The following is a 53,018-nucleotide window of genomic DNA, read 5'->3' on the forward strand; positions in this document are numbered from 1 at the left end:
GGTGACCGCCGGCCCGCTGCTGCGCGGCATTCGCCGCGATGGGCGCCATGCCGTCACCCATTCGATCGTCATGCGCTCGAAATCCGGCACCGTGCGTTTTGTCGAGGGGCATCACGATTTCGGCACCAAGATCTGGTCGACCTTCTGACGGACGGCATCGTTTCCGGTGATGGCTGACGGGACCTTGATGGCGCGGCCCCCTGGTGCGGCCGAGGAGGCGCTGGTGCTGGGGGTGCGTTCCAGCCTGTCCGGCCGGCGCTGGCTGTGGCGGGATTCCCGTCTGGCCGTTGATGGCGGGCGGATCGGGCTGATGATCGCGCAGCAGGCGGGTGTGTCCGAACTGGTCGGGCAGATGCTGGCGGTGCGTGGGCTGGATGGCGGCACGGCCGCGACCTTCCTGGACCCGACCCTGCGGGCGCTGATGCCCGATCCGTCCATGTTGCGGGACATGGATGCGGCGGCCGAGCGGCTGGCCGAGGCGGTTCGCCGGGGCGAGACGGTGGCCGTGTTCGGCGATTACGATGTGGATGGCGCCTGTGCCGCCGCCCTGATGACCGGGCTGCTGCGCGGGCTGGGTTGTCCGGTCATGACCCATGTGCCTGACCGGATCACCGAGGGCTATGGTCCCAACGCCCCGGCGCTGGAGGCGCTGGTGGCGCGGGGGGCGACGCTGGTGGTCTGTGTCGATTGCGGCACGGCGGCGGGGGATGTGCTGGCGACGCTGGCCGGGCGGGCCGAGATCGTGGTGCTGGATCATCACAAGGCGGAGGGGGCTCCGCCATCCGTGCTGGCCACCGTCAATCCCAACCGTCCGGACTGCGTGTCCGGCCAGCGGGGGTTGTGCGCGGCGGGGGTGGCGTTTCTGACGGCGGTGGCGCTGGTGCGGGCGTTGCGTCGGGCGGGCTGGTTTGCCGGGCGGCCGGAGCCGGACCTGATGGCGTTCCTCGATATCGTGGCGTTGGCGACGGTGTGCGACGTGATGCCGCTGACGGGGTTGAACCGCGCGCTGGTGACGCAGGGGCTGAAGGTCCTGGCGCGGCGGCAGCGCGTCGGGCTGGAGGCGCTGCTGGAGGTTGCGGGGGCGCGCGATCCGCTGTCGGCCTTTACCTGCGGCTTTGCGCTGGGCCCGCGGATCAATGCGGGCGGTCGCATTGCCGAGTCTGGTCTGGGGTTGGACCTGTTGCTGTGTGACGATGCCGCGGAGGCCAGGCGGCTGGCTGAGCGGCTGGACGCGGTGAACCGCCGCCGTCAGACGGTGGAAACCGCGATTCTGGACCGCGCGATGGAGGACGCGGCGGCCCAGCGCGCGGCCGGGCATGCGGTGCTGCTGCTGTCGGGTCGGGACTGGCATCCGGGTGTGGTGGGCATCGTGGCTGGCCGGATCAAGGAACGGTTCAATCGTCCGGTGCTGGTGGGGGCGGAACTGGAGGACGGGACGGTCAAGGGATCGGGGCGCTCGGTCATGGATATCGATCTGGGGGCGGCGATTATCGCGGCGCGGCAGATGGGGCTGCTGACGACCGGCGGGGGCCATGCCATGGCGGCGGGATTCTCGTTGCCTCTGGCCGGGGTGCCGGCGCTGCATGATTTCCTGAATACGCGCCTGTGCGATGCGGCGGCGCTGCCGGATGCGGTGGATGTGCCGATCGAGGGGGTGGTGCATGTGGCCGGTGCGACGGTGGCGCTAGCGAGCGATATCGGCCGGCTGGCTCCATTCGGCGCGGGCAATGACGAGCCGGTGCTGGCCATTCCGCGCGTGCGGGTGGTGCGGGCTGATCGGATCGGCCGTGAGGGGGGAACGCTGCGGGTACTGGTGGAAGGCGAAGGCGGCGGCCCCCGGTTGAAGGCGCTGCTGTTTCGTGCCGACGACCACCCGGCCGCGGCGACGCTGGAGGATCGCAATGCCCCCCCGCTGCATCTGGCGGGCTGGTTGCGCGCGGAAAACTGGAATGGCCGCACCGATGCCAGCTTCTTCATCCGCGATGCGGCGATTGCGAGCTGATGGTGGTTTGCCGAGAAAATGTCCTTATCCTTCGGGCGGGGCTTGACCATCGCGCTGCATCAGGATACGAAGCCGCCCAAGCCAGATGTCCCATTCGTCTAGAGGCCTAGGACGCCGCCCTCTCACGGCGGCAACAGGGGTTCGAATCCCCTATGGGACGCCAAGCATTCCATAAAATCGCAGAATACTGCCAAAAACCGCGATAGGGTAGACACCTTCCGGATTTGGTTAGACGCAGCCGAGGCGGCGCATAGCTTCTTGCGCCATCCGGACCTGATCGGCTGCGCGCGTGTATCGCTCCACTTCTGCAAGCGTCTTGTGCCCCGTAATCGCCGCGATCTGATGCGGAGTGCAGCCAGCCTCTGCAAGGCGCCGAGCTGCTGCCTTCCGCAACCCATGCGGGCTAAGGCCCGCCGGCAGGCCTGCTTCCTTCGCCCACTCCACGAACCGATTGTAGAACCCATTCGGGCTGTACGGCCTTGGGTCGTCCTCGCGTGTGAGGAGAAACCGCGGAGCAGATCGGTCGCATTGTTCGATCTCGGCGATGAGCGCCCCATGCAGGGGGATCAGAAGCGCGGCGCCTGTCTTGGCCTGGCGGACGCGGAGGAATCCGCTCTCGATGTCGTCCCAACCCATCCGCACCACATCGCTACGCCTCTGCCCCGTGTAGAGCAGAAGGGCCAGTGCCAGCCTCTGTGGTGAGCCCGATAGCCACCGGGCCTCGTATTTCTCGATCTCGTCTTCTGACCAGCTTTTCGCGCCCTCTCCCTTTTCCTTGAGGCGCCGGACTCCAAGCGTCGGATCGGTCTTGATCCACCCATCCTCGACCGCGAAGCGGAACAACAGGCGAAACAGCCGGAGCCGATGGTTCGCGGCAGCCGGCGTATCGGCAGCGCGCGCCACGAAGCGTCGAATGTATTGCGGCTCGAAATCCGTCACAGCATGCGCGCCATAGTCCTCTTTCTGCATTCGGGAGAGGATGCGCCGGTAATTTGTCTGCGTGGCCGGACCAAGCTGGCGAAAGGCCGATGATTCATACCAGGCATCGACTAGGGCGCAGAACGTGCCGACCCCAGCCTTGGGCTTCTCCTTCGGCTCTTCGGTCGAGGCCAGCGCGGCCTGGTAGGTGGTGAAGAACGACGGGTCGGACGGGTCTGGCAGAGGGATCTGCTTGAACCCCCTCCGCCTCAGATAATGTCGAACCTTTCCGTGCCGGTCTTTGTATTTCTTGATGAATTGCAGGCGAATAATTGTCACGGCAGCATGGACAGCGGATTGACCCGCTCCGCGTCGGCTCCAACTGGGGAAAGTCCCTGCTTCATGTCGACCCAGCGGTCGAGCAGAAGGCGGTCCCATCCGACCCGACGTTCTGTCAGGCGGATGGGTCGCACCACAGGCGCGACCTCCGACAGGAACGTGCTCTTGGACAGGCCGACGTATTCGGCTGCCTTCTCGACCGGCAGCACGCGGGCGCCGAAGTCACTCATCCCTCCACCTCCGGCTTTGACCTCTTGGCTCGCACCCACCAAATCATCTTGACGAAGGGTGCGGCGATCTTCTTGCCCGCCTCCTCTATCCTTGCTGTCGTGATGACATCGATGCAGACCGCGACGCATTCATCGCATATGAATGCTTTCGGACCGGCGATGATCTTCTTCACCTCATTCTGCGGTTTCCCGCAAAACGAGCAATAGAGCACGTCGTTCATCGCGCCCTCTCGCCGCTCAATAGGTCCAGAACCTGGCCGGGATGGTCCATCGACCGGACGATTTCCATCGCCCTGCGGCGGGCGGCCTGCGCGATGGCGTCGCCGATGAAGGTGGTGCTCTCAACTTCAGGGCCACCTTCGCGGGACACGCTGATGGCGAAGCCGGCGCCGCGCAGCATCAGGGTCATGGCCTCCAGGCCCTCTTCTTCATCCACCAGGACATGATCTGCGATGGCCCTGCCGATGACTTCGAGATCGACTTCGACGGTGATTTTCATGGCGTGGTCTTTCTCCTCGGATTGGCGACGTGGAGCATGAGCCAGCGATGGACGGCCGTTGCTCGCGTGGCCTGGATAGCCATGGTTACCCGCGCCGGGTCGACGCCCTCTGCTATGTCGCTTTGCTTAAAGATGCGCTCCAGTTCAGCCAGTTCGTGCATGAACTCGGCGTCTGTCGCGCCGTCGCGGAACAACTGGTCGGTTTCCGACCAGCCCGCGCCCCATTGGGGTTCCTGCTCGGGGATCTCCCGACCATGGTTTACCGGCAGCAGGTCGCGCACGCTGTAGAAAAAGCTCTCTTCCGCTAGGGATTCTGGCGCGGGCCGCGTCCAGTCTATCACCGGCTTGTCGTAGAGCGCGCCGAGGCGTGCGACGCATTGACGTGCGCTGGTGATGTCGGTGGTGAGGGCCAGATACTCCCACCTGTCGTCCATGAAGACGACACACGGGAAGAACATCGTGGGCGCGTTGATCTCGTCAAGCGCGTCCTGGACCCACAGGTGTTTTACCTTGGCCCAGTCGATGGTTTCGGGCGGCGTTGCCCGGTGATGGGTCACCGTCTTCATGCGTGTCCCACCACCTTGGGGGCCATGGCCAGATCGTAGAGCCGGGCCTTTGCGGAAAGGGTGAAGCATTCGATGTGTTTTCTGATAATGGGTTCCGGCAGGTTGAGGTCATGCTTCATGTTGATGCGCATGACTTCGATCCAGGCATCGAGGCTGGGCTTGATTGCAGAGAGTGGAGCGCCTTCGACGCCCCAAACTTCCTCGGCCCAGGTTCGACCGTCGACAAATGGATCGCGCAGGCCGAGGGCAGCCAATGCTTCCTCCCAGGTCATGTGGTTGCTCCTTGGGGCCTGTTGCCCGGCCGGACGCGGGTTGCCGGATAGCCCAGCACCTCGATCCAGAACCGGCGGCAGGTGTTGCGCTGCTTGCCCAGCCGGTCGCCGATCTGCTTCCAGGTGTGGCCGGCGCGGCGCATGTGGACCAGAATGCCGATCTCGCGTTGCGGCCATTGCTTGCGGGGGCGCCCCATTACGCGCGCCTCCCTTCCAACTGGCTCCAGGTCTGCCGGTCCTGCCGGATGGTCAGGCGGTGCATGATCGCGCCACCCTCGAACTGCTGGGCGAAGAGCCGGCACAGCGGCGAGGGGTAGCCGAGGGAGTCCCACAGCACGCACAGGTCGGTCAGTTCGGCGCGGAACCGGGTGAGGAAGACGGTATCGGGCTCCGACGCCGTTTCCTCGGCCACACGGACGCCCATGCCGCGCGGGGTGAGGCCGGATTCCCATCCGGCCGCCGCTGTTGCGCTCATGCTGTGGCTCCCTGATCGTCCTGCACGCCGGCGACATCGCGGACCAAGGCGCGGACAACCTGTTCCGGAAATTCCGGCAGTTTGACGAAGCGGCCATCTTTGACATTGCTGAACGTCAGAAGCTTGACGCGCGCAAGGTGCGCTTCCGTCGATGTGGCGCGGATTTGGCAGCACTGGTCGACCAATTCCCAATATTCCTTCACCAACTTGGTCGGAATGTCTTCATCGAGTGGGGATGTGTCCATGGCGTAGAAGGCCAGGCCAGCTTGGTTGACGAGGCCCAGCAGGCGATAATTGTCCTCGGCGCGCTTCAGTTCTTCCTGATCCGGGATCACGCGCGGGCGGGCTTTCTCGCCGTCATCCATGGCGATCAGGTCGCGCAGCAGGGCGTTGTGCATCGTCTGCTCGATATCCGTCCCCTCGCAGGTAGTCGTGTCGTTTCCGTTCGCCAGGATCGCTTTTGCGCGGGCGATAACGCCGGCCGTCGTGACGGCGCGCATCTTGCTGGCGCGCTCGGCAAGTTCGTCCCGCTCGCCGCGCAGCCTGCGCCAGAGGGAGCCCTTCTCCTCTTCGACGGGATGGTCGTTGTAGATCCGCCGATGCTCGCTTTCGAGATCCTCAAGGCGCTTGCACGTCACGATCAGATCGCGATCAGGCGAACTCGGGCCCCAGCCGGCGCTGATGCGGCGCAGGCTGTCGCGGGGGGTGTTGCGCATGTCGTCGCGCGTCAGCCACCAGGCCTGCCCCGCCAGATGGGCGGGATTGGTCGGAAGGGTGAGGGTTCCGCCTTTGTCGGCGATGAGACGCTTGACCTCTTCCGCGAGGTCTTCCTCGGGGATGCTGTCGAGCCGGGCAGTCGAGAGCGGGGCACCGTCCTGCCGGAAGATCTCCAGCTTGCCGCCCGGTGTCAGGCGGAACGCGATGCCTTTTTCCAGGCCCTGCATCACGACGAAGCGTGCGTAATGCGATTCCGACTGGATGTTCTCGTCGATCGGCAGGCCGATGGCGCGCGCCCCGATTTCATCGGGATCGATCCCGAGGATTTCGGATGCGGGCCGGATGACGCGCCAGAGCCTTTCCAGCATCGTGAAAGATGCCGGCAGGTCGCATCCGTGCGTCCCGATTGATCCGGTCATGTAGTTGGTGACCGCCATCAGTTCGGACAGGATGTCCGCCGGCGTCTCGATGGGTAGAGGACCGGAGTCATATTCGACCCACAGGGCGTCCATTCGGTCATGGACCTTGTCCCGATGGGCTTCGACCTCCGGCGTCGTCCGTTCATCGTCGTCGGCTTCGCGGACGGTCGAGCAATAGGCGGCCATGGCGCGGCCCACGGCACTGGAAGTGCGGACGGCCGGCGCGAGGGCCGCGTCGATCTGGTCTTCGATCGTGACGGGCGCAGCCGTCTTCTGGGCGCATTTCGGGCGCGACTTGACTTTGACCATTTTGATAGTTCCCAGCTTGGCCTTGCGGCCAGTGAATGTCAGTGGATGGTGGAGCGCACGCTGGCCGGTGGGCCGCCGTTGCCGCTGCCGGGATCGAAGATCGTTCGTCCGGTCGCCCGCGTCATCTTCCTGAGTTCCGTTTCCATGATCGGCGGCATGGGCTGCTCGCCCTGGTCGCGCAGCCAGGCGTTGGTCAGCCATGTGGCCCGGTCTTCCGGGTCGCGCATGTCGGCGGTCAGAAGGCCGACCGCTTCCGCCAGCGCGTCGCGGTATTCGCCGAAGCCGCTGGAAACGAGGGGCGCGCCGAGCGGCGCGGCGCTGAAGAACTCGCGTGCCAGCCGGTTGTCGCAGATCACGACCGGTCCCGGCGCGCCGGGGTCGATGCTCCACACGGCCAGCGGCGCGGCGTCGCTCGGCATGTCGGTGATGCGCTTCCAGCCGCCATCGTTCGGGAACTGCATGGCCGCGAGCAGATCGTCATGCGCGTGCCAGGGATACGACGCCCCACCATGGGGCGCCTGATAGAACCGGACGGGTTGGCCGTTGACCAGGCCCGTGTGCAGCAGGGGAATGCAGCGCATCACAGCAGCCCTCCCTGCGGCACCAGATCGGTATCGGCCGCCAGCGCGACGGCGGCGTAGGGCGAGGTTGCGCCGGCGAGATGGGCCTTGATCAGCGGGATGATCGACGCCTTCCACAGAAGTTCCTGCGAGAAGCCGGACGCATGCCTGCGAGGGGAATCGACCACGCGCGAATGCTGCTTGCCGAGCTCGGTTGCCTGGTAAGGGCAACGGCAGCCCTTTCCGCCTTTGGTCTGGTAACCCATCTCGATCAGGGCCGGGTTGATGCGCCGGTTGCTGATGCCGCCGATCGCCTCGGCAATGGCGGTGACGTTCATCACCGGTTCCTGATCCGGCGCTTCCATGCGCACCGGCCCGGCTTCCTCGAACAGATTGATGCCCGTCTTCACCGTCGCGCGGTCGTTGGCGGAGATGAGCGCCGCGTTCCGGTCCAGCCCGCGCATCTCGTTGACGCGGGTGTAAAGCTCGATCAGCCCGAGCGTCTGGCGGCGCGGACCGATCAGCGCCGGCGCGCGGGGAGCCTTGGGCTTGGGTGTCGGGTCTTTGCCGCGCACCAGAGCATCGAACGCGCGGATGACGGTCAGGTGGAACGCGGGGCTGATCCACATCGCGTAGGCGTAGACCAGTTCCTTGACGGCATAGGTTCCGCCGTTGCGGCCAGGAACGGTAACTACGGGCTTCTCGGCAGTTTCTGAAACTGTGCATTCCTGCATAGTTTCCAGTTCGGCGATCAGCTTCTTGGCGGTCTCGGTGCGCAGCCACTGGGCGGGCGCATCTTTATCAAGAGCACCAGCAGCCCGGTGGCAATCATTCAGGCAGTAGCGGCCTCCGGCATCTTGCCGAACCGACGTGGAAAGAATGGTCAAAGGTGTGTTCTGGCTCATCGCACCGCCCCCAGCACATAGAGGGTGGTGACGAACATCGACGCGCCGATCAGCAGCATCGAGCGGAGGGTGGGAATCACGGCATTTGCGGCGTTGACCGCGCGTATGATATGGATTGCGTCATCCATTGGTGAGCGTTCCTGCTTTCTGATTGATGGAATGAGCAGCGGCGAGGGGAAGCTTGCCGGCGTTCCTCGCTGCTGTTTCCTGTTCCCGGGCCTCTTCAAGGAGGTCCGTGATGTGCGCGTTCAGGCTGCGCACACGACCTGCGGCTCTGGCTTCGAGCCATTCACGCAGGTCCGGAGGGATGCGGAGATAGACCCGCGACGCCTCCGGCATTCGATATCGATCTGACATCTTGGCCCCATGGCATTGTAAACTGGTCAGCCATGCCAGCGGAGGTCTGCGTCCTGAGACGAAAAACCCTCACCGGCCTAGCCGATGAGGGATAAATGTATGGGATTTCCTGCTGCGTCAATCAAAAAATGGGGGATCATCCCCAATCTATCTTCGACATATCGACGCCTGTGAAATTAGCTTCCGCTAGATTGGCGCCTTTCATCTTTGTCCCGTTCATCTTGCAGCCGACGAAATCCGCCCCTTCAAGGTTGCAGTCTCGTAGATCCGCTGAAGTTAGGTCAGCGCCTACAAAGCTGGCTTCGGCCAAATTAGACCCCGATAAATCGGCCCCTACCAGTTTTGTGCCAGTGAAACTGGCCCCAGGAAGGGAAGAATTCTGCATTAATGTTCCTGATAAATTCGCTCCTGTAAAATTTGTTGGGTAACTCTTCCTATTTTCATACCCTTTTCCAACAAAAACCTCAAAGAACTCTCTTTGTTCAGGTGATATGTTCTCTCCTAAAATAGATATTTTTCCGTCATCAGATTTTTCGACAATATTTTCCATTTCAATGTGAAGATCTTTCATTTTTCTTAATGCTGTATCGAAGTCTCCCTCGAACATGCTCATAAGAGTGTCTGTTTCCAGTAGATCTTCAGGCTTGCACCCCAATGCGGATGCTAGGCGGAGAATCGTATTGGGACGCGTCAGCTTTGATCTGCCGCTAAGAATGTCCCTCACCGCAGTCTCGTTCAGGCCGGCTTGGAGTGATAGTGCTCTAGCACTAAGTCCGCACCTACCCATATGATATTCAAGCCTTTTTGTGGAAATTAGCTGCATTTTGGCCCTGAACATTTTGAGGTTTTGGGGACAATCCCACAACGAGTAAGTAGGTTCACGAGGGAATTTTGTGTTGACTGGTGTGGGACAATCCCCCATTCGTTGGGGGATGAGTATCCAGGGCGACATCCTCCGGGAGATAGAAGCGTTTACCGAAGCCTATGGGCTTGCGGAGACGTCCATAGGTAGCCTGGCCGTGAAAGACAGCCGATTTGTGGGGCGGCTTCGATCATCGGGACGAGTCTCAATTCAAAATGTCGAGCGAATTCGCGATTGGATGCTCCGTGAGCAGGAGCGCCGGGCCCCAGCCCCCACCACCCCGGAGGCAGCGGGATGATGGATCGTCTTCTTGATTGGTGCCTAGACCAGGGGGCGCGGGCGTTCGTCGTCCTATTTGCCGTCCTGGCTCTTGTGACCATGACCGCCGCTGCGCTCGGTGCCGTTCATGCCGTCCTTCACGAGTATGGAGTGGCTGGAGGATGCGTGGGATGAGCGAGCCGTGGTTCAATCCGCCCCTCTGGGTTGAGGCGTCGCGGATCTGGGTCGAGCCGTACGAGAACGGCTCCATCCTGATGGCGTCCTTCAACCGCCCGGCGCATCTGACCGGCGACTTCCGGACGTCATTGGACTTCGGCCTGGTGTCGCACGAGGTCACCTTCAGCTTCGCCGGCATCATAGGTGACGAAGTGCTGTTTCGAGCCACGGCAATAGATCCGAAGCCGAGGACAGACCCCGCTTCACAAGTTCACCTGTTAGGGCTGTCAACGCGTTGGAAGGAAGGGAGCGGATTGCATGTTTGAGCTTCCCCTTGTCTTCGTCGGGTGCGTCGGACTGATCGACTTTGTCGGCAATCAGGGCCTTGATGGTGTCGCCGTCGAGTTCGACGGTGATCGTGCGCAGTCGCTTGCTGAGGCCACCGTCGTTCTTGAGGAAGTCGATTCCTCGGGTGGTAATTTGCACCCCTCCAAAATAACGGAAGCTGCCCTGCGGTGTGGGTTCTATATTGGCTGTGCAAAGTTTGTTCTGTGCCAGATAATAAATATTCTGAAGCGCAATGTTGCTATCAATGTCTGGCGCTATATCTTTAAGATATCTATGCGGACCAAAGGGGTTCTTGTTCAGAACTTCAAGAATCGGTCTCCAGATCGCCTCATCGATATGATTTCCTTCAACCATCTGGGTTCCTCCATGTCGTGTTGTGGTGACCGCATGGTGGCACGGGGAGGCGGCGGAGTCATTGGACGCTGCCGCCTCCGTCCGGTTGGTGCGCTGAGGGCCTGGCTATGAGCTACGTCACTGAATCCCTCCACGAGATGGCGGATGCGGACCTGCGCGCCTGGGCGCTCGCTCAGGTCGGCCCCGGTTCGATCACCGACCGGATTGCCGAGGCCGAGACGCTTATTGCGTGGGTGCTGGGATCAATTGATCGGCTTTCCCTCAGCCTCCATCAGGGCAAGTGCCTTGGCGATGTTCTCCGCCAGCAGCCGGGCGGCATCAACAGTCAGGCGCAAGTGTGCGACGGGGACGGGAATCTGCCCGTCTCCTTTTGGCTTTCCGGCGGCAACGGTGGCGTAAACCACGCCGCCGTTATGGCCGAAGGATATGACGTTATCGACGAAAAGAGCGGGCGCATTGTCGGCTTCCAGGCGTCCAATCCCTTGAGCTATCGCCTTGAGAAGCGCGTCGGGAGTTTCGCTCATACAGGTTCATCCTCTGTGACAGCAGATGGTGAAAGCGCGGGGGAGCTTCCGACTCCCTCGCGCACTCCGAGTGTCACCGAGAACGACCAGGACGGGCAATGATGCCGGCCGGCGTATCAGCCATCCGCTTCCGTGACGGCTCCGGCCCGGCGCAGGGACGCGTTCAGCGCCTCGATCTGCCGCGCCATGGTCGGCGGCATGGGAATGCCGGGCATGGGCGACAGGGTCGGCGAGAGGATCGCACGGCTGAGGTTGGTGCTGAGCCGGGCTGCCGGAATGTAGTCGTACACGCCGACGCGGGCGCGCATGTGCGCCAGCCCGATCAGCGCGGCGTCGATGCGGGCCAGGACGGATTGCCCGGCCGCATCGCCGTTCTGTTTTCCAGTTTTCTCCACGTCACCTCGCATTCTGTTTCGAACTCCACGGGCCTGAACACCCCGGAGTGTGATGCAGGAGCCGTCCAGTGGCGTGGAGTACTTTGTCCAAGGGCTCGGAAATGACCGAAGCCGTTGTCGAGGAATTTTCGGACCTCGTGTCGCAGACCGTTGAAAGCCGGCGCAAGGGGCGCGGCATCAAGGTGGCGATCGTCGAGGCCGCGCGGTTCCTCGGCCTGACGGAACGTCGTGTTCGCGCCTGTCTTTATCGCGAAATCCGCAGCGTCACCGCCGCCGAGTGGCTGAGCGTGCGCGCGCGTTTCGCGGCCCACCTGGAAGCCGAGGCGCGCCGTCTGGACGCCGAGGCCGATTTGATGCGTGTCCGCCTGGATGCGCTCCGAAATGAGGCTGCATGATCTGGAAATGGCTTTGTTTGCAGATGCAAGGATGGTGGCAGGACGTCGAGCGGTCCGCCATCGAGAAAGCTGAGCACGCGCGGGAGCGGGCGCGCGTCTGGCGCCGGAGGGCGCGGAGATGACGGGGCTGACCATCACCATCCCCGGCGCGGCGGTCGGCAAGGGACGCCCGCGGTTCGGAAACGGCCGGACCTACACGGACAGGAAGACGTTGAACGCAGAGGCATGGATCCGGCAATGCGCGGTCGAGCAGGTCGGCCAGCCGATGCTGGACGGCCCCCTGCGGGTGGATATGCGCATCGATGTGGCTGTGCCGGCAAGCTGGTCGCGGAAGAAGCGGCAGTCGGCGCTGGATGGCACGCTGCGCGCCACCGGTCGTCCGGACGTGGACAATGTCAGCAAGGGCTGCCTGGACGCGCTGAACGGCATTGTCTGGCGCGATGATGCCCAGGTGGACGAACTGCATATCGTGCGGCGCTATGCCGACGTGCCGGGCATTTGCCTGAAGGTGGTGCCGGCATGACGGAGAAAAGTCCGGAGAACTCCGGAGCCCTGTTTCTGAACACCGGGCGCCGGGGCGTAAACGCGCCTGATTACGTCGGCACAATCACTGTGGATGGGAAGCGGCTGGAAGTTGCCGCGTGGGTCAGGGATGGCCGGGAGGGCGAGTTTCTGAGCTTGCATGTGCAGGCGCCCGCAAGCGGAAGGGCTGCGCCGGGCAAGAAGCCGCCCTATCGGCGCCGGGCCACGCCCGAGCAGGTCGCCCGGGCGGAAGCGCAGCGCGCGAGGATGATGCGATGAGCCGGCGCCATTCACCGGGCGGCCGGGTGCCGGATGGTCTGCTGGAGGAAATCCGGGCCCGGAATCCGCTGGCGGCGCTGATCGGCCGGACAGTGCAGTTGCGCCGGTCCGGGCGGTGTTTCCAGGGGCTGTGCCCGTTCCATGCCGAGCGGAACCCGTCCTTTGCGGTTTATGAGAGCGGGTATCACTGCTTCGGCTGCGGGGCGCATGGGGATGCGTTCTCGTGGCTGCAGCATTGCTGCGGGTGTTCGTTCCAGGAGGCGGTGAACACGCTGGCGCAGGAGGGCGGGATGGAACCGCCCTTCGGCAGCGTGGGAAGAGCCAGCCTGCCGACCGGGTTGCCGGTGCCCGAGGTCAGCCTGTCGCATGAGGCCAACGATGAAGTCGTCCGGCGGAACCAGCAATTCGCCCTTTCGATCTGGGGCGAGGGGCAGGACCCGGTCGGGACGCCGGTCGAGATCTATCTGGGCACCCGGCGCCTGTCGCTGACCGAGGACACAGGATACCTGCGCTTTCATCCGGCCTGCCCGCGCGGGCGGAATGAGCGCCTGCCGACCATGATCGCCCTGATGATCGACCCGGTGACGTTCGAGCCCTGCGGGCTGCATCGGACGTTCCTTCGGCCGGACGGGAGCGGGAAGGCGGACGGACAGGACAAGATGATGCTCGGCCGGGCTGGAATCATCTGCCTGGAGCGCCAGGCCGAGATTGCCGGCGCCCTGGGCATTGCCGAGGGAATTGAGACCGCGCTTTCGGTGCAGCAGCATCTGCGTAACGTCGCCATGTGGGCTTGTGCCACCGCTGGCGGCATCGAACGCCTGCCGCCGCATCCGGTGATCCAGAAGCTGTCGATCTATGCCGATCGGGACGAGAACGGGCATGGGCTGCGTGCCGCCCGTGCCTGTGCCGCGCGCTGGTCGAGGGCCGGCACCCATGTCGAGATCCTGACGCCGCGGTCGGAGAAGGACTGGAACGACGTCATCATGCGGAGGGCCATGCATTGAATGGCCCGCTCGATTTTGATCTCGATCTCGACCAGCTTGCGGATATCGAACGGTATGTGGCCGGTGCGCCCGATCCCGAGCCGCTCGACCCGGAGGGTATCCGACCGTTCTCCTATCCCACCGGGGGTGGGAAGGCCGCCGAGAGCCCGGCGCCGGGGTTCCAGGCGACCGCGCTGGCGTCGTTGGATCTCGACATCATCCCGCCGCGGCGATGGCTGTATGGACGTGAACTGCTGCGGGGGTTCGTGTCGGTGCTGGGCAGCCCCGGCGGCGTGGGCAAGACAGCCTTCACCATGGTTGTCGGGCTATCGGTCGCCACGGGGCGGTCGCTGCTGGCGGCGGACCCGTTGAATCCTGGCGTCTTCCAACGCGTCCACAAGACGGGAGCGGTGTGGTTCTACAATCTGGAGGACCCCGAGGACGAGATGCGTCGGCGCGTAAAGGCCGCGATCATGCATCACAAGGTGGATTACGGGGTGATCAAGGATACGGTCTATGTCGATAGCGGGCGCGACCGGCCGCTGGTGATCGCCAGCCGCGACGCCTCCGGGAACCTGGTGGCCACGCCGATCGTGGATGAACTGGTGGACGAGCTGCTGCGCCGGAAGATCGCGCTGCTGGTGGTCGATCCGTTCGTGCAGTCGCATAGCGCGGAGGAGAACCGGAACGATGAGATGAACCTCGTGATGGCGCTGTGGGGGCAGGTGGCGCATCGGGCCGGGTGCGCGGTGTGGTTGGTCCATCATTTCCGCAAGGGCGGCCAGGCGGGCGACAGTGAGTCTTTTCGTGGGGCTGGGGCGATCCAGGGGGCGGCGCGGGTCATGTCCACTCTGTCTGCCATGTCGAAGGACGAGGCGGCGAAGCTGAATATCCCCGACGACAAGCGCCGGTCTTTCGTGCGGCTGGATAATGCCAAGGCCAACATGGGGCCGCCGGCCGAAGCGGCGGAATGGTATCAGCTTGTCGGGATCAATATCGGCAACGCGACGGAGGAATATCCCGACGGAGACAGCGTGCAGTCGGTCGAGCCCTGGGCGCCCCCGACGACATGGGGGGACCTGCCGTTTGCGATGATCGTGCAGATTCTTGAGCAGATCGAGCGCGGGCCGTCGGCTGGTGAACGGTACGCCCTTGGGAAGCAGGCGAAGGCGCGCTGGGCTGGGAACGTCGTCATGGAGATGGCCGACAAGTCGGAATTCCAGGCGCTCAGCATTCTGAAGTCGTGGAAGGACAATGGGGTGATCGTCGAAGGGGAATATCGGTCGGCGGCACTTCAGCGCCGCAAGACTGGTTGCATCACCGTCTCGCCCGTGAAGCTGGCCGAGATGCGGCAGGCGGCGGCAAGTTATCCGTCTGATGACGACGAAAGCGGGCGATAAGAGTGGCGGCCGTACACCCTCTCGCCCGCCATGTAATCTGCAGAAAACTGCCATTTTGTGGTGGCGGGCTGGGGGATTTCGTCCGGATCGTGCCCGCCCGGTACGGTAGCGTCTGGGCAAAGAAAACCCCGCCGGTTCAGCTTGGACGGAAATTTAGCCCCTCACAACCGCCGCGAGAGCCAGTCGACGCGGGTCACGCGTCATCTTGCGGTTTCTCCGGTTCAAATCGCTGCCTCCAGGAGATCCATCCCTTGACGCAGGCCGCAATGAACATGCCGCCGACGAGAATTCCGACCAGGAACGTGATCCCGGTCGTCCAGTAATCGTTGTGTAGCAGGAGGTCGGCCATTGGTGGCTCCTTGGTCAAATGTCAGTGGCGGTAACTGCCCCAGCAAAGCTATCCTCGGGCTTGATCCAGCGCTAGCTCTACCGCCCGCGCCCCTCGGTCACGCACCGTGTTGCGGCTGAGGCAGAAGAGGTCGGAGGAGGCTTCGCTGGTCGGTCATGCCGCCTCCATCGCCCGCCGGACGGCATCCGGCTCCCGCCACAGCACACGCAATAGCGTCCGCACGGCGGGGTCGAGGCGCACGCGGCCCTGTTCCCAGTTGCGCCACGTCGCCACCGGCACGCCGATCAGGGTGGCGATGGAGGCCTGTGTCATGCCCATCTGCCGACGAACGGTCCCAGGGGTCGGGTAGGCCGCTCCAAGGTCGTCTGGGGCCTCGGTGCCGTCCTCACGCGCCTGACGGGCCATATCCTCATCAGAGGTCGTCCTGACCCGGTCCCAATCGATCGTGGACCGACGGGACATCGCTTCCTTCAACGTCATTCTCGCCATCTGCGCCACTCCTTGTCGTGCATGCGACGGGCCGAGATGATCCATGTCACGTCATCTCGCTGCGTGTAGACGACCATAAACGGCACGTCCCCGATCAGGCCGGCCGCCCGGATCCGGACCTCGCCGTAGCCCTTTCGGTCATCCACCTTCTCGAACAGTTCGCCCGCGAAGATCGGAAGAACGTCGGCGAAACTGAACCCACGGTCCCGGAGGCACTGGTCGCTTTTTGCGTCGTGCCAGTCGAAGGCGCGGTCCGTCGTCATGGTGTTTGTATACGCTTGGAGCGTATCTCTTCGCAAGGAAATTGTGCGCCGCTAGCGCAGATGGATTCCTTTAGCGAACTTCTGAACTTCTGCGAACTTGTAGAAGTCCGGAAGTTCGCAAATGTGCGAATTTCCTGCGCGAACTTCTCCGGGTCCCTATAGAGAAGTTCGCAAAGTTCGCGCCCCCTTTTCCTCGCGAAGAGCCCCCCTGTGCCAGTGCGGTGCCCGCACTTCTGGGCACCCGCTACGCTCGGCCCAGAAGCAGGCTGTCCCAGGGTGGCTCGGAGCGTTCCGCCGGGGTTCTGCTTCGGGAAGTTCGGAAGGGGTGCATGAACGAATGGTCATCGCAACCCTGTGTACAATCCTGTGGAAAACGGGTACGATTGGGGAATGCGCACCCATCGGAAATACGACTGCGGTGGTCACGTCCGGTTCGAAACCCGGTCGTGCGCCGTGTCGGCCGGAAAGCGCATGCGGCGCAATGGCCGCGCGTCGAGGTGTTCGGGTGTGCCGTGTGCAACGGCTGGCACATCGGCGGGACCGGGTGGCTGAGAGTGCCCGCGCGCAGGCCAGCGCCGCGCGTTGTGATGATCGGGGTTGGAGGGTTGGAGTGACTTCGCTCAACGATAAACAGCGTCGGTTCGTTGAGGAATATCTTGTCGATTTGAACGCAACGCAGGCAGCGATTCGGGCTGGGTATAGCGAAAAGACTGCCCGTTCCCAGGGGCAGAGAATGTTGACAAATGTTGACATTCAAAAGTGTCTATCCGAAGGGCAAGCCGCCCGGGCTACGCGGACAAAGATCACGCAGGATCGGGTGGTCCAAGAGATTGCCCGGCTAGGCTTGAGCGACGTTCGTAAGCTGTTCGATGATTCTGGCCGATTGCTTCAGCCTCACGAATGGGACGACGACACGGCTGCGGCGGTAGCTGCGATTGAGGTCGATCAGCGCAAAGAGCCTGGCGAAGATGGTGAACGATATACGGTCACCAAGATCAAGGCGTGGGATAAGAACAGCGCGCTTGAGAAGCTCATGAAGCATCTCGGACTTTACGAGAGGGACAACGAACAGCGGCAGGTCATCGTTAACATTCGAGATGACCTGGATGATTGAGGTTGACCTGCCGGCTAACGGCTGGAGAGCGCGCCCTTATCAGCGGCCTCTTTGGCGCTACCTCAGAGGTGGCGGCAAGAGAGCCTATGAGGTGGCACATCGCCGTTGGGGTAAAGACGACGTGGCCCTGAACTGGGCCGCCATCAGCGCCATGAAGAACGTGGGAAACTACTGGCACATGCTCCCCGAAGCTAGCCAGGCCCGCAAGGCGATCTGGGACGCGGTGAACCCCCACACGGGGCGACGGCGCATCGACGAGGCGTTCCCCGCCGAGATCCGGGCGACGACCAAAGACAACGAGATGTTCATCCGGTTCGTGAACGGTTCGACGTGGCAGGTTGTCGGGTCGGATAACTTCAACAGCCTGGTGGGCTCGACGCCACGCGGCGTCGTGTTCTCGGAATGGGCACTCTCGAACCCGAGCGCCTGGGCATTCCTTTCCCCCATCCTGCTGGAGAATGGGGGATGGGCGATCTTCATCACGACCCCGCGCGGCCGAAACCACGCCAAGACGTTCTTCGACGCGATGCGCCATGAGCCGGGCTGGTTTTGCGAGGTGTCGAACGTCGAGAAGACGGGCCGCTTTACGCCAGAGCAACTTGCGGCAGAGCGGAGGCAGCTTGTGGCCCAATATGGCGAAGATGATGGCGCGGCGAAATACGAGCAGGAATACGACTGCTCGTTCGATGCGGCGATTCAGGGCAGCTATTACGGCAAGATCATGAAGCACCTGGACGAGCAGGGCCGCATTGGCGATGTGCCTTATGATCCATCGTTGCCATGCATCACCGCGTGGGATCTGGGTTACGGAGACAGCACGGTGATCTGGATTGCCCAGCAGCAAGGGGCAGAGGTGCGCGTGATCGACTGCATCGCCGGCTCAGGGATGGGCTTGGACTGGTATGCGAAGCAACTTTCAGAGCGGCCATACATTTACCGGCAGCACATTGGCCCGCACGACGCTGAAAATGGCGACATTGGCACAGGCAAGCGTCGCATCGACATCTTGCGTGGCCTGGGCGTCAAGCCGCTACGCGTTTTGCCGCGCACCGGAGTTGATGACGGGATCTCCGCTGCGCGCGCGCTTCTGCCACGCTGCCGCTTCGATCAAAAGAAGTGCCAGCGTGGCATCAATGCGCTGGAGCAGTACCGGAAATCATGGGACGACGTGAACAAGGTCTTTCGTGACAGGCCGCTGCACGACTGGTCGTCCGACTACGCCGACGCGTTTCGGTATCTGGCTGTAGGCCTGCGCGACCGGGAGGTGCCCGAGAAACAGCCAGCCAAGCCGCGCTTGCAGCTCGGCTCCGCCGGCGGGGGCTGGATGGGGATATAGGAATAGATTCCTATTGCGCTTGTACGATGGAAATTCATCGTGCTATATTGTATTCCATGATGAATACGGTCCGGCGCCCTGGGGTCAAGGAAATCGCTCGATCTGCTTATAGGCAGTTCTGGCTCTGGTGGGCGCGCGTCTGCTTCCGCCGCGTCAGTTTTCGAGCCCCGGAGGGCGCGCGGGTCTTCGTTCTGATAATGCGCGAGGGCCGTGCCGTCAGTTACGATGCGGTATCAGATCAATTCGTTCGGTGGTCGAAGTGACGGCCCAATCCGACGAAGAAATCCTTCGCGAGGTTCAGGACCGGTTCACGGCTGCTCGCGATTTCGAGGCGCAATGGCGCAAGCATGCGCTTGAAGATCTGCGCTTCTTCCACGCGGACGCCTACAACCACGCGCAGTGGGATGATGCTGTTTTCCAGGCGCGCAACGGGACGTTCGGTGGATCGCCGCGCCCGTGCCTGACGATCAACAAGACCGCGCAGCACGTATTCCAAGTCGAAAACGACGCGCGCCAGCGGCAGATGGGCATCAAGGTCAACGCCACGGGCTTTGGCGCGAGCGAGAAAGCTGCCGACGTGATCGAGGGCATCGTCAGGCACATCGAATACCAGTCGAACGCCCAGCAAAACGCATATGCCTGCGCGATCCAGGGGCAGACTCGGCAGGGTATTGGTTGGGTCCATATCCTCACGGACTATGTTCGCGGCCAGGACTCGTTCGATCAGGATTTCTTCATCAAGGCCGTTCCAGACCCGCGCGCGGTCTATTCCGACCCCAACACGCAGGAGCCGGACCACAGCGACATGCAGTGGGCCATGCTATGCGACGAGATGCCACGGGAAGAGTTTGAGCGGCTTTACCCCGGTCACAAGGATATCGGCACCGCAGCTCCGCTGGCGATCGCGGACGAGAACGACCACCGCACGGATGACGTCGAGAAGGACATCGTGCGCGTGTTTCGCTACTACCGGCGGAACGAAGAGCGGGACACGCTTTGGGCCGTTCCGGACCCCAAGATTGGCGCGATCACGCCAATGCGCGAGAGCAACATGGCTCCCGAGGCGGTTGATTTATGTCGTGCAATCAAGGCGCAGTCTCGGCCTATCACGCGGCCGCATGTCGAATTTTTCCTGATCGCCGGCAGCCAGATCATCGCGCAGGGTCCGACCGTCTTCCGACACATTCCCTTGGTGCCGTTCATCGGGATCGAGAGCGTGATCGATGGCCGGCTCGACCGATGCGGCCTGGTGCGCGCACTGATCGACCCTCAGCGCATGTTCAATTACAGTGCGTCGGCGTTCGTGGAGAGCGTCGCGATCCAGACGAAATCGCCGTGGCTGGTCGATGAACGGTCGATCGAGGGATACGAGAACCAGTGGGCAGCCGCGAACGTCAGCAATCAGGCGTATCTGCCCTATCGGTCGATTGACCCTGACGATTCCACGGCGCTCCAGGCGCCGCAGCGGCTTGACCCGCCGACGGGAAGCACTGGCCACATGCAGGCCATGCAAAATGCCGACCTGCAGATGCAGATGGTCACCGGCCAGTATCAGGCAGAAATGGGCGCGCCCGGCAACGAGCGATCGGGCCGCGCCATTAACGAGCGCCAGCGGCAGAGCGACACGGCGAACTATCACTACACGGACAACCAGGGAATGGCCCTGCGTCTGATTGGCCGCATCCTGATTGATGCCATCCCGCTCGTGTATGACACGGCGCGTGCTGTGCAGGTGATGGGTGAGGACGGAACGCAGACGAGCGCGATCGTGGACCCGGCCGCCCGATCCGGCGCGCAGGTTATGCTGCCGCAGGGCCAGCAGCCCCCACAGGGCGCGACCATAGAGCAGCAGCTTGCTGTGCAGGGCGCAATCCTGGCCATTAATCCGACCATTGGCCGATATGACGTTGAGGCGGACGTGGGGCCCGCCTACGCGACGCGCCGCCAGGAGACATGGGACGCGCTGTCGCAGATTCTCCAGGCCGCGCCGGAGATCGCGCCGAAGGTCCTGCCGTTCCTTTTCAAGGCGAGCGATTTCCCGCTGGCCGATCAGATCTACGACGCGCTTACGGCCGGGCCCGATGCGGCCACCCAGCAGTTGCAGGGTCTCGTGCAGCATCTCCAGGGCCAGGTGCAGCAGTTGACCCAGCAGTTGCACGACAAGCAGCAGGACTTTGGCCTGCGCGCGGACAAGCAGCGGCATGAGCAGGTGATCGACCTCATGGACGCGCAGTCCGACCGCGACCGGGCTGATACCGACCGCATGGCCGCCATCGGCTCGATTGCTCCCGATGAACTGCGGCCCGTCCTGGCTGATCTGGTACGCCAGGTTCTGCGCGAGCAGGGATACCATGGCGCTGCCTCTCAGCCTGCTGCTGCGCCAGCCGAGTTGGAGCGTCTGCCATCCACCAACCCGCCGGGCGGACAGATCCATGCCCCGAACCCGGTAAACGGAGCCGTTGACGTATGAGCGAAACCCTTGAAGCCCCTGCCGTCCAGGCATCGACAGATGCGCCGGGCGATCGGTTCGCGGATGTTCAGTTCGGGAGCGAAGGCGACGGACGCGCCGTGCCGAATTCGTCGCTGGAAGAAAGCGCGCCAGAACTGCCGCCCGCTCCCTCAACCGAAGATCAACCTGCTTCCGATTCCGAAAAGCCGCAGGAGCCGTCATGGTATCTGCATCGGGTCGGGTCGCTGACCAAGAAGTATCGTGACGCCGAGCGGCTGGCCGCCGAGCGTGAGCAGGAAAACGCAGAGTTACGGCGCGCCCTGAGCGCATCGCGTGGTGAAGCGCCCGAGCCGGCTGCCGAGACACCAGATCAGATTCGCGCCCAGGAACGTCAGCGTTATGAGCAGCAGGCCCAGGCGCAGAGGGATGCCCAGGCATTCGGGACCGCGACCGCGCGTGTGGCCGAATCTCTGACGGCTCTTCATGGGCGCGAGGCGATCCAGACGGCAACAAACGATCTCGTCACCAAGGCTGGGCTTGATTTCGACAATTCGGGTCATCGTCAGGTGATTGCCGACATCGCAGACTTGCCGAACGCGGGGGCCGTCTACTATGCTCTGGCCCAAGACCCTGCGAAGGCGGCTGAATTGCTCGAAGCTCCCGAGCGGAAACAGTTCGCCATCTTGCAGAGGTTCGCGGATTCAGTTGGTGCAGCACCCAGGAAACCTGAAAAGGCGTCCGCCGTGCTCGCTCCGCAGATTTCGCAGGCACCCCCTCCGGTTGCGGCATCTGCTGGCGGAGGGCGGGCGGTCTCAGGCCGCTCGATCTATGACGCGGACCTCTCGACGGAAGACTACGTTCGTCTGAGGTCCAAGAAGTAAGGCGACGGCCTTAAAACGGCGCTTGGCGGGGGCATTCCCCGCCCGCCCACCAGCGCGATAGCTGCGGCTCGTTTCCGGTCGTAACCGGCACACGTTCTGCCCATGGCGAGGACGGCAAATTGGCGCGACGCGCCATGTGTGACGAGCCGAAACAGTGGCAAACAATCTGATCAACAACTCGATCATCACGCGCGAGGCGCTGATGATCCGTCGCAACACCAACGATTACGTCCAGAACGTCAACCGGGAATATCAGGCGCAGTTCGCCCGGACCGGTGCGAAGATCGGCGACACGATCAACGTGCGCTTGCCGAACGACTATGTGGTGCAGGACGGCCCGACCGTGAACCCGGAGGCGACCGCCGAACGGTCCATCCCGCTGACGATCAGCTATCGCAAGAACGTGCCGATGTCGTTCTCGACGCAAGAGCGCACGATGAACATTGACGATTTCAGTGAGCGCTATATCGCGCCGGCCGTCAATGCGCTGGTAGGTCAGGTCGCGATGGATGCCATGACGATGGCGCTGTCAGCCTCGAACATGGTGCTGAACACGGACGACACCGGCAATCTGATCGCGCCATCCTCCAATACATGGCTGCGCGCCAAGGCCATCCTGACCGCCTGCAACGCGCCGCTGGATGATCGCTATGCGGTCCTGGACCCCATGACGGATGCCAATACGGTGTCGGGCATGATGGGCATGTTCAACCCGACCGGCCAGATCTCGCGCCAGACGGTGGACGGCCAGATGGGGTCCAAGATCCTGGGCGTTCGTGGTTGGATGCAGGACCAGACGGTTATCATCTCCCAGACCGGATCTTACGACGGGACCGGAACCGCGACGGGCACCTACGGAAATTACACGCCCAATGGGGCGCCGGTCACAACGATCTCGGCCAGCGCGTCCCCGCATTCGTCGGTCATCTCGACATCCGCCCTCAGCGGTACCCTGAAGCAGGGAGATGTGATCACGATCGCGGGCGTGAATCGCATCAACCGGGTCAACAAGTCCTCGCTGCATATTCTCCAGCAATTCGTGGTGCTGGCCGACGTGGCGAGCGGTGCGACGTCCATCCCAGTTTCTCCGGCGATCATTCCGCCCAGCGGAACGGGGCCGGTGCCCTATCAGACCGTCGATGCGGCTCCGGCAGCCGGTGCGGCGATCAAGCTCGTGGCGCCGGCCGGATCGGTCATCCGCCGCAACCTGCTCTACAGCAAGCGCGCCATGACGCTGGCAACAGTCGACCTGGAGATGGTCGATCGGGGCGTGGTCGATTGCGGGCGCGCATCGCTGGATGGCATAAGCCTGCGCACACTGACCTACTACAACGGCTCCGACGACACGCGGGCGACGCGCCTGGATGTGCTTTATGGCTTCGGCATGCTTCGCCCCGATTGGGCCGTGGTCGTGCCGGAACTGGTCGAGTGATGCGCTACCCGCGCACCCTGTTTGCACCTGACGGATACACCACGGTGACTGTCAAGAATGCTGAGCAGGAGGCGCGGGTGCGTGCCCGTTTTTCCGGCCTTCCCGATCCAACCAATCGGGAAGAGCCGCCTAAGCCTGTGATGCGTCGAAGGGGGCGGCCGCCCAATGTCAGGAAGCCTTAACGGAGCGCCAGACCCCATTCAGGGCTACCGCGTTACTGATCTGGTCAATATGGCCCTGCGCCAGATCGGCGTGGGCGCCATGGGCACGACAGCAAGCGATGCCGACCTGTTCGACGGCGTGATGCAGATCAACATGCTGCTGGCCCAATGGCAGCGCAAGCGCTGGCTCATCCCCAATCTGGTCGATCGCTCGTGCGAGGCCTCGGGGAAGAGCATCTATTATGTCGGGCCCGGATGCGATTTCGACGTCTCGGTGCGGCCTGACCAGATCGAGGCGGCCTATGCGCGGCTTTTGCCGGGCGGCACATACACGATCGATGGTGATTTCGCGGCAGGCGACTTCCCATCCGTCGATTATCAGACGAGCGATGTCGTGCCGGTTGGTGGCGCATTTCTGGGCGATTTTTCGGCTGCATTTTTCTCCGCAGATTTCCTGATCGGATCGGACGGCCTGAATAGCGGGGTGCAGCCGATCGATTATTCGATGACGTTGATCCCCTCGTATGAGGATTATGCCAGCATGGGGCTCAAGGCCCTGGCGACGTGGCCCAGCATGGCGCACTACAACCCCGCGTGGCCGGCCGGAGAGTTTCGACCCTGGCCGATCCCCACTGGGGGCCGTTGGGAACTGCACATCCTCTACAAGCAGCCCCTTGTGGCGAACTTGACGATCAACAGCGTGATCAGCCTCCCGCCAGAGTATTGGGATGCTATTATGTGGTCGCTGGCGGCCCGAATGGCACCCTCTTATGGCCAGGAGGCAAGCCCGACCGTGGTGGCTGCTGCAAAGGCTGCCCTTACAACCATTCGCTCGTCGAACACGCAGGTTCCCATCTTGGGTATGCCGGCGATCCTGTCGCCCATGGCCAATCCGTTCTACTGGCCCGGCCTTGAGAGGCAAAGGCTATGATGCGCCAGATCAACCTGACGGGCGGATCTTACGATGCGCGCGCCGTTGCCGTGGCGGCCCAGCGGGTGCTGAACCTGTATGCAGAGCCGGTGCCCCCGGACGACGGAGAGCCTGTATCCTATGCCTACTATCCGACGCCGGGCCTGATCCGGCGCGCGCTGCTGTCAGGGACGATCCGGTGCCTGTATCAGACGACTCAGGGCGACCTGATTGCAGCGTGCCAATCGGGGGTATACCTTGTCGGCAGATCCGGGGGCACCACGCTGATCGGGCAAATCTCCATCACCGCATCGGTCATCAGGATTTCTGACAACGGCACCACGCTTTTCGTTGTGGACGGAAACAGCGGCCGAGGCTGGTATTGCTCAATGCCCAGCAAGCCTGGGCAGGGGAATTACGGTCCGCTCTCGGAAATGTCCGGTTCGGAGTGGTACGGTTCTCCGACGATTGCTCTCCTGGACACATTCTTCATCTTCGTGAACCCCAACACGACAAATTGGTATACCTCCCCAGCGCAATTTTCTGACGAAACCAGCACGCCATTTGACAGCTTGTATGTGGCCAGCGACACCACGAGCCTTTCCACGATCATCGCCGCGGCAGTCGTGGGGCAGTATATTTGGCTGTTCGGCCGCTATCAGACTGAATTCTGGTATGATAGCGGGGCAAGCGATTTCCCCTTCCAGCGCGTACAGGGCGTCACCGTCGAGGCTGGCTGCATCTCGCCGTGGACGATCGCGACGATCCCTACCACAGGCGTCACGCCAAACGGCGGCATCATGTGGCTTGGCCGCGACCGGTCCGGCTATGCCCGCGTCTATATGGGCCAGCAGACGACCGCCGTTCCTGTCTCGACTTTCCCAGTTGACGGCGCGTTGCAGGACATGGGCGACCTGTCGGGCGCCGTGGCCAGCACCTATCAGCAGGACGGGCATGTCTTCTACGTCCTGACGGTTCCGGGGCAGTCTTCGTCGTGGGCCTATGACGTTTCAGCGGGCCTGTGGCACGAGCGGTGCGCTCTAGATGCGGCAGGGAACGAAGCGCAGATCCGGCCGTATTGCTATGCCGAGGCGTATGGAAAGGTCTGGGCCGGCGACTACGAAAACGGTGCCATCTACGAAGTTTCGATGAGCGCAGGAGACGATGCAGGGATGCCGATCAAACGGCAGCGGTCGTTCCCCCATCTGCTCACGAATGGACAGCGCGGCATCCATCGGCAACTGATGCTGAACATGCAATGCGGGGGTGGCCAGACAGTTGCCATTGACTGGTCGGATGACCGAGGGGCGACGTTCGCGGGCGCTCAGCGCGTGACGCTTGGCACGACGGGCAACACATGGCCATCGATCTGGCGCTTGGGTCTCGCCCGCGATCGCGTCTACCGCCTGACATGGACTGACCCAGGAATAACCGCGCTGATGGGCGTGTTTCTTCAGGTCGATCAGGTGCGGACATGACCGGCGCGCGCGATCTCAACTCCCCGCTCATCAGCCTGCAACTCTGCAATCCGGATGGGACTTTGACGGCGCAGGGGCAGGCATTCATGCGCCGAATGTGGGAACGCACGGGATATGCTCCCGGCGTCGATGCTGCATGGGTCGCCACTGAGGCTGATATCGGAGTGCTGATGTCGGGGCTTGCAGAGTCAGCGGGCACTCAGGCGATGGCGCAGGCACAGGCTGCCCTTGATGAGGCGAGGATGGTGCTTCTTGATGCACAGGCTATCCGCGCGGAGGCCCGAATGGCATTGGATGAGGCCCGTGACTCTGCTATCCTTTCTATCACGGCGCGCATGCCTGCGCGTGACGGCACCAGATCATGAAGGCATGATCCGCGAGATCATGATGCGCTGATGGCAGTCGTCGCCAAAAATCTCCAACCGGGCGTTATGCTGACGTCTTCCGCAGTGGCCGTTGTTACAGCTGGCGCGGGGGCGACCGTAATCACGAACGCCGTTCTGTCCAATCCGACGGCGGCGGCCGTAGATGTCACCATCCAGATCCAGCGCTCGGGCGGATCTGCCCTCGACGTCGTTCCGTCCCGCGCGATCCAGGCCAACGACACCGATCTCTTGCCGGAATTGACCGGCCGCGTATTGGCTTCTGGCGATCAGATCTTGGCCTCTGGTGCCGGTCTAGTCTGTATCGTAGACGGATACGCCCTGTCGTGAATATATGCGCTCCCGATATTCTTGGCTGCCGAGTCAATGATCTTCGGGCCATAAATGATGTCCTCACTCATCCAGATGTGTATGGAGAGAGTGCGCGGCTGACTGACATATCGAAATGCCTCATTCTCACGATCCCGGGTATCGTCGTGGGTTTTGCTGAGGTCAGGCCTCGCATTCATGAGTGTCACCAAGCAGTGATTCCAGAAATGCGCGGGTGGAAGGCTCTAGAATTCATGCGCGATGTCCGGGACTGGTGGTGGGAAACGCAGCCATCCGACCTGATGATCGCCCCCATTCCTGAGCACAAGAAGCCTGCGCGATTCCTGATGCACCTGCTCGGTTTTCAACGCATCGGCCTATATCGCGCCGTCAGCAATGACGGGATCGAGCGCGAATATGTCGCCTATCAAATGGAGCGTCCGCAATGAGTGATATGTTTGGCATCGGTCAGGGTGTGCAGGCGGCGACTACCGCCGCTTCGACCGCCGCCCAGATGGTCATGACCCAGAAAGCAATGGATCGCGCCAACTCGACCGCGAAGGATGTCGCATCCAACATCCAGCAGGCGGGCACCACAGCAAATTCGCTGCTCGACCCCTACGCCACGACCGGCACAAACGCCCTGAACAGCCTCTCCAACGGCCTGACGGAAAACTACCTCCAGTCCACGCCGGGGTATCAGTGGAACCTGAACCAGGGCGAGCAGGCAGCGACGAACAGCGCGGCGGCGCGCGGGCTGGCGAACAGTGGTGCGGCGCTCAAGGGGGCCGCGACCTATGCCAGTGGGCTGGCCGATAGCACCTACCAGAACCAGTTCAACGATACGAACGCCCTGGCCAATTACGGCTACAACGCCCTGAACGCGCAGAGCACCAACACGATGAACACGGCCAACCTTGCTGCACAGGCACGCATGGCCGGCGTGGGTGCGACCATGAGCGGGACCACGGCCATGTCGAACGCCCTGACGAACGGGCTGAATAGCCTGGGCAACCAGGCGTCTAGCCTCGGGAGCAACTATCTTGCCTATAATAAGCTGTTGAGTGGTGGTTGATCATGGCCGGATTTGACATGAACACGAATGCGCTGCTTGGGGTCGGGCAGGGCGTCGTGCAGCCGCAGACCAATCAGCTTCAGAACATTGCAACGGCGCAGAACATCAAGAACGCCGCGCTAGCCTACACGCAGAACGCGTTGACGTTGGATGCTGCCAAGGCACGCGGAGACGCGTATGGACGCCACTACAACGCCCTGACCGGACAATACGACATTCCCGGTATTCAAGACGATATGGCTAAAACTGCCGGAGGCCGCTTCGGTCTGCCCGAGACCGTGACGCAGCTCCGCAGCCAGCAGAAGCAGGCGATTGAGAATGACCAGGCTCAGACCCAGTTGCAGGCTACTCGGGCTGGTCATATTGCCGGGCTGGCTGCCCCACTGATGAACAACCCGGATGTGACAAAGGCCGATGTTGCGCGGCAACTCGGCGTTGGGGTCGCCACGGGGACGATCGACCTCAGCACGGCGCAGAAGGTCTATTCGTCGCTGCCATCGGACAGCAAGGGCATCCGCACCTCTGTCCGTGGCTTGATGGACAGCCTCATGCCGGGCGCCGGGCAGTCCGCAGATGCGTTCGGCTCGATGCAGCTTGTGGACGTTGGCGGCCATCTCCAGTGGCAGAATGTCGGCTCTCCGGCCAGCGGCCAGGGTGGCGTCAATCAGGGCGCGCCGATCGCGAAGACGCTGTCGCCGGGAGAAGCCACTGCACCGCAGCCGTATAACGACGCACGTGGAAATCCGAAGATCGGCACGCGCGCGCAGGTTGCTCAGGCGAACGGGCAAGGTGGCTATCTGGACACCACCAGCAAGCCCACCGTGCCGCCCGATGTGATGGGCAGCGGCCGCTATCAGGGAAGCGAGAACGATTTCTCGGGTGAAGGAACCGACGCGCAGCCGGGCGGATTCTCCGCAGGTCCGCCCGCTGGCCAGCTTGAAGCACAGCGCGCGACTGCCGAGGCTGGTGCCAAAGGTGCGAACGCCCTCATGTCGGCCGCTGCCAGCCGAAATGATCGGCTAGGCATGCTGGGGAATATGGCGACGGATCTGGATGGGTTCACTAGTGGCCCTGGTGCAGAAAAATGGCGGAAAGCCTGGGCACTCATAAACAATATCACACCCTTTGATGTTGATTCGTCGGGGATCGAAAGCGCCCAGTCCTTCAACAAGTGGGCTCAGCAATTGGCGAACGCTCAGTCCCAGGCGCTCGGCAGCTCCGATGCCCGCCTGTCTGCGGCCGAGCATGCGAACCCGAACAGCAGTCTCCAGAAGGAAACCAATCAACTGATGATCCATCAGTTGATGGGCAACGAGGACGCCATCAATGCCAAGGCGCAAGCCTGGCGCGCGTCAGGGCTGCCGGCCGCACAATACCAGTCGTGGGATCAGGAGTTCAGCCAGGGTTTCGACCCGCGCGCGTTCCAGGTGCTACGCATGACTCCGGCTGAACGACAGAAGATGTTCCATGGCATGCGCGATAGCGGGCAGATGGACGAGTTCAAGCGTTCCTATAACCGCATGGCTGCCGCCGGGCTGGTGCCGAGTGGCAGATGATCTCGATGCGCATTACGAGCGCGCCGGCCAGTACTGGGGCGTAGATCCCGACATCCTGCGCGCCGTCCACCAGGTGGAAGACCCGTCTGGCGATCCGGCCGCGCGAAGCCGGGCCGGCGCGGTCGGTCATATGCAGATCATGCCGGCCACGGCCCAGTCGGTCGGCATCGACCCGCGCGATCCGGTCCAGTCGATCTACGGTGGCGCCCGGGTGCTGCGCGAGAACCTGGACCGCTATGGGAACCTTGCCGATGCCTTGCGGGCCTACAACGGCGGCACGGACCGGTCGAAATGGGGAAACGACGAGACCATGGCTTATCCGCACAAGGTGGCCGACCGATATGCTGCCCTCAAAGCGCCAGGCGATGACCCCTTTGCCGGGCCCGGAACCGACGCAGGGGCTGGATTATCCGGTCCAGAGCGCGGAGTGCCGCCGACTCAGGATGCCTTCGGCAGCATGTTCGACGCCGATCACAGCAGCGCCGCGCGTCAGGAGCCGAAGGAGAGCGCATTCGATGGCATGTTTGGGCACGAGACCGCATCTGCCATTCCCGCCGAAGCGCACGCGCACCAGGGTTCATGGTACGGAAACATGGCGCAGTTCGCGCAGGACATGGACCATGCGGCGCGCAACCAACTGATGCGTGTCGGCACCGAGGCGATCGACCACATCCCCGGCGTTCATGGACTGCTGAAGGGGACAGCGCTTGATCTTCAGGCGCGGCGCGCCGGCCTGGATCGAGAGGATCAGTCGGCGGCCGAGCGTGACGGTTCTGGTGCGACAGCGAACGAAGCAGGCCGATTCCTGACGAATGCGCTTCTGGCCGGGGCTGCGACGGAACTGGGCGCTGGGGCTCTTGGTTCTGCCGGGGGTGCGCTCGCTGGCGCGTTACCCGGAACTGCCGGACGCCTGGTCCAGGCCGGGACGAACGCCCTCACTGGAAGCGGCGGCGCGCTGACCCGAGTGACGAGCGGCGCAGCTCAAGGGGCGGCAGCGAATGCGTTGACGGGAGGCGACCCGTTGACCGGTGCTGCACTCGGCGGCGCGCTGGGGGCTGGCTTGCCCATGGCGGCCCGAGGTGCGCGCGCTATCGCTGGTCGCGCATCGTCGGTGGGCACGCGCGTCCTGAACCACCTGGCGCCCGAGACAGCGGAGGTTCCGCCCGCTGCCGATGCAGCGATCCCGAGCGAAGCGGCTGGAGCGGCCGCCTCAGCCCCCGGACCGGCGGTTGCATCCGCACCGCCCCCGTCGGATCCTGCGCCCGAGGCCGTGAAGCTGGGGCTATTCACGTCACCGAAGGATGCCGACAAGCTGGCCGCCCGGATCTGGACCGACTACCAGAAGGGCGGACCGGTCGTTCTGGTCCAGTCCAAGATTCCTGGCGTGCAGCTTACGGCGTCGCAGGCCACGGGGAATGCCGGCCTAGCGCAACTGGAGCGGGTGCGCCGCGCCGCAAACCCGTCGCCCTTCACGGCCCTGGAACAGCAGAACAGCGAAGCGCGCAACGCCTTCGCGCGGGATGTGATCGGCACGGAAGATCAGTTGCAGGCGGCCGAGGCGGCCCGCAGCGCGATTGAGGCCGAGCACCGCAACACAGCATTCGGGAACCAGCAGCCGGTCGATGTGACGCCGATCCGCCAGCACCTCGCGCGCCTGATCGATGACAATCGTGGGCGCGATACGGTGCAGGCGCCGTTGATCGGCGTCCTGAAGCAGATCGGTGCCGTTGCCGACGAAAACGGGAATGCCCTGCCTGAACATCTGTGGAACGTCCGGAAATACATGGGCGACATCATCTCGCCGGCAACGCGTGGGACCGCCCAGAGCGGGCACGCAGCAGCGTCGCAGCTTATGGCCCTCAAGCCAACGGTCACGGATGCGATCGAGGAAGGCGCGCCGGGCTTCAAGGCGTACGCCCAGCGATACGAGGAACTGTCCCGGCCAATCGACGCCATGCGGTTCCTGCAATCGCGCAACCTGACTGACACGCAGGGCAACGTGCGCCTTGGGCAACTCGACACGCTCTTGAAGGCAATCCGGCGCGAGAAGGGCAAGCCCGGCTACCGCGAGGCCGATAGCGTGACCGACGAGCAGTTGAAGGCGCTCGAAACCCTGCGCGACGACATGCGGCTGGCGTCACGCATCGATCTGGGCAAAGCACGCGGATCGGACACCAACATCAATCTGACGACCACCGGCCGTGTCGCGGATATGGCGCAGGGGATAGCTGGGAAGCTGGCCGGCGCGGCGGGCGTGGGACTCGGAGGCGCGCTGACCGGCGGCCTAGAAGGCGGCGCAGTCGGAACGTATCTCGGAAATGCGCTGGCTGCTGGCGCATCGCGGCGCGTGGCCGGCCGGCTGGCGAATACCCAGGCCGCGACCTACGACGCTCTGGATAATATGCTGCTCAATCCCGCACGGCGAGGAAACTGACGCCGTGCAATGTGCGCTCGATCTGCCGGGCACGCCGCCGGGCGAGAAGGTGAGGGATGAAAGCGCAGGCCGCGACAATGGCCAATTCTGCCAATGCGCCTGGCGGATCGAGATGGCGCTGATCCATATAGGAAACGCGCTCAATTAAAGCGAGCAACGAAACGACCATCAGCGCGGGCCAGATCGAACCACGCACCCACCAGACGCCCCATGCGATGAACGCCGCAGCATACAGAATTATCATATGGCCAATTTAGCTTGTACCCCCATGGGAACGGAAGTAGAATCTTGCCGCCAGGAGGAATGCATGTCGGGTCAAAAGCTTATTGGAGATTTGTCTCACCGCATAATGAGCCGGGGCATGAACCTGGCCAAAGAAATTCCCTCTCCGATGGACCAAGAGACGAACTTCCTGTTCAAAGCAGTTCGGCATATTGATCTTGCCTCGTCATACGGGGAGGCACGTCGCCTTGTCCGGAGAGGGGTTATTCGTGTGAATGGCTCTATCGAAAGAAACGAACTGATGGAGGTGTCAAAAATTGACATTATTACTTTTTGACAGTCTCCAATTTTTCTATACGGGATCTCATTAATTTTGCTCTTGTTTCCATTGCAAAGATAAATTCTTCACCTACCGATTCACCACCAGCCTTACCGTTTAATTGATCTAAATTTTCGATAATCTCATCAAGTTTTGTCTTGAAAATATCTTTTTTCTCGCCCGGAAGAAGGTAATAAAGTAATATCAATATCTCATTATTTACAACGTCTGTAGCATATATATTTGGGTCAAATCCCTCTGGGGCTGTTTTTATTTTAGACAGCTTATCCCAAGCTAGGTCATCAAAAATAGAATATGGCATCTCATTCCTCGCGCACCAAGAGAGAATGGCGAATGCCACCACCCCCGCGCGAGTCGGGTCAATGGAGGATAATGGAGCAATGACACTCATGCGCGCCGACCTGGGCCAAGGCTCATCTGGCATCGGGCTTGAGGGATTTTCGACTTGCGAGATCCAGGTCGAGCTATCAAGCCGCCTTGGCGTCAGCACGCTCGACGCTACAGACCCTCATGACGACATCAAGATTTCCATCAACGGGAAGATCGTCCTGTCCCGAACCGGGCCTGCCATCATCTCAGTCAACATCGATTAGAGGGGAATTCCCCCCTTATGAAGTCGTCGAAATATCTGCCCTTTGACGGCGCCCTGACAAGGCCATCGTAGATGTGCTGGGGGACGCCTGCGTATCGGTATCGATATCCCCTTCTAAATCCCAGAATGAGAACGCGGGCTACTGGGTCGTAATCGCCAGAAACGATGACGCTCGACTGCGGGAAAAGCATCCAATTCCTCCTGTGGAGGAATATCGAGCCAGTGGGCGGCGAGTCGGGTCAATGGCCCCATCACGCACTGAGTGCCATCTTCGCGATGAAGCCTGACCGCGTTTCTCCGGCATCTTTCGCCCGGCTATCGAGCCGCGCCAGGATGCGGCGAGGGAGCGTGATGTTCACCCGCTCGGTGGTGTCGTCAAACAATGCGGGGTCGACGCTGGCAAAGCCCCAGATCCATTCCGGGCCGGCCCAGTCAGGGCGCGCGCGCAGAGCATCCAGAGACGACGGGCGAGGAACCTCTTTCCCCTGGTCGATAGCGTCCTCGACCCACAGGGCAATGGCTTCGGCCGCGTTGCTCACGGCCTCCTCGAACGCATCCCCCGCCGAGAAGCAGCCGGGAAGATCGGGCACGATCACCCCGTAGGCTTCGGTATCAGATCCACGCTCGATCACGATCGGATAGTGCATTTTCTCCTCCCGCCGGGTCATTTCAACCCGGCCTGCTTGCGGATGGCGGAAACCAGACCCTTTCCCAAGTCTTTCTTGGGGTGAGGCACTGTGACCGAGTGCCCATGGTCGGGATGGCGGAATATGTGGTGCGAGCCACGCGACCGAACCTCAGTCCATCCCGCTTTCTTCATTTCTCGGATTAGGTCGGCGCTGTTCATGGCTGTATTATGCGCACGATACACACTATAGGCAAGTGGAAAGTGTGTGCAGTGTGTATTTTTCCCGGCGCCTCATCCGGCGGTCAAGCGCGCCGCGCGCGGTCATGCAGATGTGGGACGATCTGCAACATCAGGTGATTGCGGAAGCATAATCAGGCAGGGCGCTCGGAAACGGGCGCCCTTTTGGTTCAGCGGGCTACGCTGAGAGACATCAGGAAACGCCCTTGAACACGCCCCCGCATTCGTACTAGATTCCCTCTCACGGCCAGCTTGCTGGTGACGGCACAATCAGTCCGAATTGTCCCGCGCCATGCGTCCGTATCTGCTTGCCGCCATTTTCGCATCCATCAGTATCCCCGCGCTTGCTCAAACGCAGGCCGCAAACCCAGTCGAACCGTTCACCGCTGGGCACCGGGCTGGCGTGGCGTCGAACCCGCTTGTGGTCCTGAACGTCAGTCAGGCAATGCCTGTTGCGTCGCTGCCTGCCACCTGCACAGACGGCGCTCTGGCACTGGCGACGGACGGCCGGACAGCGACGCAGAATGTCGGCGCTGGTACCGGCGTTGTCGTGCGTTGCCTGTCGAACAAATGGCTATCGATTGCCAGCGGACTCCAGGTTCAGAACTGATGGATGGCGCAGTGATGGACTCAGTCTATCTCACCCGCGCCGAAGGCCGCGAGATCCGGGACGACCTTAAGGCCCTGGAGGCTGACATGGCGGTTGTGAAGGCCCAGCAGGCTGGGCAGCAGCAGACGCTCGATCAGATCCTTGTCCAGGTTCAGAAGGGGAATTCCGTCCGATCGATGATGATCGCCGGTGGATCTGGCATCGGCGGCGGCGTGGTAGCGGGGGTGGCGTATCTGGCCCACCTGCTGACGCAATGAACGCCGGCATTGACATCGCTGCCCGCACGGCCTGGGCCGAGGCACGAGGCGAGGGCATCGCCGGCATGCAGGCGGTCCTGAACGTCATCGCGCACCGCGCGGCGCGTCCTGGCTGGTGGGGGCATGACTTTGCCAGCGTGTGCCAAGCGCCATACCAGTTTTCCTGCTGGCTGCCCGGCGATCCGAACGGCCCCGAGGCTCGTGCCGTCACGGACAACGATCCTCTTTTCCGATCCGCCCTGTCCATGGCTGGGCGCTCTGCCTCGGGCAACCTGCCGGACCTGACGCGTGGATCGGACAGCTATTACGCGACTACCTCGCCGCGCCCGATGTGGGCAGCCGGTCGCGCCCCTCAAATCATCATCGGCCATCACGCCTTCTACCGCGTCGGCCTGACTGGAGACGGGAAGTGACCCTACCCAATCTGAACGTTCCGATCTCCAAGGCCAATCTGCTGGACGTTCTGTCCCGGGTGACACAAAACGCCCCTAATGGAACGGGGGCGCTCCCTTCGATCTCGTTCGAGACCAACCAGCAATCTGGCATGTGGCTGATGTCGGATGGCGGCCTTGGGTTTTCCGCCAACGGGTCATCGAATTTCTACATAGATGGCGACGGAAATGCGAACATCTCAGGAGGCACGATCGGAGGGGTGACTGGTGATTTCACAGATGAAGTCACCATGGGGTTTTTCACGTCCAACGGAAATTCTCAGATCAATGGCCATCTGACGATTGCATCTGGCGACCCTCAAATACTGATTTACAACAACGGAACGACGAGTACAAAAGCCGCCATTACCTTTGGAAACGATAGCCAGTCTTGGCAGGCTGGACACGACCAGGCCGGGAACGGTACCGACGATTTCTACGTCTACCATGGGAAGGCCGGCACAACTCCGCTGCATATCGGCAGCAATGACAGCATCACGATGCCTGGTGTGGTCACAATCGGCGCTGCCAATGGGAGCGGCACGCAATCTTCTCTCGTGCTTCCCGCTATGAATGCTGGAACAGCTTCCAAGCGTTCGACTGTTCTTCTGGGATCGGCTGGGGGCGCTTCCGATGGCTGGACATTCGGGCGCGACAATGCCTCCAGCGGTGCGAACGATTTCTTCTTCTACAGCGGCACAGCCAAGACGATCCGCCTTTGGATGGATGACGACGGTGTGGGCTTCAACGGGCTCTCCCCGACTGCCGCCCCAACTCTGAACGGCGGCCTTGTTGAGGACGGAACGGCGCCGAATGCATCCATGGCCGAATTGATCAATCAGATCCGTCTGGCGCTCATCAACAACGGCCTGTGCAAGGGATAATCACGATGCAACTGCCCATCATGAACCGCCCTTTGTCGCTTGAGAACCTACAGCAGGTGCTTGCCGTTATTGGGCAGTTTGCACCTTCCGGAACGCCGGCACAGCCTGGGATTGCGTTTGGAGACAATCAGGCTACCGGCTTCTTTTTGCAGTCGGACGGCTCTATCGGCAGCGTAGTCAACGGGGCGCTTTCATTCTCGATCAATGCTGGTGGCCAGATCAATCTGGCATCTGCAGAACAGACGCCGTCACAGATCACGCTCACGAACACAAATGGCACATCTGACCGGTGCGCCATCACATTCGGAGCAGGAACGTCATCGTGGCAGATGGGGAAGGACCAGTCTGCTGACGGCGGCAATGACCTGTATCTCTATAATTCCCTGACTGGAAATACGCCGGCCCGATGGACGCAGGACGAGCAGTTGTTCATCAACTGGGAGCCGACAATGGTCCTGACATCCAACGCTTACGATAAAACCGGCTCACCTTTGGTGATCAACAATACACCGGGGAAATCGCGGGCGGCCGTTGGCACGTCTATCGGGATGCAGGTCAACACGATCATCTCGACGGTCAACGGCCTGTCCGATGGCACGCGTTCGGAGTTCGGCTCCTATTACGGGATGACGTTTCCGGACCCGCGCCAAACCCAGACCGATATCAACCTCTGGGGTCCGGACATTCACGTCTACGGGAAGTTTACAGACGATTCCACGCAGCGTGAGGGGCTTCTTGTTGGGTCGTCAGTTTACGTTCGCCCGATGGCGGCCGGGAGCGACACGAAGGACGCAACCCACGCGGGGGCATTTGGGGCATCGATCTGCATCGCCCCTCCCGACGCGGGGACGCTATCGGAAAATGGCGTTCCAGCGTCAAAGACAAGCTATCCGGCGCTGGCAGGTCTGTCGATTGTCGGGTTTTCCGGCACGACATCCATCACCAGCGGCGAGCAGGCCGGAGCCGGAGCAGCCGCGACTTTCGGCCTGCGCATCGGCGGCGAGGCCAGCGGTGGCGGGTCGCCCTACATCCCCTGGAATGCCCGATCGAACTTTGTCACCGGCGCATCTATCTCCGATTTCACCACGCGCGGGCTTTGGATCACCAACCCGCTTACTGCGCCGGCCGGCACGGCGCAGTGGGGCATCTACAACGAGTGCCCGACCTATCTCAGCGGCGTGATCAATGCGCAGGCCAGCGCACTCGGGTTTTTCGGTGTCACCCCGGTCGATCAGCCCACCATGTGGCAGGTCGGAAGCTCGGGGGCCGTCTCTGACTGCGTCACCGCCATCAACCGCATCACCAGCAACCTGATCTCGCTCGGCCTATTCGCCGCAGTGACCCCGTGAGGATACCATGACCCTGACCCACGATGAACGCACGCTCATGCTGCATATGATCGAAAGCAGCACGTTCCCCGGCACGATGATCGATGCGGTCAGCGCAGCCCGCTCCAATCTTCGGGAGGGGCGGTTTCTGCCGTCCGAAGACCGCAAGCTGCTCGCCGGGTTCATCGCATCCGCTCAGGTGCCCGGTCGGATCATCCGCTCTGTGGCGACCATTCTCGACAAGCTTGAAGTGCCGATTGTCAGCGCCCCTTCGGCAGGATCGACGGCGGAAGAGGTGATGTGTGGCCTCGATGGGCAGGTATCTGGATAACCATGGAAGGGAAGAGAAAATGAGCAAATTCCTCGATTACGCCCGGCAGCCGACGACGCTGATCGGCCTGAGCCTGACGCTCGGCGCGCTGGCGGGCAACGTATTCGGATCGCTGTCCGAAGCGGTCACGGCCACGATCCTGAGCGCCACGCTCCCGCTGTGGGTATCGGACACGTCCGCCCGCACGAAGATCGGCGCGATCGAAGGCGTGCTGACCACGACCACCCACGGCCTCGCCTCCAAGAGCGCGCCGGCCACGACGGAGGTTTCCACCAATGCGTAAACACCTGATCCTGGCGGTGATGCCGCTGCTGGCCGTCGCCGCCTGCTCACCGGCCGACACGCAGACCAACCTGCGCAAGGCGGCCTACGACACGATGAGCGCCTACCACCTGTCGGCCACGGGCGCGCAGGCTTACCTTGCCAGCGGAACGGCCGATCCGACGATCAAGGCCGAGATCAAGACGGCCAGCGCGGCGGCTATGGCTCCGCTGACGGCGCTGGAAACGTCGATCGAGTCGCAGAGCGACCTGACGACCACTGGCATCTCGACGGCCGCGAGCGCGCTGGCGGCGCTCCAGTCCGCGCTGGCGGCCGCCCAGGCACCGGCCACCACCACCACGAAGACGGGGAACTGACCCATGAGTGAAGCAATGATCGCCGCAATCCTGGGCGCAACCGGGACCATCATCGGCCTGATCGAGAAATACGGCCCCGAGGCGTGGACCACCATCAAGGAAGCGGTGGAGAACACGACCAGCGCCACCGGCCCCACGACGGCCGACATTGAGGCGATCTTCGCCAAGTGCAAGGCCGATAACGACGCCATCCAAGCGTCCTGACATGACGGCCGGCACGCTGCACCTCGTGCTGGCCTTTCTCCTGGGTGGCTTGTTCACCCAGGCCTTGGCCGTGGCGATTATGGGCGCACGGAACCGGCTGCGCCGACGTGAGATCGAGGACCGGCTGGGCGATCCGCCGCCCTAGCGTTCCGGCATCATGGATGCGCTGGTTGCGGAGATGCAGGCGGCTTAAGGGGGCGCGGGTTTCCCTCTCATTCTTCGCCATGGAATACTCTCGATGCGACTCGGGAGATATGCTGTGCCTAAACAAGCCAAGAAATTCGACCTGACTCTCACATCAGCAGAAGCCGCTGAAATTCATAATCCACCCGTCACCAGCATTGGGGGGCGCCAACAACTTGAGCGCTCGCTCTATCGGCAACTGCAAGCAACGCCGAACCAAATCTCGCTCGATGATAAGGGCCTTGGAAAAGTGTTGCGCTATATGAGCCAATACGACGGGACCAATCCCCCCGCGGGCGGCGGCGGCCTTCAAGGGAGGTTGCATAGGGCGCTCTCCAGGCCCCTGCGCGAGAAGCTGGGCCTATAGACGCCGAAAAATCGTGATCCCTCGGAAGCGATGGTTGGTGCTTTTCCACATGCCGATCGTCGCTTCCACGGCGAAGGCATCCTTCCGATACATCGGTAGCACCTGATCCAGCCACACGACGTGCGTGCCCGACCGGACGCCTTGCAGCGCACGCATGACCGCATTGCGCTTGACCATGCTGGTCCCGTAATGCTCGCAATCCTCGACCGAATAGGGCGGGTCAGCCAGGATCAGGTCATATTGCTCTAGCGGCACCGTTTCCAGCTTCTGGGCATCATCGACGTAGGTGGGCGACAGGTTCTGGTTGATGTCCACCGTGTCGCCGGGGAACACTTCCAAGTCCACCTTGCCACTGAAGACGTGGAGAGGCCGGCGCTTGTCGGGGAACAGCGCCTTAATGCGCCGGAGATAGGTCGCCGGGTATCCACCGTAATAGGTGGACTTCACCCGATAGTCGTTCCCCATGATCCAGGTTCCGACGACGCGGCCGTCCTCGCCCATGAAGAGGTTCCGCGGGAATCCCGTGGCCTTGGTGTAATGGGCGATGCGCTCTTCCCAGGTGAGCGTGGTCAGGGTCGTCATGTGGTTCATGCCGGAATCCTAGTACGTCTCTGTGCGTTTGGGTACAGGTTTTTCGGGGTCTGGCGATGCAAGAGTCTGGCCCCGGCCCATTGTTCACCCCGCGTTGCGTCTCCGCCCCGGCAATGCGATCCCATCGACAAGCACGTGAAGTCAGGATTTTTCCGCGTTAAACAGCCTCATGAACTCGTCCCAAAATGCCCTGGCGAGTGGCATGGACGAATCCGGGATGCCGACGATGCGACCATCGGCCCAGAATTCTATGGTGTGGGCATCATTGGGTAAATGCGGCGCATCCTTGGGCACGACCGCAGCAAACCATTCCGACCACCGACAACCTGTATCCGCATATTTTACTGACAAGACCGGAACATCTTGAATCGGCCAGTGATCCGGCAAGCCGTAAAGCGAACGCTGCCCACAAATGCAGTTATGAAGGACGCGTGCAGCGGCCGGCATATCATCAATGTTTCCGAAGATGGTCCCATCATAAGCAATTTCCATCAGGGACCTGTTCACGTCACCGACGCATATCGCTGAATATTTCAAATTCGGCACATACAATTCCGACTGAAATTCGTCGCTCGCCTGCAGATATTGACCATATATGGAGTAAGTTTCGGGTGCCATGTCATTCTCTGGCGCGTCATGGACTGTGAGGTCATTCTGGTGCTGCATCCCATACTCCTATGATGAGTTGCCGTCTCTCCGGCTGTCACGACTGTTCAAGGCTGATTCTGAGGGAGGAATCCTCCGTCGTCGCCACGCTGCCGTTACGTCCAACCGTGCGCCCGTTTCCGTAGTCGGTCTCGGTTGGTAGGGTCACTCTACTGGTTGCAGGGGCCGGATTTGAACCGGCGGCCTCCGCGTTATGAGCGCGACGAGCTACCTGACTGCTCTACCCTACGTCATGTGCTGCGGCTTATCCGGAGTTCCACCGGCCCACTGGCTTCACCCAGCCGTTCTTCTCGGGTCACCGCAGCCCGCGCAGAATCGCACGGACGGGGGAGGGGTACAAGGGGAAAGTGCGTCGCCAAAGGTTAGACATTATATAGATAAGTGATTGATTCCGGCCTTATGCGATAGGTAGGTTAGAAACCCTAAAGCATTGATAAGTAATACGGATCGGCATCCCCTATGGGACGCCAATAACTTAGCATAGTTATCAACAGGCTTAAATGGTCCATATGGACCAATACAATTCGAAATCATCAGCGATGCTTCGAAGGTAGGTCGGGTCGAATTTCCGATAGACGCGGCGCAGCGTCGTCGGCTCGGTGGCCAGCCAATCGGCCGCTTGATCGATCGGCACTCGGTCCATGGCGAACCAGGATGCCACGCTGTGCTTCAGGTGGTGCGGTGTGGGCTTCCACGACAGGCCGGCGCGCTCGCACACCTTGGTGAAGGACCAGCGGAGGCCGGTCGGAACGGCCTTCCCGTGCCACTGCACGACATGGCACCCATTCGCGTTCGCCTGTGCGGTCTCCATCTCACGGCGGAGCGCCTTGGTCATGGGCACGATTGACCGACGCTTCCCCGTGATCGGCTTATCGGGCTCTTGGAAATCGATCATGCCGGTTTGCCAGTTCACCCGGTCCCACGTCAGAGCCAGAATCGACCCCTTCCGCGCGCCCGTATAGATCGCGATGGCCATGAACGTGCGGACATGCTCGGTTGTGCATGCGTCAAGCAGCCGCTTGGCTTCCGCCTTGGTCAGATACCGGTCGCGCGGGGCTGAATCGCGAGGTGCCTCTATCTCCGGCGGCCGGGGCAAAAAGCCATCCTTCCAGGCGCGGCGCATGGTCGCACGCAGCACGTTGAACTCCCGGCGGAGCGTGCCCGGCGAGACAGGATCTGGATCGGGCTTGGCCACCGTTGGCTTGCGGAACCTGGTTGCTGCATATCGGTCCCACGTGCGCTGATCGACCTGATCAACGCGCAGATGCCCCATGAAACGGCTCAGAGGCACAATCGCCTCCTGAAGCCTCTTCAGAGCCGATATCTTGCCACGCCGCGCTTCGACATATCGGTCGAAGGCGTCAGCCATGCCCAATTGGACCGGCCGCACCTCCATCTGCGCTTCGAAATCCGTCAGGAACCGACGAGCGACCTTTTCATCCGCGCTACCTGTAGAGCGGCGGTGACGCTTGCCGCTCTCCCACCAGACGACGGCCCATTTGCCGCGACGTAGTTCCAGGTGGGGCTTGTCATTTCTGTCGCGGGGCAATGGTAGGTATCCAGATAGGCTTTGAGATCGGTTTCAGAGATGCGCGTGCAGCCAGGTCGGCGGTATGCGGCAAGGCGCCCGTTGCGAATGGCGCGGCGGATCGTCTCGGGGTGGCATTGCACGATTGCAGCGGCCCTGCTGACGGTCAGCAGGGGAATTATGGTCTCGCTCATCCCTCCACCTCCCGAGGCGGCCGGGACCTCCCGTCGCGCATCATGCTCCCCACCTACGTTTTCTCGCTGCTATCTGCGATCGCCGCTGCTCTTTCGCCGTCTGACTTCCCTCGCCAAACCAGAAGCGAACTGGAAAAGCGCCTTCGTCACGCGCCCGCATCATGTCCCCTCCATTTTTGCAGATACGTCCTTTCTTGGACTTGCCCCGCAAAAGTGGAGAGCTATCGGGATCAGGTCGCCTGCCTTTGGTATGCAGCCGGGCTGATGAAGTCCAGTGACGAATGGCGCCGGACAGGATTGTAGAAACTGTCGATGTAACGGCCGATAGCATTCTCGGCATCCTGTCGGGTCAGGAAGATCGTCCGCCAAACGAGTTCGGATTTCAAGGTTTTGAAGAAGGTCTCGACAATGGCATTGTCGTAACAATTTCCCTTGCCGGACATTGAGATCAACGCTCCGTGTTTCAAAATCTCACTCTGATAATCAATCGAACAATATTGACTGCCACGGTCGGAATGACAGCCGGTCCCGGACTTTTCGGCGAGCAACGGGGATCGCACCGATACCCGTCTGGATCGCCCGTTCGGGACGGGTGCCATGTGTGGATCAGCGGTTCCCCGTCGATACGATCCGTTTTCGCGCGACGGTGTTTGCGGGAAACTGCAATTGACGCTGCATCGACGACGTAACTCTCGATCCAGGCCCGACCCCCAAGGCCTGGTCAATCCAAAACTCATCAAGCCCTGCCTCCTGGATCACCACGAGAGGAAACGGCAGGCCAATGCATGCTATCATGTTGACAAGGTATTGCGGATCGTGACGATCGGGAGTTCGCCATAGGTTTCGGCGTAATATCCCGCGAAGCGTCCGAAGTGAAAGAAACCGCACTCCAGGGCGATCTGGGACACGCCCTTGCTGGCCTGCACCGGATCGAGCATTGCGCGGCGCGCGCGATCCAAAGCCCGTTGACGAAGCCATAGGCGGGGTGAGACGCCAGTCGTCTGGACGAACGCCGAGCGCAGGATATGGGGCGGAACGTTCAATTCCTCTGTCAGTCGGGACACGGACATAATCGCGTCGTTATAATCGTCGATGAAACGCTGGGCCTTGAGGAATAGGCTGTACGAGAAGGTCCCGCGTAGCGGGGCGAAGTCGGCACTCTGCAGAATGTCGGTGAGAATATCTTTGACACGATCGAGGAGAATATCCGACAAGACCTGATCGGCCTGTCCGGATAAGCATACCTCCGGCAGCCATGTACCGGCGAAAATGCTGGCAAGCCATGCCGACATTTGTGCGACGTCGAAGGACGGTTCGATCGGTGTGATGGCGCCGAATTTCCGGAAATCAAAGCCCGGCAAATCGGCCTGCCGGGCAAGCACGTAATAAGCGCGGCAGTTCTCCTCGCCACTTACGGTGATTTCCCTGCCACCGACATGGACGAAAGCCTTATCTGACCGGGCCTCCCCATTTATCGTACCGAATTTGTGATGATGGGCGGGAAGAACGACTGCGATCGTGCCGTCCGGCGGACATGTCGTCTGGCCGACCGATACATTGATCGTTTCCTCGATGAGCGTCAGCTTACCGAAGGTCAGAACCGAGACCGTTCCTTTGAACGTGCCTTTTCCCAACTGTATATAGCGCTGATTCCACAGCGGGAGTCCTGACTCCTGAAAGGAGGGGGCAAAAAAAACATGGGTCGTTGAATCCAGCCCTTGTGCCATCTCCGTAACCAGCGGTTTCCCTTTTGAGGTCGAAACAGAATATACGATGACCGGACTTTTTCATACAGGAAAAATTTTCGAAAATGGATATCGATCCTCCCGCCGTTCTGCTCCGATAGCGGAACGAATGCTGGAGGTGAAAGCCGCGATGAGTAAAAAGTCCTCGGTCTGGTTCTGGTTGGCTGGTCTTGCTTTGCTTCCTGTCGGGGCCTGGGCTGATGAGGCGGCTTTTGTACCTGAAGTGGTGAGCGTGAAGGAGAGGATGTCGCCGGGACCGAATGTCTTTGTCAATCAGATGGATATGGCGACCAGTACGATCTATATCTTCTCGACGAAGGATCTGACGTTGAAGGGTAACGTCAGCGGAGGATCCTGGGGACTGGCGACATTGTCGCGTGATGGCAATACGGCTTACATGGCATCGGGGTTTCTAAGCCGTGTTGCGTATGGCACTGGTGAAGACGTTCTGCAGATTTTTGATGTTCCGACAAATACGGTAAAGAAGGAAATAACACTTCCTTATAAATTGACGCAATATACGCCCGACGCCGCGCAGTTGCGTTTGAGTGCGGATGAAAAATTCATCTATATCCAGAACGCCACCCCCGCGACGTCCGTGACCGTCGTGGATCTGGAAAAGGGGAAAGTCGTAAAGGAAATCCCTTCGCCCGGCTGTTACGGCATTTATCCTATGGAAAATGGATATGGCTATTCGGCGATCTGTAGCGACGGGAGCTTTGCGACCTTCAAGTTGAGCCCCGACGGGCAGACTTTTACGAGCCAGAAAAGCGAGAGGATCTTCGATGTAGATGAAGATCCGATTTTTCTGGCGTCCGCTCGTGTCGATTCCGATCTGGTGTTCCTGTCCTACAATGGAAATCTCTATCGCGTATCCGATGCGTCCGGCGTCATCAGGAAAGTCGATGTCATACCTGCGACGAAGGGTGCTCCCGGCAGTTGGGGGGCCTCCGGCTATGGCGTGATGACTTATGACAGTGAGGCGGGCATCATGTTTATGGCCATGTCCTCCAATCGTCATGAAGGCACGCATCATCATGGTGCGACCGAGATCTGGGCATATGACATGAAGAAAAAAAAGATCGTATCCCGCTCTCCTGTAAAGGATATTTCGACGATCGGAGTCGTAAAGGGCGAGGAGACGAATCTCTTCGGTCTGGATATCAAGAAAAATATTATCGTAAAATACGATATCAACCCGAAGAACGGCTATTCCCTGAAGCTGTCCGCGCAAAGGACCGATTTCGGGTTCGCGACCATGATTATGGGTGCGCGTTGATGTCAATGCTTTCCGTATCGATATCGACGTTGATCGCGTTGGTGTTTCTGCGCGCATTTCTTCATAAGATATCGGGATTTACGGTTTTTACCGGCTACGTCGAAGATTACTGTTTGATGCCTTCGCAGTTTGTACGCGCGGCGTCCGTATCCATCGTGGTTGCGGAGTTGCTGGTCGTCTTCAGCCAGGGGCTGCCGGCGTTACGGATGTTCGGTCTTTCGTTGGCGGCTCTGCTTCTGTTTCTTTATTCATTTGGAATTTCCATAAACATAAATCGAAGGCGTATAAATATAGAGTGTGGATGCGGTGGTGGAGCGCAGGTGCTGTCGTGGTCGCTGGTCGTTCGTAACGGCATTCTTCTTGGGTTGATCGCGATCGCGATGACGCAACAGAGTCCGTCTTCGGGTGGTCTGGATTATGCCGTGGCGGTTTTCGGCGGGTTTTTACTTTGGGTCGTCTTTTTGCTCGGTGATCAGATCATTGCCAATTCATCCATGGTAACGCGCGCCAGCTAGCTTCTGTCTACAGGGATTTATCATGAAACTCGTTGTCTTCGTTGTTGCAATTCTGACTTTTGTCGTAATGGCGTTGGCGATCGGTCTTTGGACCCTCGCGCGCCAGGTTGGAATCCTTTTTGAGAGAATTTCTCCCATGGGCGCGCTGGTCAACGATTCCGGTCCCGAGGTGGGGCAACGCACGCCCGAATTCAGTCTTCCGAGCCTTACGGGCGGGCAGGCCGTCATCGGGCCGAAATCCCTGCGGTCGACGCTGGTATTCTTTCTGTCTCCGACCTGTCCGATCTGCAAGAAGCTTCTGCCAATATTGGATTCGGTTCGGAAGTCGGAAGATCAGTGGCTGGATGTCATCCTGGCCAGCGATGGCGAGGATGGACAACACAAACGCTTTATTGAAAGCGCCAGACTTTCCAGCTATCCGTATGTCGTCTCGGCCGAACTTGGCCTGGCCTATCGTGTCGCGCGCCTGCCCTATGCGGTGCTCTTCGACGAACACGGCATCATCCGCGCCAAGGGGCTCATCAACAGCCGGGAACAGTTCGACAGTCTGTTCAACGCTTTCGAGATGAAAGTCGGTTCGATCCAGGCTTATCTCGATGACCGGGCGGTAGCGCAATACTGATTCGAGTCTCTTCGGACACATTTTTTAACTCTTATCGCCCGTTCAAAATATTGGAACATTTCTGATGGATAATCTGATCGATAGTCTGCTTACATGGGTCGATACCCGTGCGGAAGAGCGCATGCGGCGCCTCGCCGGACGTGCCGGACGACGGAGTTTTCTGCACAAGGCAGGGGGGATTTTCGTCGGGGGGACGGTTTTGCCGATGTTGCCTTACGATAATTCCAACGGCGTCGCTCACGCACGGGATGTCAGTGATCCCAACGCCATCCCCGATAATTGCGACTACTGGCGGTACTGCTCGCTCCATGGGTCACTGTGCAGCAAGTGTGGGGGAAGCGTGACACAGTGTCCGCCCGGAACGACGCCCTCGAAGGTTGCCTGGGTCGGGACATGCAGGAATCCCAAGGATAACAAGAATTACCTCGTTTCCTACAACGATTGTTGCGGGAAGGCCGGGGCCTGCGGCGAGGAGTGTACGCGTCAGGAACGCGATCGCCCCGGATATCGCATGGGGCTTGCGAGCGAGTCGAGCTGGTGTATCGCGAATGGGGGCAGTGGCGTCCACTGCACTGTTGCCGTGGTGGTGGGGATGGCGGAATGAAGTATTCGGCCGGTATTTTCTGTCTGGCGTTTACCCTTCTGGCGTCGTCGGCCTATTGCGCCGATACCGGAAAGGACCTGTTTCTGAACAATTGCGCTGCCTGCCATCAGAGCAACGGCAATGGTCAGGCAGGTCTGGCGCCGCCCCTGACGAACAAGCGGCTCTGGCAGGGGATGGGCGATGGCAGAACCCAATATATCGCGGGTGTTGCGCTGACCGGCCTTGTCGGAAAGATCGTATCGGCAGGGGAGATATATGCGGATCTTGCCATGCCGCCGCAGAATCATCTGACCGACGACGAACTGGCTCTGGTTGCCAACTATATATTCAACGATCTGAACGGTATCGACACGCATGCCGCGGGGGAGGATTTTGCGCGCACGCGTGCGGCGCCGCCGTCTCATGCCAAAATCATGATGATGCGGGACGCTGCGTTAAAATGATTCGGACAATGACCGGGGCGGGGCTGCTGGTTCTGGCGTTTTCATGCGCGGCGGTGGCAATGCCGACGCGAAATGAATATCTGCTCAAATGCTCCGGGTGTCATCTGGCTGACGGCGAAGGGATGCCGTCACACGGCATACCCAATTTTATCGGCCAGGTAGGCATGTTTGCCGATATTCCCGAAGGGCGTGCCTATATCATGCATGTTCCGGGGGTTGTCGGGTCGAGCCTGAGCGATCAGGACATATCGGCTGTACTGAATTACATCATGAAGACTTTCGCTGGAAAATCCTTGCCGCCGGACTCCAGGCCGTTCACGGCAGAGGAGGTGGCCAAGCTTCGCGCGGAAGATATAGGAAATGTTGTCGAGTATCGCAGGAAAGTAGCGAATATTCTTGCGGCGCGTGGTTTGACGGCACCAGCGTACCCCTGGCCTTGAACGCGGTCTTTACAATGTCGGACAAAAAGAAGGCATAGGGGCGGTCGGGTCTGAATTCCGTCTTTATTTATCCTGGTCCGGCTACAGGTGGAATATCGGTAGGCGTGGAATGGTGGCGATAAGTATAGATTCTACACTTGTCTGTACTCACTCTGTGGGTCGGCGAGAGGGCTGGAATATCTTTCCGTGAAAGAAGTGGTGCGATGAAGAAACGAAATGCGTCTCGCGCGAATATGGTCGATAGTGCCGTGTTCATGAAGGCGGGCGAGCGACTTGTTATTCGAGGTGGTGAAGAGGGCGTCGATTCCGATATGCGGAATTACTCCAGTCCTGCTTTGCGTCGTCGGATGATTTTGCCTGTAATGTCGCTGCTTATGGCGTCGGGATGTGTTTCGGCCTATGGCGCCGATACCGTCAGCAAGAAAAGTCATGCGCGGCCGGTCCACCGGAATGAAGCCGGACGAAAGGGTGCGCCGCCGCGTGAGGAGGAGGTCAGCGTTCAGGTTTCGCGTTTTCGCTCGCATGGTGCGGAATCAAGCGTGACGCGTCATGTCATGGACCGCTTCGTGGCTGGCACGAGCCCTATGCAGATGTTGTCGGCGACGACGCCCGGTGTGACATTCGCGTCCGACGATGGCTTCGGTCTCGATACCCTGGCCAACACGCTTTATGTTCGTGGTTTTAACCAGAGCCAGATCGGGGCGACACTTGACGGAATCCCCATGGGGGATCAGGGATTCCTTCAGTATAACGGGCTCAATATCGATCAGGCTGAAATTCAGGACAATATTTCCGGGATGGAACTGTCGCAGGGCGGTGGTGCTCTGACGGTGCCTTCCACACAGAATCTCGGTGGCGCCCTTCAGTTTTATTCCTCCGATCCGGCGGACAAGTTCGGCGGCAAAGTATCGCAGCTTTTTGGCAGCAATAATACCTTCAGAACATTTGCCCGTATCGATAGCGGGGTGCTTAGCACGACCGGTACGAAGCTGTTCGTCTCGATGGCGCGGACGGATAGCGACAAATGGAAGGGATATGGCACCCAGTTCGAGCAGCAGGTCAATGCCAAGCTGGTTCAGCCTCTGGGCTCGCTGGGCAAGATCACGACGATATTCAACTGGTCGCAGTTCCAGCAATTCAATTATCTTGGCCTGAGCATGAATATGTTCAGAAAATTGGGCCGCAAGCTTGATTACCTGTATCCTGACTATAGCACCGCCTATAATGCGGCTCTGGGAAATTATCCTGCCGCATATCAAGTTCTGGGCAACTCGGCCGACCTACAGAATGCAACGTATCTGGACGGGGCACAGAGCCAGCAGAACTATCTGATGGCGGTGATTGCCGATCTGCATCTGACATCGCGCCTTGATGAAAAGACGATACTCTACGCGCATTTGTCCGATAGCGATATCGAAGCGACGGAGAATTTTCCCTCGCCCAATGGTGCGCCGCTTGCTCAGCAAAATGGCGCCAATAATCTGCGGCGTATCGGCTTTGTCGAGTCTCTGGATTACCGTATTGCAGGAAATACTATTCAGACGGGGGTCTGGTACGAAAATAGCGGCTATTTCTATCCGGCCGACTTCTATCAGGAGCCGCTGCTGGGAGAAGGGCCACCGCGTAACCCGCTTGGTCCGTTCAAGGATCCATTTGCGCGGGAGTTGACCGATCAGTTCAATACCAATACTTTTCAATATTATCTTCAGGATACCTACGCAATCCGGCGTGATCTGCGTGTCAGCGCCGGTTTCAAGTCGTTTATCCAGACAACGCATGGCGGGGCCAAGAGCAATGATTCGGCCTTCACGGGGGAAGAAGAACTTCCGAGCGGGACATTGACTGCTTCGAGTGCGTTCCTCCCTCATTTTTCCGTCAACTATAAGCCTGATTCACACAACGAAATTTATGTCGATATTGCCGAAAACATGCGTGCGTACAGCTATAGTCCTTGGTTTGTCGCGAACGGGGGGGCGTGGGCTGTTCAGAACCAGCAGCAGTTCGTCAATAACAAGAGTGCGATCAAACCGGAGCGTGCGTGGGATTATGTTCTCGGGTACCGATTTACGACGAAGCATTTCGACCTGACGGCGGATGTTTATCATGCCGATTACTATAATAGATTGCTCAATACGACCGCCGGTTTGATCGTCCAGCCGATCAGCACGGTTGTGAATGCTGGTCGGGAGTCGATCTATGGGGCGGATGTGTCGGCGACCGTACGACCGTTCGACGGGTTGGAGATCTTCAATTCGGTCAGTTACAACGATTCGGAATATCAGCGCGGTATCATGTATGAAAGCGCCTATGTCGAATTGAAGGGGAAGAAGCAGGTCGCTTACCCGAGCTGGATATACAAGACGAATGTCTCGTATGGCTATCGCCAGTTCCGCGCGACATTCAATGCGACCTATACGGATCGGCGCCCGCTGTCTTATACCAACGATGTTTTTGTGCCGGCCTATTGGCTGGCAGGCGTATCGGCGAGTTACGATTTCGGACGTATTGGGGTGTTGCAGAACCTGCGGGCGGATTTGGGTGTCACCAATCTGTTTGGCGGCAAATATATCGGCGGCATGGGCTTCTCCGGATATCCGGTTTCGGGCGATTATCCGACCCTGTTTGCTGGTGCGCCGCGACAGTTTTTTGGCACGCTGTCCGCAAAATTCTGATGATCTGCCGCCGGTATAGTCACTGATGGTGCCGGTTCGCATATCGCCAATTCCAGGTCTGGCAGCAGTCAACATCGGGAGCGGGTTCTGACGGACGGTTGTCGTGCGTCGGGACCGGCAGGTGATGACGGGTTCTGCCGGCTTTGCCGGGACCAGAGCAGGTCATGACGTATCGCCTCTTATGTCGCGCGGTGATCCTTGCCGCATGCGCCGTGCAGCCGTTGATTACTTATATATCCTGTGCGGCGGCGACTTCCGCGCCGCTGCAGCAGGTAGTTGTTCAGAGTGTACGCGCCGCGCCGTTCACCAGGACCGCGGACCTGCCTGGGCGAACCGAGGCCGTGGAGATCGCGCAGGTTCGTCCGCAGGTGAACGGGGTCATCAAGCAGAGACTGTTCAAGGAAGGGACGGATATTACGGCCGGTCAGCCGCTCTATATGATCGACCCGGCCCCTTATCAGGCGATTTACGACGCCGCTGCCGCGCGGGTTCTGCATGCGCAGGCGGTGAAAGGCTCGGCGCGGGCGCGCCTGGATCGATACCGTCCGCTGGTGCGGATTCGTGCGGTCAGCCGCCAGGATTATGACGACGCCCTGGCGCTGGCGCGGGAGGCGGATGCCGATATTGCCCAGGCTAAAGCGAATGTCGCGCGTGCCGCGGTTGATCTCAATTACACCTGTGTACGCGCGCCTATTTCCGGTCGTGTGGGACGCTCTCTCATGACTGTCGGGGGGCTGGCAGCCATAGGACAGAATTCCAGTCTTGCCGTCGTCACGCGTCTTGATCCGATTTATGTGGACGTCAATTTGCCGGCAACCAGATTGCTGCAATTGCGCAGGGAACTGGCCCAGGGACGCTTGAAGCGGGTCAGCGATGATGCCGCGACAGTCACGCTGACGCTGGAGGATGGAAGCCTGTATGAGCAGGTCGGACGACTGGAGTTTTCCGAAGTCAATGTAGATGAGGCCACCGGCACCGTCGTGGTGCGTGCGGTGATGCCGAACCCGGCGCACATGCTGCTTCCGGGCATGTATGTCCATGCCAGGCTGGAAGAGGGCGTCGACCCTGCCGCGCTGCGCGTGCCGCAGGATGCTGTCTTCCGTAATGCGCATGGCGATCCGATGGTCATGGTCGTGGACGGCGCCAATGTGGCCGGTGCGCGGGTGATTGCGACCGGTCCGGCCGTCGGTGGTGACTGGATCGTGACGTCGGGCCTGAAGGGCGGTGAACGGATCGTGGTGAGCGGACGACAGAAGATCCGCGCTGGAGACACCGTTGACCCCGTCGCGCTGCCCGGCTCCGTACCGCCCGTTGACGCCGATTGAAGGCAGAACAGATTATGTCTCGATTTTTTATTGATCGGCCGGTTCTTGCCTGGGTGGTGGGGCTGATTGTCATATTGTTGGGCGGGATTTCCCTTTTCCGCCTGCCGGTTGCCCAGTATCCGTCAATCGCCGCGCCGCAGATCGCGATCAGTGTGATGTATCCGGGCGCTTCCGCCGAGACGGTGAACAATACCGTTGTGCGGCCGATCCTGCAGCAGATGTTTGGGCTCGATCATCTGGCGTACGTGTCCTCGCAGTCCTATGCCAGCGGGCAGATGGAAATCGACCTGACCTTTGCGCAGGGTACCGATCCGGATATCGCCCAGGTTCAGGCGCAGAACAGGCTGCAACTCGTGCTCCCACGCCTGCCGATTGCCGTGACGGCGCAGGGTCTGACGGTCACGAAGGCGGTCAAGGACTTCATGATGGTGCTGGCGTTCATTTCCAGGGATGGCAGCATGTCGGGCTTCGACATTGCCGATTACGTAGCATCGAACGTGTCGGATGCGATCAGTCGTGTGTCCGGTGTCGGCGACCATACGCTGTTCGGCTCGGAATATGCCGTGCGGATCTGGATACACCCTGGGAAGCTCTATAAATACGGGCTGACGATCAGTGACGTGCAGGCCGCGCTGATGGATCAGAACGTGCAGGTCTCCTCCGGCGAGATCGGGGGGCTGCCGGCGAGGCCGGGCACGCGCATAGATGCCACCATCATCGGTCCAACCCGGCTGACCTCGCCCGAGGAGTTCGGGGACATCATGCTGCGTGTCGAACGCGGCGGCTCGCAGGTTCGTCTGAAGGACGTGGCGCGGATCGAACTGGGACCGCAGAGCTATAACGTGACGTCCTTCTACAACAACCAGCCGACGGTCGGTCTGGCACTGAAGCTGGCGCCCGGAGCAAACCAGTTGACCACGGAAGCGGCCGTGCGCGCGGAGATGAAGAACCTCGAGAAATTCTTTCCGCCGGGCCTGCAGGTCATCTATCCGCTGGATACCGAGCCCTTCATCGTGCTGTCGATCAAGGAGGTCGTGATCACGCTGGCCGAGGCCATCGCGCTGGTCTTCGTTGTGATGCTGATCTTTATCCAGAATTTCCGTGCGACGCTGATTCCGACGATCGCGGTGCCCGTCGTACTGATGGGGACGTTCGGCATTCTCGCGGCTCTGGGGTTTTCGATCAATACGCTGACCATGCTGGCCATGGTGCTGGCGGTGGGGCTGCTGGTCGATGATGCCATCGTGGTCGTCGAGAATGTCGAGCGCGTCATGGCGGAAAGAAAGCTGCCGCCACAGGAGGCGGTGCGGGTCTCGATGGACGAGATTTCGGGCGCGCTGGTTGGCATCGTGCTGGTGCTGACGGCGGTGTTTCTTCCGATGGCTGCCTTTGGCGGTTCGATCGGCGTGATCTATCGCCAGTTCTCGATCACCATCGTCGCCGCCATGTGGCTGTCGG

At 60.9% G+C, this 53,018-nt stretch carries 71 protein-coding genes, 2 tRNA genes and 4 pseudogenes (2 of these 77 cut by a window edge); 44 read left to right on the top strand and 33 right to left on the bottom strand.

All coding sequences use genetic code 11. The features are described from left to right. From glpX to HLH48_RS03890, 3 genes are all read left to right on the top strand, one after another. Positions 1-148 carry the final stretch of a class II fructose-bisphosphatase gene (gene glpX / locus HLH48_RS03880; RefSeq protein WP_182996180.1) on the top strand. Its footprint begins 848 nt before the window's first position, so 148 of the gene's 996 nt are visible here — the last part of the coding sequence; the start codon falls outside the window, past its left edge; it ends in the stop codon at positions 146-148. Positions 149-169: 21 nt separating this feature from the next. Beyond that, positions 170-2,002, top strand: coding sequence for a single-stranded-DNA-specific exonuclease RecJ (recJ, locus tag HLH48_RS03885; RefSeq protein ID WP_182996181.1), 1,833 nt, complete (start codon positions 170-172; stop codon positions 2,000-2,002). Positions 2,003-2,089: 87 nt separating this feature from the next. After that, positions 2,090-2,165, top strand: a tRNA-Glu gene (locus HLH48_RS03890). 65 nt (positions 2,166-2,230) lie between these two features. On the opposite strand, the gene HLH48_RS03895 is transcribed toward HLH48_RS03890, so the two are convergent. The 16 genes and pseudogenes from HLH48_RS03895 to HLH48_RS03960 form a co-directional block, all read right to left on the bottom strand. After that, a complete protein-coding gene (locus HLH48_RS03895; RefSeq protein WP_264812230.1) occupies positions 2,231-3,259 on the bottom strand; it encodes a site-specific integrase in 1,029 nt (342 codons plus the stop codon). After that, complete coding sequence (locus HLH48_RS03900; RefSeq protein WP_182996183.1) at positions 3,256-3,489, bottom strand: helix-turn-helix transcriptional regulator; 234 nt, start codon at positions 3,487-3,489, stop codon at positions 3,256-3,258. The genes HLH48_RS03895 and HLH48_RS03900 overlap by 4 nt, the downstream gene beginning before the upstream one ends. A gap of 101 nt (positions 3,490-3,590) precedes the next feature. Then, positions 3,591-3,710, bottom strand: a pseudogene (locus HLH48_RS23120) (ClpX C4-type zinc finger protein); the annotation flags it as partial. After that, on the bottom strand, positions 3,707-3,988 hold the full coding sequence (locus tag HLH48_RS03910) for a hypothetical protein (RefSeq protein ID WP_182996185.1): 282 nt from the start codon (positions 3,986-3,988) through the stop codon (positions 3,707-3,709). The gene HLH48_RS03910 and the pseudogene HLH48_RS23120, both read right to left, overlap by 4 nt. Next, positions 3,985-4,554, bottom strand: coding sequence for a hypothetical protein (locus HLH48_RS03915; RefSeq protein ID WP_182996186.1), 570 nt, complete (start codon positions 4,552-4,554; stop codon positions 3,985-3,987). Before HLH48_RS03915 ends, HLH48_RS03910 begins: the two co-directional genes overlap by 4 nt. Continuing rightward, positions 4,551-4,826 (bottom strand): hypothetical protein, encoded by a 276-nt coding sequence (locus tag HLH48_RS03920; protein ID WP_182996187.1) that lies wholly within the window; start codon positions 4,824-4,826, stop codon positions 4,551-4,553. The genes HLH48_RS03915 and HLH48_RS03920 overlap by 4 nt, the downstream gene beginning before the upstream one ends. After that, on the bottom strand, positions 4,823-5,023 hold the full coding sequence (locus HLH48_RS03925; protein ID WP_182996188.1) for a hypothetical protein: 201 nt from the start codon (positions 5,021-5,023) through the stop codon (positions 4,823-4,825). The genes HLH48_RS03920 and HLH48_RS03925 overlap by 4 nt, the downstream gene beginning before the upstream one ends. Further along, the gene (locus tag HLH48_RS03930; protein WP_182996189.1) at positions 5,023-5,301 is read right to left on the bottom strand and encodes a hypothetical protein; all 279 of its coding nucleotides are present in this window, start codon (positions 5,299-5,301) and stop codon (positions 5,023-5,025) included. The genes HLH48_RS03925 and HLH48_RS03930 overlap by 1 nt, the downstream gene beginning before the upstream one ends. Next, a complete protein-coding gene (locus HLH48_RS03935) occupies positions 5,298-6,455 on the bottom strand; it encodes a hypothetical protein (RefSeq protein ID WP_182996190.1) in 1,158 nt (385 codons plus the stop codon). The genes HLH48_RS03930 and HLH48_RS03935 overlap by 4 nt, the downstream gene beginning before the upstream one ends. A 329-nt stretch (positions 6,456-6,784) precedes the next feature. Further along, a complete protein-coding gene (locus tag HLH48_RS03940) occupies positions 6,785-7,327 on the bottom strand; it encodes a hypothetical protein (RefSeq protein ID WP_182996191.1) in 543 nt (180 codons plus the stop codon). Further along, on the bottom strand, positions 7,327-8,211 hold the full coding sequence (locus HLH48_RS03945; RefSeq protein ID WP_182996192.1) for a KilA-N domain-containing protein: 885 nt from the start codon (positions 8,209-8,211) through the stop codon (positions 7,327-7,329). The genes HLH48_RS03940 and HLH48_RS03945 overlap by 1 nt, the downstream gene beginning before the upstream one ends. Further along, positions 8,208-8,339, bottom strand: a complete 132-nt coding sequence (locus tag HLH48_RS23510) for a hypothetical protein (RefSeq protein WP_264812231.1) — start codon at positions 8,337-8,339, stop codon at positions 8,208-8,210. The genes HLH48_RS03945 and HLH48_RS23510 overlap by 4 nt, the downstream gene beginning before the upstream one ends. Further along, entirely contained in the window at positions 8,332-8,550 is a 219-nt protein-coding gene (locus tag HLH48_RS03950; protein ID WP_182996193.1) for an Arc family DNA-binding protein, read from the bottom strand. The genes HLH48_RS23510 and HLH48_RS03950 overlap by 8 nt, the downstream gene beginning before the upstream one ends. 154 nt (positions 8,551-8,704) lie before the next feature. Then, positions 8,705-9,181, bottom strand: coding sequence for a pentapeptide repeat-containing protein (locus HLH48_RS03955; protein ID WP_246386824.1), 477 nt, complete (start codon positions 9,179-9,181; stop codon positions 8,705-8,707). A gap of 21 nt (positions 9,182-9,202) precedes the next feature. After that, positions 9,203-9,520 (bottom strand): annotated as a pseudogene (locus tag HLH48_RS23720) (helix-turn-helix domain-containing protein); the annotation flags it as partial. 543 nt (positions 9,521-10,063) lie between these two features. Then, positions 10,064-10,567, bottom strand: a complete 504-nt coding sequence (locus HLH48_RS03960) for a hypothetical protein (protein WP_182996195.1) — start codon at positions 10,565-10,567, stop codon at positions 10,064-10,066. Positions 10,568-10,674: 107 nt separating this feature from the next. Between HLH48_RS03960 and HLH48_RS03965 the strand changes: the two genes are divergently transcribed. Then, positions 10,675-11,193 carry a hypothetical protein gene (locus tag HLH48_RS03965; RefSeq protein ID WP_182996196.1) on the top strand — a complete coding sequence of 173 codons (519 nt, stop codon included), beginning with the start codon at positions 10,675-10,677 and terminating at the stop codon, positions 11,191-11,193. Positions 11,194-11,207: 14 nt separating this feature from the next. On the opposite strand, the gene HLH48_RS03970 is transcribed toward HLH48_RS03965, so the two are convergent. Beyond that, entirely contained in the window at positions 11,208-11,498 is a 291-nt protein-coding gene (locus HLH48_RS03970) for a hypothetical protein (RefSeq protein WP_182996197.1), read from the bottom strand. Between the two features lie 89 nt (positions 11,499-11,587). On the opposite strand from HLH48_RS03970, the gene HLH48_RS03975 reads away from it, so the two are divergent. The 5 genes from HLH48_RS03975 to HLH48_RS03995 all read left to right on the top strand — a co-directional run bounded on the left by HLH48_RS03975 (position 11,588) and on the right by HLH48_RS03995 (position 15,065). Next, positions 11,588-11,881, top strand: coding sequence for a hypothetical protein (locus HLH48_RS03975; protein WP_182996198.1), 294 nt, complete (start codon positions 11,588-11,590; stop codon positions 11,879-11,881). A gap of 118 nt (positions 11,882-11,999) precedes the next feature. Next, positions 12,000-12,404 carry a RusA family crossover junction endodeoxyribonuclease gene (locus tag HLH48_RS03980; protein WP_182996199.1) on the top strand — a complete coding sequence of 135 codons (405 nt, stop codon included), beginning with the start codon at positions 12,000-12,002 and terminating at the stop codon, positions 12,402-12,404. Next, positions 12,401-12,682 carry a hypothetical protein gene (locus tag HLH48_RS03985; RefSeq protein ID WP_182996200.1) on the top strand — a complete coding sequence of 94 codons (282 nt, stop codon included), beginning with the start codon at positions 12,401-12,403 and terminating at the stop codon, positions 12,680-12,682. The genes HLH48_RS03980 and HLH48_RS03985 overlap by 4 nt, the downstream gene beginning before the upstream one ends. Continuing rightward, positions 12,679-13,686: a CHC2 zinc finger domain-containing protein gene (locus HLH48_RS03990; protein ID WP_182996201.1), complete on the top strand. Its 1,008-nt coding sequence runs from the start codon at positions 12,679-12,681 to the stop codon at positions 13,684-13,686. Before HLH48_RS03985 ends, HLH48_RS03990 begins: the two co-directional genes overlap by 4 nt. Then, positions 13,683-15,065 carry a helicase RepA family protein gene (locus HLH48_RS03995; RefSeq protein ID WP_182996202.1) on the top strand — a complete coding sequence of 461 codons (1,383 nt, stop codon included), beginning with the start codon at positions 13,683-13,685 and terminating at the stop codon, positions 15,063-15,065. The genes HLH48_RS03990 and HLH48_RS03995 overlap by 4 nt, the downstream gene beginning before the upstream one ends. Positions 15,066-15,258: 193 nt before the next feature. Here the strand turns inward: HLH48_RS03995 and HLH48_RS04000 are convergent, their stop codons facing one another. The 3 genes from HLH48_RS04000 to HLH48_RS04010 all read right to left on the bottom strand — a co-directional run bounded on the left by HLH48_RS04000 (position 15,259) and on the right by HLH48_RS04010 (position 16,166). Next, positions 15,259-15,414, bottom strand: coding sequence for a hypothetical protein (locus HLH48_RS04000; RefSeq protein WP_182996203.1), 156 nt, complete (start codon positions 15,412-15,414; stop codon positions 15,259-15,261). A 153-nt stretch (positions 15,415-15,567) separates the two neighbouring features. Next, positions 15,568-15,903, bottom strand: a complete 336-nt coding sequence (locus HLH48_RS04005; protein WP_182996204.1) for a helix-turn-helix domain-containing protein — start codon at positions 15,901-15,903, stop codon at positions 15,568-15,570. Beyond that, positions 15,891-16,166, bottom strand: a complete 276-nt coding sequence (locus tag HLH48_RS04010) for a BrnT family toxin (RefSeq protein WP_182996205.1) — start codon at positions 16,164-16,166, stop codon at positions 15,891-15,893. Before HLH48_RS04010 ends, HLH48_RS04005 begins: the two co-directional genes overlap by 13 nt. A gap of 610 nt (positions 16,167-16,776) precedes the next feature. On the opposite strand from HLH48_RS04010, the gene HLH48_RS04015 reads away from it, so the two are divergent. From HLH48_RS04015 to HLH48_RS04075, 13 genes are all read left to right on the top strand, one after another. Continuing rightward, positions 16,777-17,280, top strand: coding sequence for a terminase small subunit (locus tag HLH48_RS04015; RefSeq protein WP_182996206.1), 504 nt, complete (start codon positions 16,777-16,779; stop codon positions 17,278-17,280). Then, complete coding sequence (locus HLH48_RS04020; protein ID WP_182996207.1) at positions 17,273-18,616, top strand: terminase large subunit domain-containing protein; 1,344 nt, start codon at positions 17,273-17,275, stop codon at positions 18,614-18,616. Before HLH48_RS04015 ends, HLH48_RS04020 begins: the two co-directional genes overlap by 8 nt. 250 nt (positions 18,617-18,866) lie before the next feature. Beyond that, positions 18,867-21,086: a portal protein gene (locus HLH48_RS04025; RefSeq protein WP_182996208.1), complete on the top strand. Its 2,220-nt coding sequence runs from the start codon at positions 18,867-18,869 to the stop codon at positions 21,084-21,086. After that, positions 21,083-21,946: a hypothetical protein gene (locus HLH48_RS04030; protein WP_182996209.1), complete on the top strand. Its 864-nt coding sequence runs from the start codon at positions 21,083-21,085 to the stop codon at positions 21,944-21,946. Before HLH48_RS04025 ends, HLH48_RS04030 begins: the two co-directional genes overlap by 4 nt. A 154-nt stretch (positions 21,947-22,100) precedes the next feature. Next, positions 22,101-23,378, top strand: a complete 1,278-nt coding sequence (locus HLH48_RS04035) for a P22 phage major capsid protein family protein (protein WP_182996210.1) — start codon at positions 22,101-22,103, stop codon at positions 23,376-23,378. Positions 23,379-23,609: 231 nt separating this feature from the next. Beyond that, on the top strand, positions 23,610-24,470 hold the full coding sequence (locus HLH48_RS04040; protein ID WP_182996211.1) for a hypothetical protein: 861 nt from the start codon (positions 23,610-23,612) through the stop codon (positions 24,468-24,470). Then, positions 24,467-25,927, top strand: coding sequence for a hypothetical protein (locus HLH48_RS04045; RefSeq protein WP_182996212.1), 1,461 nt, complete (start codon positions 24,467-24,469; stop codon positions 25,925-25,927). Before HLH48_RS04040 ends, HLH48_RS04045 begins: the two co-directional genes overlap by 4 nt. After that, entirely contained in the window at positions 25,924-26,292 is a 369-nt protein-coding gene (locus HLH48_RS04050) for a hypothetical protein (RefSeq protein WP_182996213.1), read from the top strand. Before HLH48_RS04045 ends, HLH48_RS04050 begins: the two co-directional genes overlap by 4 nt. Before the next feature lie 30 nt (positions 26,293-26,322). Next, positions 26,323-26,640 (top strand): hypothetical protein, encoded by a 318-nt coding sequence (locus tag HLH48_RS04055; protein WP_182996214.1) that lies wholly within the window; start codon positions 26,323-26,325, stop codon positions 26,638-26,640. Positions 26,641-26,717: 77 nt separating this feature from the next. Further along, complete coding sequence (locus tag HLH48_RS04060) at positions 26,718-27,068, top strand: DUF2824 family protein (RefSeq protein ID WP_264812237.1); 351 nt, start codon at positions 26,718-26,720, stop codon at positions 27,066-27,068. Then, entirely contained in the window at positions 27,065-27,694 is a 630-nt protein-coding gene (locus HLH48_RS04065; RefSeq protein ID WP_182996216.1) for a hypothetical protein, read from the top strand. Before HLH48_RS04060 ends, HLH48_RS04065 begins: the two co-directional genes overlap by 4 nt. Positions 27,695-27,696: 2 nt before the next feature. Next, on the top strand, positions 27,697-29,250 hold the full coding sequence (locus tag HLH48_RS04070) for a hypothetical protein (protein WP_182996217.1): 1,554 nt from the start codon (positions 27,697-27,699) through the stop codon (positions 29,248-29,250). Then, positions 29,240-31,684 (top strand): lytic transglycosylase domain-containing protein, encoded by a 2,445-nt coding sequence (locus HLH48_RS04075; protein ID WP_182996218.1) that lies wholly within the window; start codon positions 29,240-29,242, stop codon positions 31,682-31,684. The genes HLH48_RS04070 and HLH48_RS04075 overlap by 11 nt, the downstream gene beginning before the upstream one ends. On the opposite strand, the gene HLH48_RS04080 is transcribed toward HLH48_RS04075, so the two are convergent. Next, on the bottom strand, positions 31,659-31,928 hold the full coding sequence (locus HLH48_RS04080; RefSeq protein WP_182996219.1) for a hypothetical protein: 270 nt from the start codon (positions 31,926-31,928) through the stop codon (positions 31,659-31,661). The two genes, HLH48_RS04075 and HLH48_RS04080, sit on opposite strands and share 26 nt — an antisense overlap. Before the next feature lie 63 nt (positions 31,929-31,991). Between HLH48_RS04080 and HLH48_RS04085 the strand changes: the two genes are divergently transcribed. Beyond that, entirely contained in the window at positions 31,992-32,243 is a 252-nt protein-coding gene (locus tag HLH48_RS04085) for a hypothetical protein (protein WP_182996220.1), read from the top strand. Here the strand turns inward: HLH48_RS04085 and HLH48_RS04090 are convergent. Continuing rightward, positions 32,233-32,637, bottom strand: a complete 405-nt coding sequence (locus HLH48_RS04090) for a hypothetical protein (protein ID WP_182996221.1) — start codon at positions 32,635-32,637, stop codon at positions 32,233-32,235. The two genes, HLH48_RS04085 and HLH48_RS04090, sit on opposite strands and share 11 nt — an antisense overlap. On the opposite strand from HLH48_RS04090, the gene HLH48_RS04095 reads away from it, so the two are divergent. Continuing rightward, complete coding sequence (locus HLH48_RS04095) at positions 32,627-32,839, top strand: BC1881 family protein (RefSeq protein WP_182996222.1); 213 nt, start codon at positions 32,627-32,629, stop codon at positions 32,837-32,839. The two genes, HLH48_RS04090 and HLH48_RS04095, sit on opposite strands and share 11 nt — an antisense overlap. On the opposite strand, the gene HLH48_RS23725 is transcribed toward HLH48_RS04095, so the two are convergent. Genes HLH48_RS23725 through HLH48_RS04110 form a run of 3 tightly spaced genes read right to left on the bottom strand, consistent with a single transcriptional unit; the run spans position 32,826 to position 33,685 of the window. Further along, complete coding sequence (locus HLH48_RS23725; RefSeq protein WP_182996223.1) at positions 32,826-33,029, bottom strand: KTSC domain-containing protein; 204 nt, start codon at positions 33,027-33,029, stop codon at positions 32,826-32,828. The genes HLH48_RS04095 and HLH48_RS23725 overlap by 14 nt on opposite strands. Positions 33,030-33,089: 60 nt before the next feature. After that, a complete protein-coding gene (locus HLH48_RS04105) occupies positions 33,090-33,485 on the bottom strand; it encodes a type II toxin-antitoxin system HicB family antitoxin (protein WP_182996224.1) in 396 nt (131 codons plus the stop codon). Positions 33,486-33,502: 17 nt separating this feature from the next. Beyond that, on the bottom strand, positions 33,503-33,685 hold the full coding sequence (locus HLH48_RS04110; RefSeq protein ID WP_182996225.1) for a type II toxin-antitoxin system HicA family toxin: 183 nt from the start codon (positions 33,683-33,685) through the stop codon (positions 33,503-33,505). A 310-nt stretch (positions 33,686-33,995) separates the two neighbouring features. Between HLH48_RS04110 and HLH48_RS04115 the strand changes: the two genes are divergently transcribed. From HLH48_RS04115 to HLH48_RS04165, 11 genes are all read left to right on the top strand, one after another. After that, positions 33,996-34,313 (top strand): hypothetical protein, encoded by a 318-nt coding sequence (locus HLH48_RS04115; RefSeq protein ID WP_182996226.1) that lies wholly within the window; start codon positions 33,996-33,998, stop codon positions 34,311-34,313. Beyond that, on the top strand, positions 34,313-34,570 hold the full coding sequence (locus tag HLH48_RS04120) for a hypothetical protein (protein ID WP_182996227.1): 258 nt from the start codon (positions 34,313-34,315) through the stop codon (positions 34,568-34,570). The genes HLH48_RS04115 and HLH48_RS04120 overlap by 1 nt, the downstream gene beginning before the upstream one ends. Continuing rightward, complete coding sequence (locus HLH48_RS04125; RefSeq protein ID WP_182996228.1) at positions 34,567-34,983, top strand: cell wall hydrolase; 417 nt, start codon at positions 34,567-34,569, stop codon at positions 34,981-34,983. The genes HLH48_RS04120 and HLH48_RS04125 overlap by 4 nt, the downstream gene beginning before the upstream one ends. Then, a complete protein-coding gene (locus tag HLH48_RS04130) occupies positions 34,980-35,885 on the top strand; it encodes a hypothetical protein (protein WP_182996229.1) in 906 nt (301 codons plus the stop codon). The genes HLH48_RS04125 and HLH48_RS04130 overlap by 4 nt, the downstream gene beginning before the upstream one ends. Positions 35,886-35,890: 5 nt before the next feature. Continuing rightward, positions 35,891-37,234, top strand: a complete 1,344-nt coding sequence (locus HLH48_RS04135; protein ID WP_182996230.1) for a hypothetical protein — start codon at positions 35,891-35,893, stop codon at positions 37,232-37,234. 7 nt (positions 37,235-37,241) lie between these two features. Beyond that, the gene (locus HLH48_RS04140) at positions 37,242-37,544 is read left to right on the top strand and encodes a hypothetical protein (RefSeq protein WP_182996231.1); all 303 of its coding nucleotides are present in this window, start codon (positions 37,242-37,244) and stop codon (positions 37,542-37,544) included. Between the two features lie 19 nt (positions 37,545-37,563). Beyond that, positions 37,564-37,827, top strand: coding sequence for a hypothetical protein (locus HLH48_RS04145; RefSeq protein ID WP_182996232.1), 264 nt, complete (start codon positions 37,564-37,566; stop codon positions 37,825-37,827). Next, entirely contained in the window at positions 37,820-38,182 is a 363-nt protein-coding gene (locus tag HLH48_RS04150) for a hypothetical protein (protein WP_182996233.1), read from the top strand. Before HLH48_RS04145 ends, HLH48_RS04150 begins: the two co-directional genes overlap by 8 nt. Before the next feature lie 3 nt (positions 38,183-38,185). Then, positions 38,186-38,386: a hypothetical protein gene (locus tag HLH48_RS04155; RefSeq protein ID WP_182996234.1), complete on the top strand. Its 201-nt coding sequence runs from the start codon at positions 38,186-38,188 to the stop codon at positions 38,384-38,386. A 1-nt stretch (position 38,387) separates the two neighbouring features. Then, positions 38,388-38,531 (top strand): hypothetical protein, encoded by a 144-nt coding sequence (locus HLH48_RS04160; protein WP_182996235.1) that lies wholly within the window; start codon positions 38,388-38,390, stop codon positions 38,529-38,531. Between the two features lie 114 nt (positions 38,532-38,645). After that, complete coding sequence (locus HLH48_RS04165; protein WP_182996236.1) at positions 38,646-38,936, top strand: hypothetical protein; 291 nt, start codon at positions 38,646-38,648, stop codon at positions 38,934-38,936. Here HLH48_RS04165 and HLH48_RS04170 read toward each other — a convergent pair. The 8 genes and pseudogenes from HLH48_RS04170 to HLH48_RS04205 all read right to left on the bottom strand — a co-directional run bounded on the left by HLH48_RS04170 (position 38,931) and on the right by HLH48_RS04205 (position 43,642). Further along, on the bottom strand, positions 38,931-39,527 hold the full coding sequence (locus HLH48_RS04170; RefSeq protein WP_182996237.1) for a hypothetical protein: 597 nt from the start codon (positions 39,525-39,527) through the stop codon (positions 38,931-38,933). The genes HLH48_RS04165 and HLH48_RS04170 overlap by 6 nt on opposite strands. Before the next feature lie 141 nt (positions 39,528-39,668). Continuing rightward, on the bottom strand, positions 39,669-40,193 hold the full coding sequence (locus tag HLH48_RS04175) for a hypothetical protein (protein ID WP_182996238.1): 525 nt from the start codon (positions 40,191-40,193) through the stop codon (positions 39,669-39,671). Positions 40,194-40,346: 153 nt separating this feature from the next. After that, positions 40,347-40,423: transfer RNA gene (locus tag HLH48_RS04180), tRNA-Met, on the bottom strand. Positions 40,424-40,689: 266 nt separating this feature from the next. Further along, entirely contained in the window at positions 40,690-41,742 is a 1,053-nt protein-coding gene (locus HLH48_RS04185; RefSeq protein WP_246386834.1) for a tyrosine-type recombinase/integrase, read from the bottom strand. Between the two features lie 17 nt (positions 41,743-41,759). Beyond that, positions 41,760-41,915, bottom strand: a pseudogene (locus HLH48_RS23730) (helix-turn-helix domain-containing protein); the annotation flags it as partial. A 230-nt stretch (positions 41,916-42,145) separates the two neighbouring features. Next, positions 42,146-42,358: an IS3 family transposase gene (locus HLH48_RS04195; protein ID WP_408871446.1), complete on the bottom strand. Its 213-nt coding sequence runs from the start codon at positions 42,356-42,358 to the stop codon at positions 42,146-42,148. A 128-nt stretch (positions 42,359-42,486) separates the two neighbouring features. After that, positions 42,487-42,695: pseudogene (locus HLH48_RS04200) on the bottom strand (IS110 family transposase); the annotation flags it as partial. An 11-nt stretch (positions 42,696-42,706) separates the two neighbouring features. Continuing rightward, positions 42,707-43,642, bottom strand: coding sequence for a helix-turn-helix domain-containing protein (locus tag HLH48_RS04205; protein WP_182996241.1), 936 nt, complete (start codon positions 43,640-43,642; stop codon positions 42,707-42,709). Between the two features lie 46 nt (positions 43,643-43,688). Here HLH48_RS04205 and HLH48_RS04210 point away from each other — a divergent pair, with 46 nt between their 5' ends. The 9 genes from HLH48_RS04210 to HLH48_RS04250 form a co-directional block, all read left to right on the top strand. After that, entirely contained in the window at positions 43,689-44,939 is a 1,251-nt protein-coding gene (locus HLH48_RS04210) for an amine dehydrogenase large subunit (RefSeq protein WP_182996242.1), read from the top strand. Further along, positions 44,939-45,454 carry a MauE/DoxX family redox-associated membrane protein gene (locus HLH48_RS04215; protein ID WP_182996243.1) on the top strand — a complete coding sequence of 172 codons (516 nt, stop codon included), beginning with the start codon at positions 44,939-44,941 and terminating at the stop codon, positions 45,452-45,454. Before HLH48_RS04210 ends, HLH48_RS04215 begins: the two co-directional genes overlap by 1 nt. Before the next feature lie 22 nt (positions 45,455-45,476). After that, a complete protein-coding gene (locus HLH48_RS04220; protein WP_182996244.1) occupies positions 45,477-46,076 on the top strand; it encodes a thioredoxin fold domain-containing protein in 600 nt (199 codons plus the stop codon). A gap of 205 nt (positions 46,077-46,281) precedes the next feature. Beyond that, positions 46,282-46,680 carry a methylamine dehydrogenase light chain gene (locus tag HLH48_RS23735; protein ID WP_373320162.1) on the top strand — a complete coding sequence of 133 codons (399 nt, stop codon included), beginning with the start codon at positions 46,282-46,284 and terminating at the stop codon, positions 46,678-46,680. Continuing rightward, positions 46,677-47,123 carry a c-type cytochrome gene (locus HLH48_RS04230; protein ID WP_182996246.1) on the top strand — a complete coding sequence of 149 codons (447 nt, stop codon included), beginning with the start codon at positions 46,677-46,679 and terminating at the stop codon, positions 47,121-47,123. Before HLH48_RS23735 ends, HLH48_RS04230 begins: the two co-directional genes overlap by 4 nt. An 8-nt stretch (positions 47,124-47,131) precedes the next feature. After that, the gene (locus HLH48_RS04235) at positions 47,132-47,563 is read left to right on the top strand and encodes a c-type cytochrome (RefSeq protein ID WP_182996247.1); all 432 of its coding nucleotides are present in this window, start codon (positions 47,132-47,134) and stop codon (positions 47,561-47,563) included. Between the two features lie 203 nt (positions 47,564-47,766). After that, on the top strand, positions 47,767-50,235 hold the full coding sequence (locus HLH48_RS04240; protein WP_246386837.1) for a TonB-dependent receptor domain-containing protein: 2,469 nt from the start codon (positions 47,767-47,769) through the stop codon (positions 50,233-50,235). A 164-nt stretch (positions 50,236-50,399) separates the two neighbouring features. Then, the gene (locus tag HLH48_RS04245) at positions 50,400-51,560 is read left to right on the top strand and encodes an efflux RND transporter periplasmic adaptor subunit (protein ID WP_182996248.1); all 1,161 of its coding nucleotides are present in this window, start codon (positions 50,400-50,402) and stop codon (positions 51,558-51,560) included. A gap of 14 nt (positions 51,561-51,574) precedes the next feature. After that, on the top strand, positions 51,575-53,018 hold the beginning of the coding sequence (locus tag HLH48_RS04250; RefSeq protein WP_182996249.1) for an efflux RND transporter permease subunit. It continues 1,697 nt past the right edge of the window; the window shows 1,444 of its 3,141 coding nt (coding positions 1-1,444); it begins with the start codon at positions 51,575-51,577; the stop codon falls past the right edge of the window.

The sequence above is a fragment of the Gluconacetobacter sacchari genome, assembly GCF_014174255.1.
GTDB classification, from domain to species: domain Bacteria; phylum Pseudomonadota; class Alphaproteobacteria; order Acetobacterales; family Acetobacteraceae; genus Gluconacetobacter; species Gluconacetobacter sacchari.

Coding starts and splice junctions, on each gene's coding strand:
- HLH48_RS04095 (WP_182996222.1), top strand. CDS start 32,627: ATGACACTCATGCGCGCCGACCTGGGCCAAGGCTCATCTGGCATCGGG.
- HLH48_RS03955 (WP_246386824.1), bottom strand. CDS start 9,181: ATGAGCATGTTCGAGGGAGACTTCGATACAGCATTAAGAAAAATGAAA.
- HLH48_RS04115 (WP_182996226.1), top strand. CDS start 33,996: ATGCGTCCGTATCTGCTTGCCGCCATTTTCGCATCCATCAGTATCCCC.
- HLH48_RS03965 (WP_182996196.1), top strand. CDS start 10,675: ATGAGCTACGTCACTGAATCCCTCCACGAGATGGCGGATGCGGACCTG.
- HLH48_RS03950 (WP_182996193.1), bottom strand. CDS start 8,550: ATGCCGGAGGCGTCGCGGGTCTATCTCCGCATCCCTCCGGACCTGCGT.
- HLH48_RS04110 (WP_182996225.1), bottom strand. CDS start 33,685: ATGAACAGCGCCGACCTAATCCGAGAAATGAAGAAAGCGGGATGGACT.
- HLH48_RS04230 (WP_182996246.1), top strand. CDS start 46,677: ATGAAGTATTCGGCCGGTATTTTCTGTCTGGCGTTTACCCTTCTGGCG.
- HLH48_RS04220 (WP_182996244.1), top strand. CDS start 45,477: ATGAAACTCGTTGTCTTCGTTGTTGCAATTCTGACTTTTGTCGTAATG.
- HLH48_RS03970 (WP_182996197.1), bottom strand. CDS start 11,498: ATGCGAGGTGACGTGGAGAAAACTGGAAAACAGAACGGCGATGCGGCC.
- HLH48_RS04245 (WP_182996248.1), top strand. CDS start 50,400: ATGACGTATCGCCTCTTATGTCGCGCGGTGATCCTTGCCGCATGCGCC.
- HLH48_RS04235 (WP_182996247.1), top strand. CDS start 47,132: ATGACCGGGGCGGGGCTGCTGGTTCTGGCGTTTTCATGCGCGGCGGTG.
- HLH48_RS03920 (WP_182996187.1), bottom strand. CDS start 4,826: ATGACCTGGGAGGAAGCATTGGCTGCCCTCGGCCTGCGCGATCCATTT.
- HLH48_RS03940 (WP_182996191.1), bottom strand. CDS start 7,327: ATGCGCTGCATTCCCCTGCTGCACACGGGCCTGGTCAACGGCCAACCC.
- HLH48_RS04125 (WP_182996228.1), top strand. CDS start 34,567: ATGAACGCCGGCATTGACATCGCTGCCCGCACGGCCTGGGCCGAGGCA.
- HLH48_RS04045 (WP_182996212.1), top strand. CDS start 24,467: ATGATGCGCCAGATCAACCTGACGGGCGGATCTTACGATGCGCGCGCC.
- HLH48_RS04215 (WP_182996243.1), top strand. CDS start 44,939: ATGTCAATGCTTTCCGTATCGATATCGACGTTGATCGCGTTGGTGTTT.
- HLH48_RS03900 (WP_182996183.1), bottom strand. CDS start 3,489: ATGAGTGACTTCGGCGCCCGCGTGCTGCCGGTCGAGAAGGCAGCCGAA.
- HLH48_RS03985 (WP_182996200.1), top strand. CDS start 12,401: ATGACGGAGAAAAGTCCGGAGAACTCCGGAGCCCTGTTTCTGAACACC.
- HLH48_RS04085 (WP_182996220.1), top strand. CDS start 31,992: ATGTCGGGTCAAAAGCTTATTGGAGATTTGTCTCACCGCATAATGAGC.
- HLH48_RS03910 (WP_182996185.1), bottom strand. CDS start 3,988: ATGAAAATCACCGTCGAAGTCGATCTCGAAGTCATCGGCAGGGCCATC.
- HLH48_RS04150 (WP_182996233.1), top strand. CDS start 37,820: ATGCGTAAACACCTGATCCTGGCGGTGATGCCGCTGCTGGCCGTCGCC.
- HLH48_RS04120 (WP_182996227.1), top strand. CDS start 34,313: ATGGATGGCGCAGTGATGGACTCAGTCTATCTCACCCGCGCCGAAGGC.
- HLH48_RS04070 (WP_182996217.1), top strand. CDS start 27,697: ATGGCCGGATTTGACATGAACACGAATGCGCTGCTTGGGGTCGGGCAG.
- HLH48_RS04160 (WP_182996235.1), top strand. CDS start 38,388: ATGACGGCCGGCACGCTGCACCTCGTGCTGGCCTTTCTCCTGGGTGGC.
- HLH48_RS04050 (WP_182996213.1), top strand. CDS start 25,924: ATGACCGGCGCGCGCGATCTCAACTCCCCGCTCATCAGCCTGCAACTC.
- HLH48_RS03925 (WP_182996188.1), bottom strand. CDS start 5,023: ATGGGGCGCCCCCGCAAGCAATGGCCGCAACGCGAGATCGGCATTCTG.
- HLH48_RS04140 (WP_182996231.1), top strand. CDS start 37,242: ATGACCCTGACCCACGATGAACGCACGCTCATGCTGCATATGATCGAA.
- HLH48_RS03975 (WP_182996198.1), top strand. CDS start 11,588: ATGACCGAAGCCGTTGTCGAGGAATTTTCGGACCTCGTGTCGCAGACC.
- HLH48_RS03990 (WP_182996201.1), top strand. CDS start 12,679: ATGAGCCGGCGCCATTCACCGGGCGGCCGGGTGCCGGATGGTCTGCTG.
- HLH48_RS04195 (WP_408871446.1), bottom strand. CDS start 42,358: ATGTCCGGCAAGGGAAATTGTTACGACAATGCCATTGTCGAGACCTTC.
- HLH48_RS04155 (WP_182996234.1), top strand. CDS start 38,186: ATGAGTGAAGCAATGATCGCCGCAATCCTGGGCGCAACCGGGACCATC.
- HLH48_RS04055 (WP_182996214.1), top strand. CDS start 26,323: ATGGCAGTCGTCGCCAAAAATCTCCAACCGGGCGTTATGCTGACGTCT.
- HLH48_RS04175 (WP_182996238.1), bottom strand. CDS start 40,193: ATGCAGCACCAGAATGACCTCACAGTCCATGACGCGCCAGAGAATGAC.
- HLH48_RS04205 (WP_182996241.1), bottom strand. CDS start 43,642: ATGGCACAAGGGCTGGATTCAACGACCCATGTTTTTTTTGCCCCCTCC.
- HLH48_RS23510 (WP_264812231.1), bottom strand. CDS start 8,339: ATGGATGACGCAATCCATATCATACGCGCGGTCAACGCCGCAAATGCC.
- HLH48_RS04170 (WP_182996237.1), bottom strand. CDS start 39,527: ATGAACCACATGACGACCCTGACCACGCTCACCTGGGAAGAGCGCATC.
- HLH48_RS04010 (WP_182996205.1), bottom strand. CDS start 16,166: ATGACGACGGACCGCGCCTTCGACTGGCACGACGCAAAAAGCGACCAG.
- HLH48_RS04240 (WP_246386837.1), top strand. CDS start 47,767: ATGAAGAAACGAAATGCGTCTCGCGCGAATATGGTCGATAGTGCCGTG.
- HLH48_RS04065 (WP_182996216.1), top strand. CDS start 27,065: ATGAGTGATATGTTTGGCATCGGTCAGGGTGTGCAGGCGGCGACTACC.
- HLH48_RS04105 (WP_182996224.1), bottom strand. CDS start 33,485: ATGCACTATCCGATCGTGATCGAGCGTGGATCTGATACCGAAGCCTAC.
- recJ (WP_182996181.1), top strand. CDS start 170: ATGGCTGACGGGACCTTGATGGCGCGGCCCCCTGGTGCGGCCGAGGAG.
- HLH48_RS04210 (WP_182996242.1), top strand. CDS start 43,689: ATGACCGGACTTTTTCATACAGGAAAAATTTTCGAAAATGGATATCGA.
- HLH48_RS03915 (WP_182996186.1), bottom strand. CDS start 4,554: ATGAAGACGGTGACCCATCACCGGGCAACGCCGCCCGAAACCATCGAC.
- HLH48_RS03945 (WP_182996192.1), bottom strand. CDS start 8,211: ATGAGCCAGAACACACCTTTGACCATTCTTTCCACGTCGGTTCGGCAA.
- HLH48_RS04020 (WP_182996207.1), top strand. CDS start 17,273: ATGATTGAGGTTGACCTGCCGGCTAACGGCTGGAGAGCGCGCCCTTAT.
- HLH48_RS04030 (WP_182996209.1), top strand. CDS start 21,083: ATGAGCGAAACCCTTGAAGCCCCTGCCGTCCAGGCATCGACAGATGCG.
- HLH48_RS04135 (WP_182996230.1), top strand. CDS start 35,891: ATGCAACTGCCCATCATGAACCGCCCTTTGTCGCTTGAGAACCTACAG.
- HLH48_RS03930 (WP_182996189.1), bottom strand. CDS start 5,301: ATGAGCGCAACAGCGGCGGCCGGATGGGAATCCGGCCTCACCCCGCGC.
- HLH48_RS04000 (WP_182996203.1), bottom strand. CDS start 15,414: ATGGCCGACCTCCTGCTACACAACGATTACTGGACGACCGGGATCACG.
- HLH48_RS03960 (WP_182996195.1), bottom strand. CDS start 10,567: ATGGTTGAAGGAAATCATATCGATGAGGCGATCTGGAGACCGATTCTT.
- HLH48_RS04090 (WP_182996221.1), bottom strand. CDS start 32,637: ATGAGTGTCATTGCTCCATTATCCTCCATTGACCCGACTCGCGCGGGG.
- HLH48_RS04080 (WP_182996219.1), bottom strand. CDS start 31,928: ATGATAATTCTGTATGCTGCGGCGTTCATCGCATGGGGCGTCTGGTGG.
- HLH48_RS04005 (WP_182996204.1), bottom strand. CDS start 15,903: ATGGCGAGAATGACGTTGAAGGAAGCGATGTCCCGTCGGTCCACGATC.
- HLH48_RS03935 (WP_182996190.1), bottom strand. CDS start 6,455: ATGGCGGTCACCAACTACATGACCGGATCAATCGGGACGCACGGATGC.
- HLH48_RS23725 (WP_182996223.1), bottom strand. CDS start 33,029: ATGCTTTTCCCGCAGTCGAGCGTCATCGTTTCTGGCGATTACGACCCA.
- HLH48_RS04040 (WP_182996211.1), top strand. CDS start 23,610: ATGGCCCTGCGCCAGATCGGCGTGGGCGCCATGGGCACGACAGCAAGC.
- HLH48_RS03980 (WP_182996199.1), top strand. CDS start 12,000: ATGACGGGGCTGACCATCACCATCCCCGGCGCGGCGGTCGGCAAGGGA.
- HLH48_RS23735 (WP_373320162.1), top strand. CDS start 46,282: ATGTTGCCTTACGATAATTCCAACGGCGTCGCTCACGCACGGGATGTC.
- HLH48_RS04145 (WP_182996232.1), top strand. CDS start 37,564: ATGAGCAAATTCCTCGATTACGCCCGGCAGCCGACGACGCTGATCGGC.